The following is a 42,572-nucleotide window of genomic DNA, read 5'->3' on the forward strand; positions in this document are numbered from 1 at the left end:
TTTCGTCAGACAAAGTGACTTAAAAGAAGCCATCTCCTGAATTTCGAGTAATTCATGTAAGGCGCGGGCCATTTCTGTAGCCTCCGTTCTTTAAGGTTTGAGTACAACTTTTATGCAATCATCTGTTTTCGTGTCAAACATCTCATAGCCGTGCTTCGCTTCACTAAGCGGAATGACATGGCTTACAACATCGCCCGGATCAATTTTGCCGGTTGACACCAATTCAAACATATACGGCATATAGTGGATGACGGGAGCTTGTCCTGACCGGATATTGACGTTTCGCTGCATGATATCGCCAAGGGGAAACCCGTTGTATCTGCCGCCGTACACGCCCGTAATCTGGATCGTTCCGCCTTTTCGCACCGCTTGGGATGCGATGACCAATGCGCTCATCGCCCCGCCCTGAAGTTTTAATCCGCTGGCGAGGAACTCAAGGTCTGTCATTTTCCCGTCCATGCCGACGGCGTCAATGACAACGTCGGCGCCGCCTTTGGTGATTTCCTTCAGGTAGCTGCCCGTATTTTCGTGGTCTTCGAAGTTCACGATTTCCACTTTATTCGTCCGTTTCGCATGCTGGAGACGGTAGTTGACATAGTCTACGGCTATTACGCGTTTCGCTCCCTTTAACCAGCAGAATTTTTGAGCGAAAAGGCCCACGGGCCCGCAGCCGAGAACGATAACTGTATCGCCTTCTTTTACGCCGGCATTGTCAACGCTCCAAAAGCCGGTTGTCATCGCATCGGAAATAACACTCAGTTTCTCATCCGGTTCTTCGCATGTTTCGGGAACTTTAAAATGAGTAAAGTTCGCAAATGGAACGCGCAAATACTCCGCCTGGCCTCCCGGATAGCCGCCGGCATTTCCTGAATAGCCGAAATAAGCGCCTATATCGCCGTTCTCATTTGATTGATCACATTGGCTTTCCAGGTGATTTTTACAATAAACGCATTCTCCGCAGGCGATATTAAAAGGAATAATGACGCGGTCGCCTTTTTTGACTTTCGTCACGCCGGGACCGGTTTCTTCCACGATGCCCATCGGTTCATGCCCGATGATGTAGTCTTCCTGCAAGTTCGGGATGAGTCCGTGGATTAAATGTAAATCTGATCCGCAAATTGCCGTACTTGTGACTTTTATAATCATGTCATCGTGGTTTTCAATCTTCGGATCAGGCACGTCTTTCACAACGACGTTTTTCACTCCTTGATACGTTACGGCCTTCATGCTGTGATACCTCCAGTGTTAGTGTTCATCAGGTGTGCGGTCAAACATCCCTTTTCTGTTCGTTTCAACGGGAAACAGATTCATATTTCCGACCATGAGGGTATTTTTCGCAGAGAGCTGATCCAGTTTATACTGTTCGCTCAGATCATGCGGGTGAAACCACTTTTTGCTGACCATCAAGTCTGTTATCTCCTGATGCATCGTGATTCCCTGCATGAGCTGTTTGCGAAGCAAAGCTCTTACATCAGGTGAAGCGGTTTCTGTTAAAGCAACGGCGGTATTTCTGACGCCTTCTTTGGCGCGTATGAGAAAATCCATTGCGAATGTCATATCCGCAAGTTCAGGGACATGTAATGAATTGATCGGATCTAAATGGTCATGATTCAATGATGCTTACCTTCCTTTCAATTGATGATCGAAGTCGGCCGGTTTTGAGGAACAGGAGCCTGAAAAGATGCCCGTTCATAAACCGTCTGCAGATCAGCCAGGTCTTGTGAGGCTTGCTGAACATCTTTCTCCATTAACGTTTTCAGGTCCTGATCAAACACAAGCCCTTGCATGAGCTTGGATTTCGCTACACAAAGCGTCTTGAAGTTAATGATTTCATGTAAGTCAAGCGACTCGTGAGCCGCTAATTCACGCTTATCCATAATCGTCTGAAACCTCCCTTTGTAGAAATACGTAGTTAATTTCCCCTGAGAAAAGAGGTCTAGTCTTACAAATTTTGTTTATCAGATAAAGCGGAGAGTCAAAAAAGAGGAAGCACAATCGCTTCCTCTTGTTCACATGGAACGGCTGTTGGTGTCATGAACATTTTTCTGATGCGCGGGCGGTTTTGCCGCGCGGGAGACGAGACCGCTGAGCAAAATGCCGATCAGTACGATGATCAGTGCTTTAACAAGGCCGAATTCTTCACCGAGCAGTCCGAGAACGGGAGGGCCGACTAAGAAGGCGCAGTAGCCGACGAAGGAGATTGCTCCGACCCGCTTAACTGCTCCTTTTGGGTCATCGCCGGCTGCGGAAAGGCCGACCGGGAAGCCGAGGGAGGCGCCGATTCCCCAAAGAAAGACGCCGATTACGGCTGCTGTGAGGTTTCCGCTGAAAATCACAAGGGAAAGTCCGATGACACTGATGGCGGTGCAGAGACGAAGAACGGGCACGCGTCCGTACCGGTCCAAAAATGCCCCGCCAAAGATGCGGGCGATCAGCATAGCGGTGAGGAAGACGCCGTAAACCGCCGTGCCTTGCGCGTGCGTCACGTGAAAACCATCCGTCATGGTGAGCGGAAGCCAGTCATTGGCCGACCCTTCTGCGAAAGCCATTCCGAGCACGATGAGCCCGATCAGCAGTGTGCGCGGCTCTGTCCAGACGTTTACCGGCTTTTCGCTTGAAACTTCCTGCCACCTTGAGACGGCATCTTCTTTCCCGGTGTCCTCGGGCAGAAACCGGAAGAAAGTAAAAATCAGGATAAACTCAATTCCGGCAATGAGCAGCAGGTGAACGAGAACGGGAACCTTGAATAAAATAGCGAGAGAGGCGAGTCCTGCGCCTAGCAATGTGCCGGCGCTGAATGATGCGTGCAATGCGGGCATCATGGTTTTCCCGGCGGCGCGTTCAAGGGCGGAACCATCTACATTAAGGGCCACTTCCGCAAGTCCGTAGCCGAGCCCGAAGATGATCAGTCCGGCAAATACGATGCTTTTGAAAGCGGCAAAAACACCTGCGCTGATGACGAATATCCCGATAATGACAATCAGAACGCTGATCAAAGCAACGAATCTGGTGCCTTTCCGCGAGATGATCCGGCTGGCGCTTAACAGGCCGATCAATGAGCCGCATGCAAGCCCGAAAATAATCAACCCCATCATTGACGTCGAGGCTTTCAGCGTTTCTCTCACCTCAGGCGTGCGGGAAATCCAGGATGAAAAAGCAAGTCCGGGCAGCGAAAAAATAATAAAAAGGGCAAGTTTCCATTTTTGAATGCCCTGTCTACTCATGAAATCAGCTCCCTCTCTGCCAAATGAAGCGGAAAACGCAGAGATTTTAATGTGATGGCAATCAATCCTTTTTGGTAATAGGGCTGGATGTCATCAATAAGAATCAGCTCCGGCATGTGTTCTTTCGGGACAAAAGCGGAGCATGCTTCATAAACCTGTTCCATATCCAACCCTTTTGATAATTCTCCGATAAACGCAATGGCCTGCGGATTGATGATTGAAATCATGGCGCTTGTCATCTTAACAGCCAGTTCCGGAAAAGAATCCGGTGAATAGAGCTTTTCAAGCTGCTGCTTGCGTGTCGATTCAAATGGAATATAAGAAATTTCTCCGGCGAATTGTGTATTGCCTTTGACTAAGCGCCCGTCTATAACGAAGCGCGCTCCCGGAGGATTGTCTTTGACAAATGCGGCCATGGCGATGGTTTTCGGGACGGAATATTGCTGATCGCGATAAAATCCGTACAAAGCGTAATGCATCTCGTTTTCTACATTGACCTTGACAGAATATCTGGCTTCAAGTCTTTCCTGCATCGGGATATCACACAGCTCTTCAGTGTCACAAATGCCGATGACGCCGTGGCTGACCACACCCTGAACCCCTATGCCGATCGCCTTTATATTGGGAAACCGCCTTATCCATTCGTCAGTAAGCCGTTCGATGAGGTCATAATTGATGACATCATAAAAGCGGCTGTCTTTTTCAACATAGTCACCGTGCCAATCTGCCAGCGCGACGTCAATCGAATGGACGCCGCCTTCTGTTTTAACGGATATGCCGAGTACCAAATGACTGTCCGCATTTAACGTAAACTGCCTTGCTTTTCTTCCGCCTGTTGAGGCGCTCGGTTCCATTTCCATGACTTCGCCGCGTTCTTTTAATTCATGTAAAATGTTTCCGCACGTGGCGGCGCTGAGCCCTGTTTGTTGAGAGAGAAAGGAAATGGTGGCCGCATCCGTTTTCAGCAGCGCTTCAATGATGGTCTCTTCATTCGTTTTTTTTACAATGGATGTATTATTAATGGTATTCGCCATGATTCCGCACTCCTTTATTAATCACTTTTTAAAAGACTTATTAAAAGTAGCTTAAAATATACTTTCCGAATCAGTCAAGACGGTTTAAAATTGTTTTCAAACGGAGAATAAATAGAATATCCTTGCTGAGAATGGAGGCTCGACACATGAGTTCTGATAACAAAATCTATTATGAACGCGGAACGGAAGAGCTGAGGAAGAAAAACATCCGGGCGCATAGGCTTGTCCGGGAATTAAACGACGCCGATTCGGAAGCGTTTGAAACAAAAGAAGCGATCATCAGAGAACTGTTCGGGACGGCGGGAGAGAAACCGAGCATTGAGCATAACTTTCATTGTGATATCGGAACCAATATTCATGTCGGCGATCATTTTTATGCCGGCTATAATTGCACCATTTTAGACATGGCTGACGTGCGGATAGGCGATAACTGTATGATAGGGCCGAATGTCGGGATCTATACAGCCGGGCATTCTCTGCAGCCGGAAGGAAGAAATAAAAGCGGTTACGGCATTCCGATTACGATCGGCAGCAATGTATGGATCGGAGGAAGCTGTGTCATTTTAGCAGGCGTCACCATCGGCGAAAACTCCGTCATTGCGGCCGGTACAGTCGTTACGAAAGACGTCCCGCCAAATTCCGTCATGGCCGGAAACCCGGGAAAGGTTATAAAAAAGATATGAACAAAAAAGCAGCTTGCGAACAATCCCGCAGGCTGTTTTTTCTTTCACCCGTCATGCAGGAAAGAAGGGGAAGGTGAGAAGCAGGCACTTATGGTATGATGACAAATAGAATAAAACCTCGTGAGGCCGGTCGGCTAAAAGGAAGTGGACAGAGATTGTTTGGTACAAAACATCAAGAAGACTATGTCTCCCGTGACAGACGTTCATTGCATATGCTTGCGCTTCGGGTGCCCGGTCTGGCGTTTATTTTAATGGTATATGCCGCATCAGTCTCTTTGCAGTACATTTATGAAAGCTGGACGGTTTTTTTGCTGCTGTTATTCACAATATTGATCGTCATTTTTACCGTGCTGCACTGGCATTCCCATCGCTGGGTGAAGAAAAAAACGTTTCTTTATTTCATCATACAGGGATTTATCATATATACATCGGCTAACTTGATGACTGGCGGCTATATTGCGGTTGTCGTCGGTCTCTATGCCTTTTTAATCGGGCAGATTATCGGAATGGCGGATAAGGGAAAAACGCTGCTCATACTCTATCTGTTCATTTTAATGTCTATAACAGCTTTGCACCAGGAGCATCCGCATCATCTGCTACGTTTCATCGTTATCGCCGCTCCCATCATGATCGTGATTATCACGTATGCGGCCACATTTTTCGCACAAGTTGATGAAAAAATAAAAACACAGATGACGCTTGAAAAATTAGAGCTCGCTCACCGGCAAGTGAAACAGCTGACGCTCCAGAACGAAAGGCAGCGGATGGCGAGAGACTTGCACGATACGCTTGCTCAAGGATTGGTCAGCTTGCATATGCAGCTTGAAGCGGTGCATGTTCATCTTTCAAAGGGTAACACTGACAGAGCGAAAGACATCATCAGCCAGTCAATGGACAGAGTGAAAGGCACATTGGCTGATGCGCGCTCGGCCATTGACAACCTTCGCAGCACATCAGAAAAGATCGGGTTCTTAAAAGAAAGCATCACTGAACAAATCAACCATTTTACAGAAGCCTCCGGGCTGTCTTGTTTTTTAGATTACAGCGTGCATCATGTGCTTGACGTTCATACGGCGGAGAATTGCCATTACATGATCGGAGAAGGCCTGACAAACGCCGCCAAGCATGCAGAAGCAAAGAATGTCTGGGTATCCGTTCAGGAAGAAGAGGGACAGATCCGCATAACCGTCAAAGATGACGGGAAAGGCTTTGATGCCGGAACAGAAATGAGAAAAAGCGGACATTACGGGCTGCTTGGAATACAAGAACGCGTCAATATGATGAACGGCACTTTCCGTATAACAAGCGCCAGATCAGCGGGAACTCAAATTGAGATCATCATACCAATTCAAGGAGAGGCGGAACATGTATAAAGTGTTAATAGCAGATGACCATCTTGTCGTCAGAGAAGGTCTGAAGCTTTTGATAGAAACAAATGACCATTACACCATAACGGGAGAGGCGGAAAACGGGAAAACCGCCGTCCGCCTCGCAGAGGAACTAAAGCCAGATGTCATTCTCATGGATCTGTACATGCCGGAAATGAGCGGGCTGGAAGCCATTAAACAGATAAAAGAGCATTCTGATGTGCCGATCATTATTTTGACGACCTATAATGAAGATCATCTGATGATAGAAGGCATTGAATCAGGCGCGAACGGTTATCTGCTGAAAGACACAAGCTCAGAAACCTTATTTCATACGATGGATGCGGCGGTCAGGGGAGAAGTGCTTCTGCAGCCGAACATCTTGCGGCGTTTCCGGGAAATGAAAATGGAACGGGCAAATGCCAATGAAACACAGCTGACGGACAAGGAAATCATAGTTCTAGAAGCCGTTGCGCAAGGACATAAAAGCAAAGCGATCGCCTTCGATTTAGGAATCTCAGAGCGGACGGTAAAAGCGAGATTAACATCGATTTATAACAAATTAGGCGCTGATTCGCGGACGGAAGCCGTCACCATTGCCATGCAAAAAGGCATTCTGAAACTGAATATATAATGAAAAACTGCCCAAACGTACATGCCCCTATGTACGTTTTTTTTATGTGAATGTGAACTACAATTAGGCAGAAAGTAATGATTGGAGAGGAGTATTCGATGTCTGGTTTTTTATATAAATTAGGGGGATGGTCTGCCCGCAATCGATTAAAAATGATCAGTGCGTGGCTCGTGATACTGATCGCTTCGGTTGTGATCGCCATCTCGTTAAAACCTGCTTTTTCTGAGGATATGTCAATTCCCGACACACCTTCTGAAAAGGCGATGGATATCATTCAAAAAGAATTTTCAAAGGGTCCCGATAAAGGAAGCATACGGGTTATTTTCGGAGCTGAAGAAGGGAAGAAATTGACGTCAAAACCGGAAAAACAAGCGGTTGAAGAGACATTAAAGAAGATCAAAACCGATCATTCAGTCGCTTCAATTGCAAGTCCTTTTGAGACAGGAACCATTTCTAAAGACGGATCAGTGGCATATGCCGATATTACGTACAAAAAAGCGGCGGATGACATTACGGATGCGTCTGTTTCACATATGAAACACAGTCTGTCCGCCGCCGGAGACAAGGGTCTGCAGACGGAGATCAGCGGCGATGTGCCGGGGGCCGGTGTTGAAATCGGCGGTGTATCTGAAATTGTCGGCGTTGTGCTGGCATTCGTCGTACTGGCTATTACGTTTGGTTCATTAGTCATCGCGGGGCTGCCGATTGTCACGGCCTTGATTGGGTTAGGTGTAAGCGTCGCGCTGACGTTAATTGGGACACAGTTCTTTACGATAGCTTCGGTCAGTCTCTCATTATCCGGAATGATCGGCCTGGCCGTCGGGATTGATTATGCGCTGTTCATCTTTACGAAGCATCGTCAGTTTTTGGGCGAAGGTGTACAAAAAAATGAATCGATCGCGAAAGCCGCGGGAACGGCAGGCAGCGCCGTCGTTTTTGCGGGACTGACCGTGATCGTCGCGCTTTGCGGATTGACCGTTGTCGGCATTCCGTTCATGTCTGCCATGGGATTGACTGCGGCACTCAGTGTGCTGATGGCTGTATTGGCATCAGTAACGCTGGTGCCTGCGGTGTTGTCAATCGCGGGAAAACGGATGATTCCGAAATCAAACAAGAAGAAAGAAAAGAAAAGCGCCGGCACGAATGCCTGGGGGCGCTTCGTTACAAAGAAACCTATTCTGTTAAGCATTTTCAGCATTATTCTTTTATCTGTCATCAGTCTGCCGGCCATGCATTTAGAGCTGGGGCTGCCTGATGCGGGAATGAAAGCGAAAGACAGCCCGGATCGCCGCGCCTATGATCTGTTGTCTAAAGGATTCGGAGAAGGCTTTAACGGCAAGCTGACAATTGTTGCCGATGCAAAAGGGGTCAAGGGGAACAAAAGTGAAGCATTTCAAGACGCCGTGAAAGAAGTGAAGGACTTGCACAATGTGGCGAGCGTCACACCTGCCATGCCGAATCAAAAAGGGGACTATGCCATCATTACGGCAGTGCCTGAAACCGGGCCGAATGATAAGGCAACGAAAGAGTTAGTGCAGGATATACGGAAACGATCAGACAAAAACGGCATCCGCCTGCTCGTCACCGGGTCAACCGCGGTGAACATTGATATTTCAGACCGGTTAAACGATGCCATTCCGGAATTCGCCATTCTCATTGTCGGGTTTGCGTTTGTATTGCTGACCGTTGTTTTCCGCTCGCTTCTCGTGCCGCTTGCCGCTGTCGTCGGCTTTTTGCTGACGATGACCGCTACACTCGGCTTATCGGTATTCATATTGCAGGATGGAAATTTCACCGGCTTGCTCAGCATTCCGGAAAAAGGCCCGATTCTCGCCTTCCTGCCTATTTTGGCGATCGGTATTCTTTTCGGGCTGGCGATGGATTATCAAGTATTCCTTGTCAGCAGAATGAGAGAAGAATATGTCAAAACAAAAAATCCGGTACAAGCCATTCATGCCGGATTGAAACATAGCGGACCTGTCGTAACAGCGGCGGGACTGATCATGATTTTCGTCTTTGCGGGATTCATCTTTGCGGGAGAAGCTACGATCAAATCCATGGGCTTGGCAATGACCTTCGGTGTACTTTTTGATGCGTTCATTGTAAGAATGACCATTATTCCGAGTGTCATGAAGCTGATGGGACATGCGGCCTGGTACTTGCCGAAGTGGCTGGATAAAATCATTCCGAACGTGGATATCGAAGGCCATAAGCTGACACAAGGCAAAACACCGGAGAAACCGGAAGAATAAAATGAAAAAGCAGATCGTTATGATCTGCTTTTTTTATGTGCTGACCGCATCCATGAAAAGAGAAAAAAGCTTTTTCATGTCTTCATGTTTTTTTGTCAGCATTTCGGGATGCCATTGCACGCCGACGACAAATAATTCACCCGTCCGTTCAATTGCTTCAATGGCCCCGTCTTTCGCATAAGCCGAGGCTTTAAACGAAGGCGCCGTCTCTTTTATGATCTGGTGATGGAATGAATTCACCCGCGCTGAATCGCCAAACAAGGTATGGAGACGTGTCCCTTTTTCAAAAGAAACATGATGGGTTTTTAACGGCGGATCTTTTTCTTGATCATGCTTAATGTCAGCAAACGAAGCGTGTGTCAGGTCTTGATATAAAGTTCCCCCGTAAGTGACGTTTAACATATGCATCCCCCGGCAGATTGCAAGAATCGGCTTTTCTAAAGCAACCGCCGTGAGAATCAGCTCCTTCTCGTAGGCGTCCCGATCAGGAAAGGTCTTTCTTAAAGCCTGTAAAGGTTCTTCACCGTAAAACAGCGGGTCTATATCCTGGCCGCCGGACAGAATGATCCCGTCAACATGAGAGACCTGTTCCTTTAAAAGCGCCGTCTCTTGAATTACCGGCAATATAAACGGCACACCGCCGGCCTCAGAAACAGACTGAATATAATCATTATTGACATATGCCCGATTATAACCCGGGAAAGGGCCGGATTGATCAGCCATAATGTTTCCCGTAATTCCAATGCGTTTGGCCATTCTTCGCCCCCCTGAACCATGCTCATAATTAATCTGAACGTAGGTTGTACAAATCAGTTTGAAATTATTCTTCATGATACGTGAGCTTTCCAAAACAAAACCCGTGACAATCACGGGTTTTTCATTCATTTCAATTTCTTGATCTCTTCCGTCAGCTCTTTGAATTTTTGATCAAGCTCACGATATTGTTTATCAGCCGGAGTCATGAAGCTGAGTTTTCCGAGGACTTCCTGCCGTTCGGTCTCAAGCTTCAATCGCAGTTCTTCAGCATCGTCCCTGACGGAGGGAGATTCTTTCCATTGTTTTCGGACGCTGCCGTTTGAGATATCAAGCCGGATGTCCGTCGTCTTTTCGACAAAGTAACGATCATGTGAAACGATGATGAGCGTTCCGTCGTATCGGGCCAAAGTGTCTTCAAGCTGCTCGCGTGACGGCAGATCAAGGTGGTTTGTCGGCTCATCCAGAATCAGCACATCTTTCTCCTCCAGAATAAACGCCATCAGTTTGCATTTGACCCGCTCTCCCATGCTCATCTTGCCGATGGGTTCCGTCCATTGCGCTGCGGTAAATCCTAAATGCTTCATGAGAGATTGAACATTTCCTCTTTCCTCGAACGTTTCTTTGTAAAAAAGCTGTTCGGGGGTTTTATCAAGCGGGAGGTCGAATACTTCCTGCGTTAAATATCCGACGTTTGCAGACGGAGAAATCCATATGCTGCCCTGCGCTTTTTCCTGCCCGAGGATGACCTTCAATAATGTTGTTTTCCCGCTGCCGTTCGGGCCTGTAATCGCGATCTTTTCACCGTGCATCACAGTGAAATTCACGTTTTTAAAAAGCGTTCGTCCGTCATATGACTTTGCGGCATCCCTTACTTCTAAAAAACGCTTTCCCGCTTTTTTGCGGTGTTCAATGGAAAAACGGACTTCATACTCCGCTTCAACCGGTTCTGCTTTCGCTTTTTCAAGCTCTTTTTCAAGGCGCTTCTGCTTTGATTTAATCTGGGCGTCCGTGCGTTTTGCTTTTACGCGATGGTATTCTTTAAATCCTTCTATTTTCGTTGATTGGGCGTGGGCTTTTTTTGACCAGGCGCTCAGCTCGTTCATTTGAGCTTCAATCCGTCTGATCATATGCTGCTGATTCTCATATTCCCGCTGCTGTGTCAGCCTTCTCTGTTTGCGGACCTCCATATAGCTTGAATAATTCCCTTTATGCTCAATGAGTTTCTTTCCTTCGATGGCCCAGATTTTTGTCGCCGCTGCATCTATAAAAGCACGATCATGCGAAACAAAAATAATGGTGCCTTTGTAATTCTTGATCTGATTTAGCAGTATTTCTAAACTGTGCTGATCGAGGTGGTTCGTCGGCTCATCTAATAACAAAAGGCTGCTTGAGGAGGAGAAACCTTTAGCAAGACGGGCTTTCAGTTTTTCTCCGCCGCTCAATTGTGAAAAGGCGCGTGCGGGCACGTTCCACTTTTCTAACAAGGCTGCCTCCGCAGGTTCCGGATGGCCGGAATCATAAGCTTCCGTTTCTTGTTCAACCATATATACGTTCACATCTTGCACCATCTGGATCTGTCCTTGTGACGGCGCTTTTTGATTGCAGATCAATTGCAGCAATAAAGATTTGCCGGCGCCGTTTTTACCGATAACGCCGATGATGTCACCTTGCTGAACGCTCGCGCTAATCTGTTCAAAAAGGGGAACGCTGTTGATTTCATAACTGATGCCGCTTAACTTTAACATTTCTTTCATATGTCAATCCCTCGCTTTTAAGGGAGGACCAAAAAAATCCTCCCAATTGATTTGGAAGGATTAGCCGTACCTGTGCATGATCAAATAAGCTATTTTTACATAGCTTTCGTATCGTATAGAAAATGGGCAGACTAATCCTATTTTTTCTGATTTGAAATATTTGATTTCAAACGGTCAAAATAAGATTAGTTAATCATTGTCCACCCATCATCCCTTCGTATTTGTTACAAACAGTGTAGCACACACTTATCTGTAAAAGCAAAGGGTATAAGCCTTTTTATTCCAGATTGGAGACTTCCCACTCTTCTTCTAAAACGGCATAATAATATTCGTCCCACCATTCATTATCTTGGGGGATGCATTTTTTAAAAAATCCTTCCCGTCTCATTCCGATCTTTTCCATCACCCGGTGCGAAGCCATGTTTTCCGGCTGACATGTCGCAATGATCCGGTGTAATTTCATCTTGTTAAACCCGAATGCCAGCACGGCGCGCGCCGCCTCTGAAGCATATCCTTTGCCCTGGTATTCCGGGTGAAACACCCAGCCGATTTCATACGTATGATCGCCAAAATACTGAAAAAAAGCAATGTGGCCAATGACCGTTTTTTCATCCTTCAATAAAACGGGAAACTTCCCGGCATGTTCACCGCTGTTTTCAGTAACGAATTTCCTGGCATCATCTTCGGTAAAGACACCCTCTGGTATATATTTCATGACATTCGGATTTGAGGCGTACGCATAGACATCCTGCCAATCTTCCGGTTCAAATGTCCGAATTACGAGCCTGTCAGTTTTGATATTCATTTTTTATGTTCCTCCATCAAAAAAGGTTTCATTTACTACTTCGATTGAAAGATGTAAAAACCTTTGAGCGGGGAAGAGCCGAATAAAAAAAGCCTGCAGCTATACACTGCAGGCGGTTATTTTTCATTTGCGGCGGCGGGCAGGTTTGTAGACCCGAATTGCCCTCCGACAGCTTCTTTTACTTCATGAATAACGATAAATGATTTCGGATCAATTTTTTGAACATGTTTTTTGATTTTCAGCAATTCGTTCTTTTTAATGACAACATAGATAATGCGCTTGTCTTTGCTGCCGTAATACCCGTATCCGTAAAAAATCGTCGCCGCATTGCCGTACTCGGAGGTGATGGCTTTGGCGATTTCTTCGTATTGGTCAGACATAATGGTGAGGGCTTTTTTATTATGGAAACCCTCAATGACAATATCGACGATTTTGGCGCACAGATATACGAATATAAACGTATACAGCATATGATTGATGCCGATCGCTAAAACGGATGCGAAAATGATGACACAATCCATATAAAACATGCTTTTGGAGATGTTAAAGCCCTTTGTGTAATTTAATAAATACGCCAAAAGCGTGGTCCCGCCGGTAGATCCGTCAGCAATAAAGATCAATGCCAGCCCCGCTCCCATCAGCAGAGCGCCGAATACAATCCCGAGCACCATATCGTGCACGCCGAACGGAATAAAGCTGACGATGCTGAGAAAAACAGAAGTCATTCCCGTACCGAGTATCGTGTATAAAATCGTTTTTTTCGTTAAAAATTTATAAGCCAGCCCGATAAAAATCAAATTTACAACCAGAGTCGTAATACTTGCAGGTATATGGAAAAGATAATATAACACGAGAGCGATTCCCACGGTGCTGCCGTCCCCTAAATGATTCGGGATGACGAAAAATTCCACGGACGCCGCAATAAGAAAGGCTCCGGCCATAATCATCAGTATATCCTTGCAAATGTTCTTCATGTGCAAACCTCCTCCGCAGTCAAAAATATATAAAAAACAAAAACGCCTCAAAAATTATCCAGCAGAACTAAATAATTTTTAAGACGAATCATTCACAATCTCGTTTGTTCATTCAGTAAAGAATGATCAGCTTCAATATCGAAGATTATATAGACACCTTCACATCTTGTCAATGCCGTGAAAATTGATTTTTCTGCAGTGTATATGAGGTTTAAATCAATTTAAAACGAGGAATTATATCAGAAGAGTTTTCATTTCTGCTCTATCAATAAGAGAAATGTAATGAGAGACAACGAAGAAGGGATGATGACATTGGAACGAATTTTTATCAGTCCGGCCAAATACGTGCAGGGAAAAAACGCCATTGAAACGATCGGCGGACATCTGGAGGGCGTTGGTGAAAAAGCCGTCGTCATCGCGGACAAAACCGTATGGGATATCGCGGGCCACAAGGTGACGGCTGAATTAAAGAAAAGCAATATCTCTTCTGAAGAGGCGGTTTTCAACGGCGAAGCCTCCCAGGAAGAAATGAAAAGAATTGCCGGCATCGCAGAAAAAGCAGGCGCGACTATTGTCATCGGAGTCGGCGGCGGTAAAACGCTTGATACGGCCAAAGCCGTATCAGATGAAATAAACGGCTATACCGTTATCGTGCCGACGGCCGCTTCAACGGATGCTCCGACAAGCGGGCTGTCTGTCGTGTATTCTGAACAAGGCGCGTTCGAAAACTATCGTTTCTATCATAAGAATCCTGACCTGGTTCTGGTCGATACGAAAATCGTCGCGGAAGCTCCGCCGCGCTTTTTAGCATCAGGGATTGCCGATGCGATGGCGACGTGGATAGAGGCGCGCAGTGTCATCGCCAATGGCGGTAAAACGATGGCAGGCGGAATTCCGACAATCGCCGGAGAGGCTATCGCGGAAAAATGTGAAGCGGTATTATTCAAATACGGCCGTCTCGCTTATGAGTCTGTGAAAGCGAAAGCCGTTACGCCCGCATTGGAAGCGGTGGTTGAAGCCAATACACTTCTGAGCGGACTGGGATTTGAAAGCGGCGGCTTAGCTGCGGCGCATGCCATTCATAACGGATTTACCGCGCTTGAAGGTGAAATCCATCACTTGACCCACGGTGAAAAAGTGGCATTCGGCACGCTCGTTCAATTGGCGCTGGAAAAACGTTCGCTTGAGGAAATTGAGCGGTATATCGCGTTTTATATCAGCTTGGGGCTGCCTGTCACACTTGAAGACATCAAATTGAAAGACGCATCTAAAGAGGACATTATGAAAGTGGCAGAAGCCGCGACGATTGAAGAAGAAACAATTCATGCCGCTTTTGACGTGACGGCTGACGACGTGGCGGATGCCATTATAGCGGCTGATCAATACGCAAAAGCATTTAAAGAAAAACACGCGTAAAACCTTTTACCGCGTGACCCGGACCCAAGGGCTGTTACAGCCCTTGGTTTTTTTATGCCCTTTGAAAACTTTTAAAAATAAAGAAAAAATTATGATACAATATACAAATGTTTTGAGAGATTGACAAAGGAAAGGTGGGAACGATATGCTTCATAATCCGACCGGTAAGGAGCGGCTTGCGCTGGCTTTTCTTCTCGGAATGCTTGCGATACTGGGGCCGCTCAATATAGATATGTATCTGCCGAGTTTCCCTGAAATCGCTGAAGATTTAAGCGCCCGCGCATCGCTTGTCCAGCTCAGTTTAACCGCATGTCTGATCGGATTGACAATCGGACAGGTTGTTGTCGGCCCGTTAAGTGACGCGAAGGGAAGAAGAAAACCGTTATTACTATGTATTTTTTTATTTGCGTTGTTTTCTCTGTTTTGCGCACTTGCACCGAACATTACTACATTAGTGATTGCCCGTTTTCTTCAAGGATTCACCGCTTCGGCAGGACTCGTTTTATCCCGTGCAATCGTCAGAGATGTGTTTTCGGGAAGAGAGCTTTCTAAATTTTTCTCGCTGCTGATGGTCATTACCGCCGTCGCGCCGATGGTGGCGCCGATGACGGGAGGCGCGATTTTACTGCTTCCGTTTGCATCATGGCATACGATTTTTCTCTTTTTAACCTTTATCGGGTTTTTGCTTGTTCTCATCATTGCGTTCAAGCTGACAGAAACCCTGCCGCCGGAAAAGCGGATTCCGAGCTCCATCGGAAATTCCGTGCGGACAATGGGAAGCCTGCTGAAGGATCGGTCATTTATCGGCTATGCGCTGACGGTCGGTTTTATTCACGGCGGGAGCTTTGCGTATGTCTCCGGAACGCCTTTCGTGTATCAGGATATTTACGGAGTATCGCCTCAGGTATTCAGTGTTTTATTCGGCATAAACGGTCTGGCGATCATTACCGGAAGCTTTATCATCGGGCGTTTCGGCGGAATCATTCACGAAAAAAGCCTGTTGAGAATCGGCGTGATTACAGCGATGACGGCGACTGCCGTTCTGCTCGTCATGACGATCATTCACGGACCGCTGGCGGCGCTGGTGATTTCAATTTTCATTTATATGATTACGATCGGCATGACGCTGACAAGCACCTTTACATTGGCGATGGAAAAGCAGGGACACCGCGCGGGAAGCGCAAGCGCACTGCTCGGCATGCTTCCGCTTCTTCTCGGTTCCATCGTGTCGCCGCTTGTGGGGATGAATGAAGCGACGGCCGTCCCGATGGGGGCAATTATGTTCACGACATCCGTTATCGGTTCCATCGCTTTTTTCGCCTTAACAACAAAAACGGAGAAAGCAAAAAAGGAGTGAAATGATTCACTCCTTTTTTTGATGCCCGTTATTCATATTTCTTCAGCACGATTGCCGAATTATGCCCGCCAAAGCCGAATGAGTTGGAAAGGCCGATCGTTAACGATTGCTGGCGGGGCCCGTCTGCTACATAGTCCAAATCACATGCCGAATCAGGGTGCTGCAGATTGATCGTCGGCGGGATGATGCCGTGTCTCAGGCTTTCTGTCAGAGCGATGGCTTCAACGCCGCCTGCCGCGCCAAGCATGTGGCCGAGCATTGATTTGTTTGCCGTAACCGGAATATCATACGCAAGCTCCCCGAATAATGTCTTGATGGCCAACGTTTCAGAAAGATCTCCGGCTTTTGTGCTTGTCGCATGAGCGCTTACGACATCAATGTCTTCCGCTGAAACATTCGCCTTTTTCAAAGCGTTTTTCATCGCCAGGTATGCGCCCGTTCCTTCCGGATGGGAGGCCACCATATGATAGGCGTCAGAGCTCGCACCGTAGCCGAGCACCTCACAAAGGATCGGGGCATTTCTGCCGATTGCGCTATCCAATGATTCCAATACTAAGATGCCCGCGCCTTCACTCATGACAAATCCATCGCGATCCGCGTCAAACGGCCGGCTTGCCGCGGCGGGGTCTTCGTTTCTCGCTGACAGCGCGTGGGCATTGCCGAAGCTGGCTAATGACAAATTCGTAATCGCCGCTTCCGCTCCCCCGGCAAACATGATATCTGCGTCATCATTCCGAATGGCGTTGAATGCTTCCCCGATCGACGTATTGCCGATGGAACACGCGGTGACGGGAGAAAGTGAGGGGCCGAGCGCGCCTAATCTGATGCTGATTTGAGCGGCGGCCGCATTTGAGATCATCATGGGGACAAGGCTCGGGCTCACTTTTCGCGCTCCCCGTTCATTTAAAGTATGAACATTATCAATCAAAGTCGTGATGCCGCCGATTCCCGAGCCGACGTACACGCCGAGGCGTTCACGGTCAATCTGATCGAGCTGAATCCCGGAGCTTTCAAGCGCCTGTTCCGCTGCCGCTAGAGCAAACTGGCTGAAACGGTCAAGCCGTCTCGCTTCTTTTCTGCCCCATCTTTCTTCTGCGTCAAAATCACGGACGGTACCGGCTATTTTTGTCTTTGAGCCGGAGACATCAAATGAATCGATGAAAGAGATTCCCGATTTTCCTTCCGTCAGGTGTTTCCAAAATGTATGCACATCATTGCCGAGAGGTGAAATCACTCCCATTCCGGTGATCACAACTCTTTTCATGGTCATTCCTCCTTCGGTATGTATTTATTGTAACTCGCAATTATCCTATTACAAGTTGTTGATTATCCTAGTATAATGAATACCAGGGTAAGAGAGGAGAGATTCGGTATGATACCAGAAGGAAGATTGCAGGCGCTCTCAGAGTTTTTAAAAACGCAGCGGGCCAAAATTTCTCCGCAGATGGCCGGGCTGCCGATGGGCACACGGAGAAGAACGCCCGGACTCCGAAGAGAAGAGGTCGCGCAATTAGCCGGCGTAAGCACCACGTGGTATACGTGGCTGGAGCAGGGCAGAGACATTAAAGTGTCCGCAGCCGTATTGGACGCCGTTTCCGATGCGCTGCAGCTGAACAAAGATGAGAGAAATTATTTATACGCGCTTGCTATTGAGGAGGGCGTGAAGCAGCCGTTTACCGCGGAGGAAGAAGCGGTTATCAGCCCGTCGCTTTCAAAAATCCTGCAGGAGCTTCGTTATTGTCCCACCATTATCTCGGACAGGCGGTGTCATATCGTGGGATGGAACCAGGCTGCGGCGCACGTGTTTTTAGATTTTGAACAAATTCCTCCTGAAAAGCGGAATCTCATAGAGCTATTGTTTTCCAGAAAAGAATTAAGAAGTTTAGCCGTGAACTGGGAGCACTTTGTGAAAGGATTCATCGCCATTTTCAGAACGTATTACGGCCAGTATGTAGCGGATACGTGGTATTCTCAGTTTATAGAAGAAATGGAGAAAACGTATTCGGAATTTCATACGCTGTGGAATGAGAGCGAAGTCAGCTCGGCACCCGAAGTATTAATTGAGTTCCGCCACGCGAAGGCGGGAAAAATGGTCTTTAACCTGACTTCATTTCAGGTTCAGGGCAACAGTGATCTGCGCTGCAGTGTGTATACGCCGGTAGATCATACCGAAACGGAAGCAAAGCTGAAAAAGCTCTTCGAAAACAGATGAAGAACAGAAAAAAACGGGAGGCGGCCGCCTCCCGTTTCAGTTTAAAATAAAAGCATGAGACCGGCGATGGCCGGTGTTAAAAAGATGGCTGATTTCAGAATGACTTTCGGCACGAGGTTGGTGAATTTCGCTCCGACATATGCGCCGCACATCGTTCCGATCAGCACTTTGACCAACAGCATATAATCGACAAATCCTTCCGTCACATAACCGAGTCCTCCGCCGACCGCAAGCGGGATAATGACAAGCATGGTGGTGCCGACCGACTGGCGGATGGATAAGCGCAAAAGAATCATTAAGCCGATTTGGATGAAAGGGGCAGAGCCGATCCCGAACGTTCCGGACAAGATTCCTGCGATGACACCGAGTACAACGGCTTTCACCCATATGTTCAGATTGCTTTGCTGTCCGGAATCTTCTTGTGTTTCTTTTACAATAAATAACCGGACTAAAATAAGCAGAGCAGATAAAAACAGCATGCCCGCCGTCAAGTAATGCAGCAAATCTGCGGGGATAAGGGAAGTAAGCCTTGCCCCGAAAAACGAACCGAATGCCGCAAAAACGCCGACGATGAGGCCGATCTTCATCTGAATATTGCCTTCACGGTAGTGGCTGAAAGCCCCCGACAAACTTGTGAAAGCCATTCCGGCAAGGGAGGTGCCTAAAGCCGTATGAATCGGTACGTGAAACAGTATAGTTAAAAGTGCAATGACAAAACCGGCTCCCCCGGCGCCGATAAACCCGAGAATAATCCCGAGAAGAAACATAACGAGTATAATAAGCACAATCTTCTCCTCCATTTAGATGCCTGATCACCATGTTCCGCTCCGCTTTATCAGGTTTTAATAATCGACCGTAGTCCGTCGACCGTCGTCTAATATCTTTATGTTACCTCAAATTTAAGGTATTGGCAAGAAGCCGAATTGCTTATATACAGAGGGTTTACAGCTCTTTCACCATCACTTTTTCACCATTGAAGTCCAGCTCTCCATTGAATAAGAAGCCGAATTTTTGATAAAGCCGCAATGCGTGGACGTTATCTTCAAACAGGCTTAAATAAATCCGTCTGCAATCATATATTTGAGTGAGATGACGGATTAGGGCATCAAGCAACAGCTTGCCCAATCCCCGTCCCTGATAGCGTTCATCAATAAAAAAACGGTCAAGCCACACTCTGCCGTTTTCATTTTCCTCATCATATTCCGGAAACCATCCGTACATGGCAAAGCCGACCAATTCCCCGTTAACATAAAGACCGGCCGGCTGATAATGCCGGCAATCCTCAGCATCTTGTAAGCACTCTTCCGCGGTTTCAATAAATGAAGTCTGGCTTTCCCTTACATGAAGCGCCAGTATATCGGCACGGTTTTCTTCCGTGACTGTTCTAATTTCAATCGTCATACTTGATACTCCTCTTCCGCTTTTTTTGAGACGGTAAAGCTTTCATTACGTAAGCCATTTGTGAATCAGCCTTCTCTCGGATACAATGATCATCATAAAGGATATGGTTACCGTATAGTCAAGGAGGCATTATGAGCGAAGACGTCAGAAAATACTTCACAACGGGTGAATTTGCAAAACTGTGCCACGTAAAAAAACAAACCCTGTTCCATTATGACGAGATCGGCCTGCTTTCTCCGGAAATCAAAAAAGCGAACGGATACAGATACTATTCCTATCATCAATTCGAACTGTTTCAGGTCATCGGTCTGTTTAAGGAGGTCGGCGTTCCCTTGAAGCAGATCAAACCGCTCTTAACAGACAAAACCCCTGAGGGTATCATCACGCTTTTAAAAGAGAAATCTTCAGAAATCGAAAGCAAAATCAAAAAGCTGGAGCACCTGCAAAGGATGATTCGGACAAAGGTGAAGCTGACCGAACAAGCCTTGGAGACAGATTTTTCCTCCGTCTCATTGCAGCGATTAGATGAAGAGACACTTATGATAGGACGGCCCGTACTCCATTTGCCAGAACGGCAATATACTGCCGCCATTTCAGAATTGATCCGCTATATGCGGGTACATGAGCTCGATCAGGGGCATCCGGTCGGCGGACTGTTTGCGCGGGAGCAGATTCTGAAAAAAGAATTCTACAACTACACCCATTTTTATATGAAGACAGAAGAAGGCATAGAGAATAGAGACCTCCATATCAAGCCGAAAGGGCTTTATGCCGTCGGGTACCAAATAGGGGATGAAGCGGAAGCGGCTTACCGCAGCATCATGCAGTTTATTGAAGAGTATGGGCTGGAAATGGGCAATTATGCATATGAAGAATATATGCTTGATGAGGTTGTGGCGGACGGGTTTGACAATCAGATCACAAGAATCCAGCTGCAAGTCCGCAATCGATAAAGCCGATGCCGCCGTTCATTTACGTCTTTTAACAAACCTTGTATAATGAGAAAAATCAGTTTGCAATTGAGGTGAAAAACGATATGTTTCTAGCGCCCTTATTTGAACATGATGTACCGGCAGCACTTCTCCGCCCTTAATGGAGGAAAGTGACTGCGCTTCTCTCCGTTAGGGCATATGACGTGACCTAATATGATAACGGAGGGTGCATCAAATTGAAAAATACATTGTTCGGTTCAATTTATTTGGCATTGGCCGCCAGTATCTGGGGCGGTATGTATGTCGTTGTAAAAGTTGTGGTAGCGGTCATTCCGCCGCTTGAACTGGTATGGCTGAGATATGCGGTGGCGCTTCTTTCGTTTTTGATTCTCAGTTTATTTACACGCCAATCCTGGAAAGTTCATAAACGTGATTTATTACTGATCGCTGCGATCGGATTGATCGGCAACACGGTTTCGATCGTCACGCAGGAAATCGGCACGAAATTATCAACCGCGCAGATGGGTGCGATTATTACGGCATCCACTCCCGCATTTATGGTTGTATTTGCCCGGCTGATGTTGAAAGAACGGTTAACGCTGAAAAAAGGAATATCGACAGGGCTGGCGACGATCGGAGTATTGCTCATTGTGGGGAACGGAGATCTCAATATGTCGAGCCAGCTCGGCGGTCTCTCGCTTCTGGCTGCGGCGCTGACATGGGCTTTGATGTCCGTGCTGATGAAACGGGTTCCCGGCCATTACTCACCGCTTGTCGTCACAACGTATTCCATTTGCGTCGCATTTGTCATCCTGACCCCGTTTACAGCGGGCCCGCTTCGGGAGATTCCTTTGTCTCAGCTTGCCCGGCCTGAGATATGGGGCGGACTTTTATATCTGGGTGTGATCTCAACCGCCTGCGCGTTCATGCTTTGGAATCGCGGATTGCAATTACTGAATGCGGCAAGCGGCGGTCTGTTTTTCTTCTTTCAGCCGCTTTCCGGGACTTTGCTCGGCTGGCTGCTGCTGGGAGAGACGATCGGAGGAACCTTCTGGATCGGGGCGGCTCTTATTGTTTCAGGCGTCGTTCTCGTCATGAAAGAAAAATAGAAAATGAAAAAAAGCCATTCAGCAAATGAATGGCTTTTTTCTGTTTTCCCGGCAGGATTCGCCCCTCCATAAACAGAAAACAAGGAGCAGAAACGGATCATGGGCACCGGTACTCTCAAGGTGCAATATCCTGACTCTTGGGGTTTCGTCAATTAACATAACGGGCGGTGAAAAAATGGAGCCAAAATGGCTAGATTGGGCAAAACAGCTTCAATCCGCGGCGCAAGCGGGGCTGGCTTATTCCAAAGACATATATGATATTGAGAGATTTGAAGAAATAAGAAAAATAAGCGTGGATATCATGGCGCATCATACCGGCACCGACAAAAGGGTCATCAAAGACGTATTCGCCGGTGACACGGGCTATCCCACTCCGAAAGTTGATATCAGAGCGGCAGTCTTTAAAGATCAGAGCATATTAATGGTAAGAGAGAAAAGCGACGGCAGATGGGCGCTGCCGGGCGGATGGGCTGATATCGGGATTTCTCCGGGCGAGACCGCTGTCAAAGAAGTAAAAGAGGAGTCAGGAATCGACGTAAAGCCCGTTAAACTGTTAGCTGTAATGGATAAGAAATGCCATTCCCATCCGCCGTCCGCCGCCCACGTTTACAAAGTGTTTATCAAATGCGAGATCATCGGCGGCCGGATCAGGGAGGGAACAGAAACAAGCGCCGCCGGCTTTTTTGCGGAAACGGAACTGCCGCCGCTATCTGAAGCCCGCAATACAAAAAGTCAGATTGAAAAGATGTTTGCATATCTCAAACATCCGGACGAACCCGTTTATTTTGATTAAGGCAGCAATCAGAAAGAAAAGGGGGCCCGAGTATAATGGAGGATTCAATTAAACAGCAGGCGCAGCGGCAATTTGCCAAAAACGCCGCGAAATATGTGACTAGTCCAGGACACGCCGCAGGAGAGGATTTGGCGTATCTCGTTTCAGCTTCCGGTGCCGAAAAGCATATGGACGTGCTGGATATCGCGACGGGAGGCGGACATACGGCTAACGCTCTCGCTCCTCTCGTACGCTCTGTTATCGCCTATGACCTCACGGAAGAAATGTTAGCAGCCGCTGAAGCATTTATAACCGGAAACGGATGGACGAACGTGTCATTCGAAAAAGGCGATGCTGAAAAGATGCCGTTTTCCGATGCTGCTTTCGATATCGTCACATGCAGAATCGCGGCGCATCATTTTCCCGATGTCAGAGCCTTTGTTCATGAAGCGTTTCGGGTTGTCAAACCGGGCGGCAGACTGCTTCTCATTGACAATACCGCACCTGAAAAGGATGAATATGACCATTTTTATAATGACATTGAGAAGAGACGGGATCAGAGCCACTTTCGGGCGTGGAAAAAAACAGAATGGCTCCGTTTTCTGGAGACAGCCGGCTTCCGGATTGAATCCGCTGTCTGCTTTTTGAAACCATTTCAATTTACCGTCTGGTGTGAACGGGCAGGCCTGACTGAAGAGAAAGCCGCATTACTGGAAAAACAGATGCTGGATGCTCCTCGTGATATACAGCGGTTTTTTTCTGTAGAAAAGGATCAATCAGACCGTATTGCGGGCTTCACAGGTGAATCGGCCTGTTTCTGCGCGATCCGTCCCGTCTGAGACGAAAAAAACCGCTGTGCAGTTTTCCTGCCCGCGGTTTTTTTCGTATTATCTGTTCTTGATTTGAGAAATAATAGCGGAAGTGACATCTTCCGTTGAATGTTTTCCGCCGACATCAGGAGTCAGAATGCCGCTGTTTGTGACCGTTTCAATAGATTGTAAGAGGAGATGGCCCAGTTCCTCTTCTCGGAATGAATCGAGCATTAATTTCGCCGTCCATATTTGGCCTATAGGATTGGCAATTCCTTTTCCGACAATATCCGGGGCGGAGCCGTGAACAGGCTCAAACATGGAAGGATATTTGCCGTTTACATTGATGTTGGCTGCGGGAGCGATTCCGATGCTTCCCATAATCGCCGCGCCGATATCTGTCAGCACATCTCCGAACAGATTTGAAGCGACAATGACATCGAAGCGTTCCGGCTGCGTGACAAAGAAGGCCGCCAGTGCATCGATGTGCTGGGAATCCGTCTCAATCCCGGCGTACTCACGGCTGACCTCTTTAAAGATGTCATCCCAGAACGGCATCGAGTGAACAATACCGTTTGATTTCGTCGCGCTTGTGACGTGTTTCCGCCGACTTGCCGCCAGTTCGAAAGCATACCGCATCACTCTTTCCGTACCCCGGCGGGAAAAGACCGCGTTTTGTATGGCGATTTCGTCCTCACCCTGATAGATTCTGCCGCCGACAGAGCTGTACTCGCCCTCACTGTTTTCGCGGACGACTATCAGATCAAAATCTTTCGGGTTAACGAGGGGGGAAGTGATTCCCGGCAGGAGCTTCGCCGGCCGCACATTAATCACCTGTTCAAATTCCCGGCGTATCTTGATGAGCAGCCCCCACAGCGAAACATGATCGGGGACGAGTTTTTGATTCCCCACCGCTCCCAAAAACAAAGCATCAAAGTGCTGTAACCTTTCTAATCCATCATCCGGCATCATCGTCCCGTGCTCCAAATAATACTCGCAGCTCCACGGAAAAGAAGTGAAATCAAAGGCAATGCCTCCATGTAATTCGGCGATCGCGTTCAACACCCGCTCCGCTTGAGGGACTGTTTCTTTCCCCACACCGTCCCCCGGTATGCTGGCAATCTTGTATGTTTTCATGTTTCCGTCACCTCTGAATGAATTGTTTTCGGTTTACGGCAGACTGTCGACCGTCGTTCATCATAATTCCATATTACGCCACATCCGATATGCTGACAAGCTCGGGAATGTTGCTTCCATAGATAAACTGTTATATGATCTTGGTAACAATAAGGCCTAAATTGTATGAAGAGGTAGGAAAGATGGATAATTTTAAATTAGATAAGCCAATCCCGTATTATCTGCAATTTTATTCCCAATTGAAAAAAATGATATTTGACGGGATTTTTAAACCGGGTGAACGGCTGAATGAGACTCAGCTGGCCAAGGATTTCGGAGTCAGCCGGTCGCCGGTCAGAGAAGCCATGCGGCTCCTTGAAAAGGACGGGCTTCTGACGGCAGACGATCGAAACGGCTTTGTCATTTATTCTTTGTCCGTTAAGGATGTTGAAGAGATTTATAAAATCAGAATGTCACTTGAATCACTGGCGGTCGAACTGGTTATTGATGAAGCGGCTGAGAGTGAAATTGAGCTCATTGAAAAACAGCTGCGGGAGACGGAAGAAGCCATCAATAAAGGCGTCAAAGAGACTGAGATTATTTCCTTAAACGAGTCGTTTCATCGGCTCCTTGTGGATTTCAGCCGCAACAGCCGGCTGGCCATGCTGCTTGAGCATGTCAATGTGCTGATTCATTTTTGCAGAGTTCTTAATTTTAAAGGCGATGAACGTGCGGAGGTTATTCTGCATGAGCACCGGAAAGTCTTTGAAGAAATAAAAAAGGGCGACAAAACAAAAGCCGTGCAATATATGACGGAGCATCTCAAGCATGATGAAGAACATCTGAAAGGCGTGCTGAGAGCGGAAGAAACAGACGAATCATCACGATAGACAAGGCGAAATGCCTTGTCTTTTTTTTGCCGATGTCATCGAACCGTCATAAAGACCTGACGGATGTTCCTTGCATGATTTTTTCCGCGTCATTTATGATGGATATGGAAGAGACGCAAAAAAGGCAAAGGAGATTGAAAAATGGCGAAACATATTCTGATGATCAATTTTCCCGCAGAAGGACACGTAAACCCGACATTGGGTATGACAAAGGCCTTCAGCGATCGGGGCGATCACGTTCATTATATCTCAACGGAAAAATACAAAAGCAGACTGGAAGGAGTAGGGGCGAAAGTTCATCTTCACAGCGATCTGCTCAGAATGACACCCATTGATCCCGGCAGTCCGTCCGGCATACTTGCATTTTTAAAGGTTCATATCAAAACGTCACTGGAGATTTTACATATTGTGCAGCGGCTGGCAGAGGACATTCAATTCGACGCCGTCTATTATGATAAATTCGGTGCGGGAGAGCTGGTGCGGGACTATCTCAACATTCCCGGCATCTCTTCTTCAGCATCCTTCCTGTTCAATGAAGACCGTCTGAAAATACTGCCGCTCCACCCGGAATCGGGCGTGCCGTTTCAGCCGGACAGGGAATGTGAAGAGCTGTTGGCCGAGATGAAAGACAAATACGGTGTCGCCCCTGACAGCATGGTTCAATTTATGAACAACACAGGTGAATTGAACGTCGTCTATACAAGCAGATATTTTCAGCCCGAAAGTGAGACATTCGGAGATGAGTATTTATTTATCGGTCCGAGTTTTCCGAAGAGAAAAGGGCGCGTCGACTTCCCGATTGACGCATTAAAGAATGAAAAAGTCATTTATATCTCAATGGGAACGGTGCTCGGGGACACGGAAGCGTTTTTCAATCTGTGCATAGACGCGTTCTCAGATTTTGAAGGAAAAGTAGTCATTGCCGCCGGGGAAAAAGCCGATCTGTCGAAAATCAAACAGGCGCCGGAAAACTTTATCATCGCCCCGTACGTGCCGCAGCTTGAAGTGCTGGAGCAGGCCGACGTGTTTGTCACGCATGGCGGAATGAACAGTGTAAATGAAGGCATTCATTATCAAGTGCCGCTGGTCGTCATCCCGCACGATAAAGACCAGCCGATGGTTGCGCGCCGCCTGACTGAATTGGATGCAGGCTATACCGTGCAAAAAGATGAAGTGAGCGCTGAAAAGGTAAAGCTTGCCGCGGAAGAAGTGCTGCATAACGGAAAATACAAACAAGGCATTCAAGCCATTAATGAAAGCTTTAAAGAATGTACGGACATGAAGGATGTTCTCGCCCGGATCGACCGGTTTATTGAACAAAAACATGCTCAATAATACATGGAAAAAGCCTGTTTCCTCTGTCAAAGGGAAACAGGCTTTTTATAATGGCTTTTAGATGATGTGATGTTCTGCATTTGCAAGTTTCACAAGAGTCAAAAGAGATTCTGCCTCACGTGCGTCGAGTGTTTTTGCCAGACGGTCTTTTTCAAAGATCTGCTGGCCGAAGACATTCACTGACGCCTGGTCAACCGCTGTGTGCCAGTTCTTTTGTGAATGATTCTCAGAAAAAGAGAAAACGAACACGGTGAAGACCGCTATAAGCATCGCCATGACCCAAAATTTTTGCCGATTTCCTGCTGCTGACATAGGCCGCCTCCTAAACATTTTACTGGTATTAGATCATATATGAGCTGTTTTTAACAGAGTAAAGAAGTCATTATTTCATGTAGTCCAAATGAAACGGAGCACAGCCGAAAGCCCGCCGGTCAGGCCGATGAGCCAATTCATATTTTGTTCATATTTTATTAAAAGTTTATCCAAGTCTGTCCTTTACAGTAGATATAACCACAAAATGCTGCTGAAAGGAGCCTTTAAAAAATGCATATTCATATGATCAACAAAAACCAGTTTGAGAGTGACTTGGAGGCGGCCGGCTTCAGCCGTCAGGCAGATGATATTATCGGCAAAATGAAAGAGTACGTAACGGAATACGCGGCTTCATCCGAACGGTTCCTGATTGAAATTCAAACCGTCATGAACGAATACAAAGCCGTCGTCTGCGCGATGTTTTCGACTATGGAAATTGCCGGTGCAAATAAAGACGAGAAGCATGTTGAATTCGAAGCCTGCACAGTATTGTGTGAATAAAAGACATTCATCAAACCTCCGCGGCTGCCTGAACGGCAGTATACTGACTGGTGTTCCGGAAAGGGAAAATATTGAAACTTCTAAAGCGGCCGTTCGTATAAAAGGGTAAATCAGCTTGTATATGGAGGTTCGTGAAATGAACGAAAAGAAAAAACAAGCGTTTGAACAGCTTTTCAGCACTTTAGACGAAAGACATGAAATAAACGGCGCTGTATTGGCAGCGGAAAACGGCCGCATCTTATACCAGGGTTCATTCGGCGCTGCAGAACTGAAAACAAAGAGGATGCTGAATGACCAATCGGTCTTTGAATTGGCCTCAGTATCTAAGCCGTTTACAGCTTTGGGCGTTATCATTTTAGAGCAGCAAGGGAAGCTGCGTTATGACGATATGATAGAGCGGTGGCTTCCTGATTTTCCTTATCCGGGCATTACCATTCGGCATTTACTCCATCATACGTCAGGATTGCCGGACTATATGGAGTTGTTCTTAACACATTGGGACCGGGACAGAATTGCCGTTAATCAAGATGTGATCAATATGCTCAAGCAGCATAAGCCGGATGCTTATTTCCCGCCGGGCAAGGAGTGGCTTTACAGTAATACGGGGTATGTGGTGTTAGCGGTTATTATAGAAATTGTATCAGGCATGAGTTTTGCTGAATTTATGAAACAAGCCGTATTTCATCCGCTTCGTATGCACGATACGCGGATTTATAACAGAAGGCTGAGTAAAGAAAACATTCCGAACTATGCATATGGCTATGTGTATGATGTTCATTCCGGAGAATATGTGCTGCCGGATGAACTTGAGGAAACTGATTATGTCGTCTTTCTTGACGGAATTCAAGGTGACGGAACCGTTAACTCCGCTATAAGAGATTTATATCTGTTTTATCAGGCTCTTTATACGGAAGAAATCATCGGCAAAGAGTCTAAAGATCAAGCGTTTACACCGGGCTATTGGAATGAAGAAGAGCAATTCGGATACGGATTTGGCTGGATGATTCAAAACAGCCCCCAAAAAGGGAAGGTTATCAGTCACGACGGAGGCTGGCCGGGCTATTCAACTCTGATGATCCGGTATATTGACCAGAATAAAACATTCATTTATCTCAGCAATATGGAACAATCGTATCAATTTGAACAAGCTGTAATTGCCGCGGCTGTAAACATCTTATTTGATCAGCCATACGTGATTCCGAAACGTCCGGCAGATCAGAAAAAAGCAGATATCGATCCTGCGATTTACAGCAGATTTACCGGCAATTACTCATTTCAGGATGACACACATGCATCGGTGGCGGTAAAAGAAAACCGATTGTATCTTACAATAGACGGGCAGACTCCATTCGAATTATTCCCAATGACGGAAACCCGTTATTTTGTCAGGGCGCTGCCGCTTGAAATTGAATTTGCAGGTGATAAAGCACAAACAGCCCCGCATTTCGTTTTATATCAGGACGGCACAGAAGAAACGGCTGTGCGGATAGACTGAGTGACATGCAAAACAAAACCGCCGTCCTGAGAAGACGGCGGTAATAGAAAAGTCAAACCCCTTAGATGACGCGAAATTTTCTTTTCGGCTCTGACATAAATATAGAAGAAAAAATCATAGCTCCGAGCATTGTGATGTATTCCATATAAAGCGAAACCTCTGCCAAAACCAACCCCGCAATCATTAAAACAGCGCCCAATACCACCGCAAAAACCTTCGTTTTCATGATGAGTTCCCCCTATTATCTGATAAATGAATTATACTGCATCTCCATTAATGTGTACATTTTGTGAACAATTTCACCTGATGAAAGGCAATAAAGAGAGATTTGAAGAATTAGGAGAAATGACAGGCCATCTTTTTGTTTTACTGAAGAAACGAAAGGGAAAGTGAAAAATCAAAAAGGCAAAGGAGTTCTTGAAATGAAAGCGAGACTATTTTTATTCAGCATGTTTCTCCTGATCCCCGTTCTGGCGCTTGCCGGATGCAACAGCCAATCTTCAGGAGGAAGCGAAAAAGCGAAAGACAAAGAAACGCACTCTCACGAAGACATGATTCACTCAGGTTCATCCGAGGTGCCGAAAGATTTAAAGAAGGCAGAAAATCCGACTTATAAGGTCGGCAGTGACGTCATGATTTTAGCTTCTCATATGAAAGGCATGAAAAATGCACAAGGAACCGTAAAAGGTGCTTATGATACAACGGTTTACAGTGTGTCTTACACTCCGGAAACGGGAGGAAAGCGCGTCGAAGATCATAAATGGGTCATTCAGGAAGAGCTGAAGGGCGCCGGGGATAAAACGTTAAAACCGGGTGACAAGGCCGTGATCGAGGCATCTCATATGAAAGGCATGAAGGGCGCCGAAGCCGTTATTGATTCAGCCAAAAAGACAACCGTTTATATGGTCGACTATACACCGACTGACGGCGGCCAAAAAGTAACCAATCATAAATGGGTGACAGAAGACGAGCTTGCTGCCGCAAAATAAAAAGACCGCAAAAGCCGAAGGAATTCCTTTGGCTTTTTTGCGGTCTTACATTTATGCGGATTTTCTTTTCAAAGCGGGTCTCGTTAAAGAGAATACAGCTAACGCGACAGCGATAATGACAATCAAACCGCCGCACCAGGCTGTTGCTGTGACAGAACCGGTTTGTCCGATCACGCCGCCGCCGATGGCTGACCCGAGCGCGATGCCGATCTGCAAAGCGGACGTGTTGAAGCTTTGCTGAATATCGGAAGACTCAGGCGCAATTTTGATTAAATAGCTTTGCTGCGCCGGCGCAAGGCTCCAGCTGAGCAATCCCCAGATCACCATCGCAGGCAGGAAAATGATTAAAGAAACCGTTGTCAGCGGAAGAATAAACAGGATCAGAGCGAAAGAAACGGTCACAAGCATGATGCTTTTAAATGCTCCTAAACGGTCATACAGCCAGCCTCCGAACGGGCCGCCGCATACCGCTGACAGACCGAACAAAAAGTAGCATACACTGACCCAAACGGAACTCAAATGAAGCGTTCTTTCCAAAAAAGGCGCAAAGTAGGCATAGAGTGTGTAATGCCCCGCCAATGTAAACAAGGTGACAAGATGTGCGCTGGCAATTTTGGCGGTCCCGATCGTCTTGATCTGCTCACGAAACGGAATCATTTTTTCAGCAGGTATTTTTTCAAAAAAGACGCTGATAATCAGCATGGAAACGAGAGATAATACGCCGATTCCCAAGAACAGAACGCGCCATCCGAAGGCATTGCTGATGATAATGCCGACAGGCACGCCTAAAGCGATTGCGGAGCTGAACCCCATGAAAATGATGCCGATCGCCCGCGCTCTGTATTCAGGCGCCACGATTTTAGGAGCAATCGTTAAAGAAAGGACGACAATCAGCCCTGTGCTCATGGAAGCGAGAACCCGTGACACCATAAGTACGGCGAAATTGGGACTGAAATAAGCCACCAGATTACTTAGGAAGAAAATAAACAGTGCGATTAAATAAAGCCGCTTTCGTTCAGCCTTTGCCGTCACCGCCAAAAGCAGCGGGCCGGATACCGCGTAACCGAGCGCAAACACGCTGATCAGCTGCCCCGCGCTGACGATAGATATATCTAAGTCGGAAGCGATTTGCGGAAGAATACCGCCCACAATTAATTCAACCAATCCGACTGCGATGGTAGATGCTGCAAGCAGAAATACTTTGAAATTCATGTACAGATACTCCTTTTTTTATTTTTTAGAAAATAAAAAATCCTGATTACAAAAAGTGTACGGGACAATTTTTGTAATCAGGATTTTACGGTTCCTGGTAGACACCCTCAAACCATATCATTGAGGTTATACAATGTATGCAATATTCGGTTGTGTCCGTTTCTGCAAAAATTCTACCATAATAGTGAGGGAGATTCCATAGAAAATTCGAGGAAATCCTTTCAATTTCAATATCGGCGGCTGTAACGTCATTGATGAAGCAGGGAAAAAAATTTATGATAACCGTAAGGAGTCTATACAGATCAAACATTATACAGCCGGAGGAAACCGATGAATAAGTACGAAAAAATCGCCAACGAAATGAGAAAGAGGATTAAAAGCAGTGTATATGACATAGATCAGCCGATCCCGGATGAAAAGACGCTCGCTGCGGAGTTCGGGTGCAGCCGGATGACGATGAAGCGGGCGCTTGATACACTTGCGGCTGAAGGAATGCTTTTCAGAAAAAGAGGGCACGGCACGTTTATCATTCAATCAGCCATGCAGGATGAGCACGTTCACGTAGTCAGCAACGAAATTCTCGGTCTGAGCAATTTGTTAAAAGGAAAAAATATCAAGAGCAAGGTCATCCGGTTTGAAGTGCAGTTTCCGTCTCAAGATGTCGCCGCACATTTGGCCATTGATGAAAAGACTCCCGTCTATTATGTAGTGAGGCTCAGAATTGTTGAAGGCGAACCGTACGTTCTTGAAAAAACGTACATGCCGGCGAGCCTTATACCCGGCATTAATGACGAGGTGCTCAACCATTCCATCTACGATCATATTACGCGGGAACTCCAGCTCAAAATCGCAGGCTCACACAGAAAAATCAGAGCGTGCAAGTCGGATGATATGGATCAGCAATATCTCGGCTGCCGGCCGGATGACCCGATACTTGAAGTCGAGCATGTAGGCTTTTTGGACAACGGCACTCCCTTTGAATATTCATTTTCCCGCCACCGTCATGACAAGTTTGTCGTGACCTCAGTCAATATAAAACGTTCATAAAAGCGCCGAAGAGTGAGAGAAAAACTCACTCTTTTTTTGTTGCCGCTGATTTACATCTTCGCTTCTTTTATGTTATATTACCCAATGATAGAATCATCCTACAAATTTCAGAGGTGTTTTGATGGAGATATCCAAAACAAGCAGACTGTCGCTCGTAGAACAAGTGGTGACGCAAATTGAATCGTTAATTCAATCGGATAAATGGCCGGTCGGGACGCGCATTCCCCCTGAGCTGGATTTAATGAAGCAATTTGATGTGAGCCGAAACACATTGCGTGAGGCCATTCGGGCGCTCGTACATGCCGGCCTGCTTCAGACAAGGCAGGGGAGCGGTACGTATGTCAGCTCATCCAGTGTTCTCGGCGCGGCATTTTACCGCCATATTAAAAAATCAAATTTGCTTGAAACATTAGAAGTCAGATACGCACTCGAAAGAGAAGCTGCGCGATTGGCGGCGGAAAGGCGTAATGACGAAGACCTGAAAGCACTGAAGGCATGCTTGGATGAATGTGAAGCGGCCTTGCAAAATGAAGATCGAAAACGGTATGCCGAGGCTGACATTAAACTGCACAAAACCATTGTACAGGCGGCCCATAACAACATGCTTTCTGATCTTTACGAGCATATGACGGAGGCGCTTTGTGCGTCAGTCCATAACCTGTTGGAAATCACCCCTGCTATACGGATCCACACCCAGCTTGCCGCCGCGATTATCGGACAGAAACCGGATCAGGCCATGGAGGCCGTCAACCAATACATCACAGTATTTAAAGATACAATACACATGGAGGATGAACATGAAAATTAAAGACGAACATCAAATTCTGCAAGCAAGTCAGCGTAAAAAACTGATATTGCTGGTCATCGGAGTCATATTGATAGGGGCCAACCTCAGAGCGCCTCTGACATCGGTCGGGCCGCTCGTTTCCTCAATTCGGGACAGCCTCGGCATGACCAATGCGGCTGCCGGCACCATTACGACAGTGCCGCTTTTGGCCTTTGCATGTCTGTCGCCGTTTGTTCCTTTATTGTCCCGGCGCTTCGGGACCGAGATTGTGTTACTGTCATCATTAATTGTCCTGACAGCCGGAACTCTGCTGCGCTCCATCGCCGGAATCGGCACTCTCTTTTTCGGAACGATCCTGTTGGGATTGTCGATCGCCGTATGCAACGTCCTGCTGCCGAGTCTCATTAAACATAAGTTTCCCGGAAATTTAGGCATCATGACCGGCGTCTACTCGGTTTCTATGAATCTGTGCGGCGCGATTGCATCCGGCATCAGCGTGCCGATCGCCTCTTCAGCGGGGTTAGGCTGGAAAGGCGCGCTCGGCTGCTGGGCTATCCTTTCTTTCATTGCGTTTGTCATGTGGATTCCGCAAATGCGAGGACGCGAACTGCCCGTCCGCACGACTGGGACAAACGGAGAGAAGAAAAGCAGTCTGCTGCGGTCTCCGCTTGCTTGGAAGGTGACGATGTTCATGGGGCTGCAATCCCTTATTTTTTACACCGTCATCGCTTGGCTGCCGGAAATTCTTCAGCAGAATGGACTCAGCTCAAGTAAGGCGGGATGGATGCTTTCATTAATGCAATTCTCAGTCCTGCCGATTACTTTTATCGTGCCGATCGCTGCCGCTAAAATGAAAAATCAGCGCTCACTCGCCGGACTGACGGCTTTATTTTTCCTTATCGGCATTGCCGGCGTTCTTTTCGGAAGCCCGGCTCTCACTCCGCTATGGGTCATTTTAATCGGAATTGCGGGAGGCTGTGCGTTCAGCTTGGCGATGATGTTCTTCAGCCTGCGGACCCGGCATGTTCATGAAGCCGCGGCGCTTTCCGGCATGGCCCAGTCATTCGGATACCTGCTTGCCGCGTTCGGGCCGCTCGTATTCGGTTTGCTGCATGACATCACGCACGGCTGGACGGTTCCGTTATTCATGCTGATCGCAGTCTCCGTTCTGATCTTCATTTTCGGAGTCGGAGCGGGAAAAGCGGAACAGATCAAAACAGCATAAAAAAACAAAGGGCCCGCTTAGGGTCCTTTGTTTTTTATTTAAAAAGCTGTCTCAGGCCGTCACGTTGTCAGTTTTAAGCCGATGACACCGATGAGGATAAGCCCCAGAGACACCAATTGTGACAGATTGAATTTTTCTTTAAACCAAAGTATGCCCACGGCCGAAACGCCGATGCTTCCCATGCCGGTCCAAGCCGCATACGCGACACCTGTGGGAAGAACCTGCATCGCTCCGGAAAGGCAAAAGAATGAAAGCATAAAGCCTGTTACCATGACAATCAGCGGCCACTTTTTTTTAAAACCGTCAATATGTTTCATGGCAACGGCTGCTACAACTTCCTCAGCTCCGGCAATAAATAACAGCAGCCATGCCATTAATGTTCACCCCTTGTTTCAGTTTCTTTCGTAAATACCTTCATTCCTAAAATGCCGGACAACAGCAAAGCCAAAAAGAATATTTGCCCGATTGAAAACGATTCGCCTAAAATGACGCCCGTTACATATGTGCCGACGGTGCCTATTCCGACAAAAACGGTATATGCGGCAGCCATCGGAATTTTTTTATAAGAGCGGATCAGCATCAGAAAGCTGACGGCAATCAGAAGGAAAATACCAATCCAATCAAAGAGCGAATCCGCATGCTTCAGGGCGGACGCCCAAACTACTTCTAACAGTCCGGCTATCAATACAAGCAGCCAATACATGATACAGTCACCTCAGTTATGAATGAATGTCAGTCATTTTTACGGCGGTCAAAAATGATCGGTCTCTGCCAATCATTTCTGCAAGCTTCTTTTGAGAAAGCTGAATATTTCTTTTTTATATACTTCGAGATCGACATCCTGTTCACAGCCGATATAAAACCGTTCAGCCGCGTTCTCGACAACGTTGATAATCGTTCTGGCTGTCCATCTGACATGAATGCCGCTGTGGACCTCACCCTGTTCAATGGCCGTATTGATCACGCCTTCCAGCCAGGAATAATAAGGCTGATAAATGGCTTCCCATTTCTCCATTGAATGATCGATGGCAAGACCGGAATAACAGAGAACGATAATATCTTTATGAAGCCGGGTGATGTGAAATGTCTCATCTACCAAAATGTCCAGCAACGTCCAAAAATCTTCAGAACCGTCCGTTTTCCCTTTTATTCTGTCCAGCGTAGTGTCGAGCAGGTTTTCTGCAATCGCGGATATCAGTGCGTTTTTAGAAGAAAAATATAAGTAAAACGTACCTTGGGCCGTTCCGGCTTTTTTGACGATTTCTGAAATGGATGCTTTGTCTAATCCTTTTTCAGAAATGACTTCAATCGCGGCTTGCAGGATCTTTTCGTATTTTCCCGAGCTTTGTTTTGCCAATAGAGGGGTTCCTCCTTTTATGAATGACTGTCATTCATTTTATCGCATGTTCGCTTTTTTGTCATCCCTTAAAATAAAAATACCGGAAAGAAGACCATACTTCTTTCCGGCATTCGTCATTTATCACTGTCGATCATAGCCTTCGGCAGTCCCGTATATTTTGCCCAGTAATAAATACCGAGCGAACCGATGGCGATCAGAATCAGGTCAAGCGGATTGCTGATAATGCCCAATCCGTGGCCGAACGAGCCGAGATAGGAGAAAATCAGCATCATGACATAAAAGCCGACGATCCACCATGCTGATTTCAGCTGCTGCCGTATGCTGACATCATCTTTGGGAGCATATTTACTGAAACAGAGATAGATCAGAAACATGACAATTTGAGAACCGAGAAGCCAGGATACGGTGCGCCATCCGGACCAATATACAATATAAGAGGTAAAAATAAACGACAGCGGCCCGATGATGCTCATCCCTTTTAAATAAAACGGTCTGTTAATATTCTTCGCGTTGACTCTCAGCGCCGCAGAAGAAATCGGCGCAATCGCATAAGACAGAATCAATGCGACGGAGCATACGTTGACAAGAGCGTTCCAAGAAGGGAACGGAAGCGTCCAAAAAACAGCCAGACCGAACGAAAGCCAAAGGGAGGCACGCGGTGTCCCGGTTTCTTTATTGACTTTAGAAAAAATGCTGAATAATGTTCCGTTTCTGGCCCAGGCATAGACGAGACGTGAAGTCGTATTCATAAAGATATTTCCGTTACCGCCCGGTGATAAAATCGCATCTAAAATGACCAATGTCGCCAGCCACCCCAAACCGAGCAAAACGGCGATATCTTTGAACGGAAGGGAGAATTCAGTCCCGATAGCCGGCCATCCGTGCTTCAGGGTATCCGCCGGGATCGCCCCGATAAAAGTGAGCTGCAGCACGGTGTAAATAATAGTAGAAACGATAATACAGACAATCAATGCGATCGGAATGTTCCGCTTCGGATTCTGCACTTCACTCGCGACAGCCACAATCGGATGCAGCCCAAGGTATGCAAACATGACGCCGCCTGTGGAAATCGCGGCCTGAATTCCGGTGAAGCCAAAAGGCGCGAATCCGTGAACGGTCATATTGCCCGGGTGAAAATGAAAAATCAGTACCACAATTACCGTAATCGGTACGACATATTTAAAAATCGAAATAATGAAGTTTGCTTTCGCAAAGGTTTTGACACTCCAGTAATTGAGGAGGAAGAACAGGCAGAGCAGCGCAAATTGCAATATCCACCCGGCAATTGTCGGAGAATCGGAGCCTTTTACGGTCAAACCGGGAAACCAATACGCCACGTATTGGCGGACTGCCGTGACTTCTATAGAAATAAGACTCGTGTATGCCACAATGGTGACAAAGGAAATTAAATATCCGACGAGGTGTCCGTGTGAATATACGGGATACCGGATAATTCCCCCGGTCCGCGGCAGCGCGGCGCCCAGTTCCGCATAAACCAAGCCGATCAATAAGATGATTCCCCCGCCGATCAGCCAGGAAAAAACGCCTGATGGACCCGCTTTAGAGGCGACGTTACTGACGGCAAACAGCCATGCCGAACCGAATATGGCTCCCATGCCGATTAAAATAAGATCAAAAAGTGACATAGTTTTCTGGAAGTTTCCTTGCTTAGACATTCGCTGCCTCCTTAGAAAAGACATTGTTCTCTTTACATAATTCCCATTATCATTCAAACATACCCAGCCGGCCGGCTGGAAAATTAGGACAACTTTCGAAACGAAGTATGTATAGCAATGTGCTCACATTATAATAACGGCCGTATGGCAAGATCTCCCGGCTTATATTCCCCGTTTTAAACACATTCAAACCTCATATTCAGAAAAACAAAAAACGCCCGAAACAGGCGTTTTTGTTACAAGTTCATATCTTTCAGTCCGGGGCTGTGCTCATTCGGAAGCTCAGGAAGTTCCGGCACGGGGAAACCTTTAGGAGGCTCGGACACACTTAATTCGCCGCCGTTTCGGCTCGGCGTCGTTCCCTGCAGAATTTCTCCGATCCGTGTCGGATCCAGTCTGAAATTAAATTGGGTATTATGATAACCCATCTCAACGAATTTCCGGCATTCCGGGTATTTTTCAATATCATAATTCGGCACGGGAAATAATTTGCCCCATTCGACACCCAGTGTTTCCAACGCTTTTGTAAATGCATTTTGATGGGCGTTGTCACGGACGATCAGAAAACCGAGTGTTTCTCTGAACGTCTGATTTGAACTCATTTCATAAATGCGCGTCTTTTGCAGCACGCCGGTTGATTCCAGCACGACATTGTCCAATAAATCGGAAATCAGATTCCCGTGGTTGTATACCCAAGACCCGTTCCATGGATTGCCGCCGGCGTCTACAGGAAGAGAACTTTGCGCTCCGATGATAAAATGGTGCGGATTGGCGTGTTTAACTGCTTCGTCAAGCGGCGCCTGATCTGCCGCCTGATTTCCGGGGCCCTCAGCGCCGCTTTCGTCGAGCAGCGCATTAATCGTATGCTGGACAAGCTCAACGTGTGCGATCTCTTCTAAAAATACACCGCGAAGCAGGTCACGGAACTGTTTTTCTTTTCCTCTGAAATTAGAGCTTTGGAAAAAGTATTGCATCATCGTCCGCATTTCTCCGTAGTGCCCGCCTAAAATTTCCTGAAGCACCTTGGCCGCGGCCGGGTCCGGCTTGTCCGGTTTAATGATATTGATCAGCTCTTCTTTGTAATAATACATAAACAGCGCCCCCTGAAAGAAGTTTTCGGTTCTTCTGTTAGTGTCTTTGCAAAGTCAGTTTTTATGTATCGGCATCAAAAAAAGGACGGAAAGCGTGTCCGTCCTTTTGTGTTAAGCCTCAACCGCCCCGCGAAGTTTCGTGTTGACAAGCCCGTTCCATCCTTGATCCATCGTACTGTGAATCTCGGAGCTTTTCCGATTGACTTTATTGATGACGGCTTCCGGCTCTTTCCATCCGCCGTGAATGAGAGTGAATTCCGTATCTCCGCTTTCCGTTTCCTTTAAGACAAAAGAAACGATCCAGCCTTCCGTATCCCACGAAAAAGAAAGGCGGTACGGCGCTTCAATATCCAGCAGCTTGCACGGAGACGGACCGAACGGAGATTCCAGCTGAAACTCACTGTCTTCTTGAGGTGTGAAATCATTCGGCATAAACCAGAGAGACAGGCCGTCCGCAGTGGAGACCGTATCCCAGACAACTTGTATCGGCGCCTTGAAAACGGCGGTATGAATAATGTCCGGTAATGGCTGATTGCTGCTGTTGTTGTTTTTGTTATCTTTGTTTTGTTTATCAGACATGATGCGTAACCACTCTTTCGCTGTTTTTACTTTTGATCATACTACACGGGGCAGGACATTTGAAAACAAATCAAACTTATTTTATGCTTTTCCAAAGCCATTCAATTCATTTTAAGGAGACGTAGTGATGACAGATCAATTTAAAGCGTTAGTAGTCGATCAACGTGAAGACCGGTTTTCAGTCAGCGTACGGGAGCTGGCGGTTCAGGACCTTCCCGAGGGTGAAGTGCTGATTAAGGTTTGCTACTCAGGGGTGAATTATAAAGACAGCTTGGCTGCCATTCCTGACGGCAAGATCGTAACGTCGTATCCTTTCGTGCCGGGAATTGATTTAGCAGGAATCGTCGTTTCCTCAGATGACGCCCGTTTCAAAGAGGGGGATAAAGTCATTGCGACAAGCTACGGCATAGGTGTTTCCCGCTTTGGCGGTTATAGCGGGATGGCCCGCATTCCGGCAGATTGGATCGTGCCGCTGCCTGAAGGTCTGACACTTAAAGAAGCCATGACGATCGGAACCGCCGGCTTCACTGCCGCATTGTCCGTCCAGCGTCTTGAAGAAAACCATGCCGCTCCTGAAAAAGGGAAGGTGCTGGTGACAGGAGCGACAGGCGGCGTCGGAAGCTTTGCCGTCTCCATTCTTTCAACCTTAGGTTACGAGGTCGAGGCCAGTACGGGAAAAGAAGACGAAAGCGGCTATTTGAAGAGCCTCGGAGCAAAGACGGTCATTCACCGTGACGAAGTGTATAACGGCACGTTAAAACCAATGCAAAAACAAAAATGGGCAGCGGCCGTCGATCCGGTCGGAGGTGAGCCGCTTGCTTCAGTTCTCAGTCAGATTCAGTACGGCGGATCAGTTGCTGTGAGCGGACTGACAGCGGGAACGAAACTCCCGGCTACAGTCTTTCCGTTTATATTGCGCGGCGTCAGTCTCTTGGGAATCGATTCCGTATTCTGTCCGATGGAGACAAGAAAGAAAACATGGCAGCGTTTAGCTGATGACTTCAAGCCTGCAGATCTGGAGGCCTTTATTCAAAAGGAAATTACACTTGAAGAGCTGCCGGATACGCTTCCTGCTCTTTTAAAAGGAGAAGCGAGAGGAAGAACGATCGTTACAATCAACGAAGAATAAATCAAAAACCCCCAACTGCTGATTGGGGGTTTTCAATATATAATCAATTTTTTATCGAAAAGAGATTAACTATTGATCATATAGTGAAAATGAGTTGATTAAAAACATAAATTGATTACATATAGGTAATATAAAGGTAAGTTATAAAATTTTCTGAAATATTTATTGACTGAAAGCGCTTTTAAAATTATGATAATAACATAAATGCCAATAATATCATTATAACTTCACTACAAAGTAACTATAAAATAACAATTTGACGAGAGGGGAGAGTGGATAATCACTATAAATGATAACGCTTTCAAATTATTTTCTTCTTATATAACTGTTTTGGACGGTCAGAACTTGTATGCAGACGTTATGGGTGCAAATATTGATAACTGAATATTCCGATATTATCTCTGTGTAAAAACTAGGAGGATTTGAAGATGAATAAAAATAGCAGCCAGCATTCATTTTTGAGAACCATCATTTTAGTATCGACATTCGGGGGGCTTCTTTTCGGCTACGATACAGGTGTAATTAATGGGGCGCTGCCGTTCATGGCGGAAGCTGACCAGCTTAATCTTACTGCTTTGACTGAAGGGATGGTGGCGAGCTCCCTGCTCTTGGGGGCTGCGATCGGAGCAGTTTTCGGAGGGAGATTGTCGGACTATAACGGCAGACGTAAAAATATCCTTATCCTTGCCGTTTTGTTCTTTGCAGCGACGCTTGGATGTACACTGGCGCCTAACGTATCTGTTATGGTCATCTCCCGTTTTCTGCTGGGGCTTGCCGTCGGGGGAGCATCCGTAACCGTTCCGGCGTATTTGGCTGAAATGTCGCCGGCGGAAAGCCGAGGGAGAATGGTTACCCAAAATGAATTGATGATTGTAACAGGCCAGCTGCTTGCCTTCACGTGTAATGCTGTCATCGGCAATGTGCTTGGTGATACCTCTCACGCCTGGCGCTATATGCTCGTTATCGCGGCCCTTCCGGCGGTATTCTTGTTTTTCGGTATGCTGAAAGTTCCTGAAAGTCCGCGCTGGCTGGTTTCTAAAGGAAGAAAAGAAGATGCTCTGCACGTTCTCCGGCGAATAAGGAATGAAGAGAAAGCGAAGTCTGAGCTCGCTGAGATTGAATCTGCCTTTCATAAGGAAACTGAGATGGAGCAGGCCGCCTTTAAGGATCTTGCCGTTCCGTGGGTGCGCCGCATTGTGTTTATCGGGATCGGAATTGCGGTAGTGCAGCAGCTCACCGGCGTGAATTCAATTATGTATTATGGAACTCAAATTTTAAAAGATGCCGGTTTCGAGACAAAAGCCGCATTAATCGGCAATATCGCTAACGGTGTGATTTCGGTGCTCGCGACTTTTGTGGGAATATGGCTTCTCGGCAAAGTCGGCCGCCGCCCGATGCTGATGACGGGGCTGATCGGAACGACTGCGGTGCTGCTTTTGATCGGAGTTCTGTCTGTCGTGCTGAAAGGATCGCCTGCTCTTCCTTATGTGGTTCTTTCATTAACAGTCACTTTCCTTGCGTTTCAGCAGGGGGCTGTCTCTCCGGTGACCTGGCTGATGCTGTCGGAGATATTCCCGCTTCGATTGCGGGGGCTTGGTATGGGGGTCACTGTCTTCTGCCTCTGGATCGTGAACTTCCTTGTTGGTTTCACTTTTCCGGTCCTGCTCGCAAACATCGGATTGTCTGCAACCTTCTTCATTTTTGTCTTGTTAGGGATAGCGTCCGTTATATTTGTGAAAAGGTTCCTTCCGGAAACGAAAGGTCTGTCGCTCGAACAGCTTGAACAAAACTTCCGTACTTATGAAAAAACAGATCGTAATAGCGCAGAAGCCAAGGTGAGCGGGTAATCTGGATAGACGCGGGGTTCCTAGGAATCCTGCTTTTTTATTTATTATATAGAAGGGAATAATAAGTGAGAAAAAAGTTTCGTAAAAGTGTTGACCTAATTTGAAGTGCATGGTATATTATTAAACGTCGCTGATGAACAAAGCGAAAACGACAAATGAGAAAATGATCTTTTAAAAAAAGACTTTACAAATTCTCAAAAGCGTGTATAATAAATGAGGTCAAGAAAAAGACTTCGAAAAGAAATAAAAAACACTTGACATCATAACTGATTGGTAGTATGATAGTTAAGTCACCTGATAAGCGCCCGTAGCTCAATTGGATAGAGCGTTTGACTACGGATCAAAAGGTTAGGGGTTCGACTCCTCTCGGGCGCGCCAATTCAAACGCGGGTGTAGTTTAGTGGTAAAACCTCAGCCTTCCAAGCTGATGTCGTGAGTTCGATTCTCATCACCCGCTCCATTATAATGATCTTTGAAAACTAAACAAGAC

The 42,572-nt window shown here is 46.8% G+C and carries 44 protein-coding genes, 2 tRNA genes and 1 riboswitch (1 of these 47 only partly in view); of the genes, 23 read left to right on the forward strand and 23 right to left on the reverse strand.

Going from position 1 to position 42,572, the window contains the following annotated elements; all coding sequences use genetic code 11:
- The 6 genes from V7728_RS12215 to V7728_RS12240 all read right to left on the reverse strand — a co-directional run.
- Nucleotides 1–72 carry the beginning of a hypothetical protein gene (locus tag V7728_RS12215; protein WP_099566447.1) on the reverse strand. 126 nt of this gene lie to the left of the window's left edge, so only the first 72 of its 198 coding nucleotides appear in the window; it begins with the start codon at nucleotides 70–72; the stop codon falls past the left edge of the window.
- An 18-nt stretch (nucleotides 73–90) separates the two neighbouring features.
- Nucleotides 91–1,227 (reverse strand): zinc-dependent alcohol dehydrogenase, encoded by a 1,137-nt coding sequence (locus V7728_RS12220; protein ID WP_069006886.1) that lies wholly within the window; start codon nucleotides 1,225–1,227, stop codon nucleotides 91–93.
- Between the two features lie 18 nt (nucleotides 1,228–1,245).
- The gene (locus tag V7728_RS12225) at nucleotides 1,246–1,614 is read right to left on the reverse strand and encodes a spore coat protein (RefSeq protein ID WP_015416918.1); all 369 of its coding nucleotides are present in this window, start codon (nucleotides 1,612–1,614) and stop codon (nucleotides 1,246–1,248) included.
- Between the two features lie 17 nt (nucleotides 1,615–1,631).
- Nucleotides 1,632–1,877 (reverse strand): spore gernimation protein GerQ, encoded by a 246-nt coding sequence (locus tag V7728_RS12230; RefSeq protein WP_099566448.1) that lies wholly within the window; start codon nucleotides 1,875–1,877, stop codon nucleotides 1,632–1,634.
- 132 nt (nucleotides 1,878–2,009) lie between these two features.
- Nucleotides 2,010–3,224, reverse strand: coding sequence for an MFS transporter (locus V7728_RS12235; RefSeq protein ID WP_099566449.1), 1,215 nt, complete (start codon nucleotides 3,222–3,224; stop codon nucleotides 2,010–2,012).
- A complete protein-coding gene (locus V7728_RS12240) occupies nucleotides 3,221–4,258 on the reverse strand; it encodes an ROK family protein (protein ID WP_076425607.1) in 1,038 nt (345 codons plus the stop codon). Before V7728_RS12240 ends, V7728_RS12235 begins: the two co-directional genes overlap by 4 nt.
- 146 nt (nucleotides 4,259–4,404) lie before the next feature.
- Between V7728_RS12240 and V7728_RS12245 the strand changes: the two genes are divergently transcribed.
- The 4 genes from V7728_RS12245 to V7728_RS12260 all read left to right on the forward strand — a co-directional run bounded on the left by V7728_RS12245 (nucleotide 4,405) and on the right by V7728_RS12260 (nucleotide 9,194).
- Nucleotides 4,405–4,941, forward strand: a complete 537-nt coding sequence (locus tag V7728_RS12245) for a sugar O-acetyltransferase (RefSeq protein WP_060563176.1) — start codon at nucleotides 4,405–4,407, stop codon at nucleotides 4,939–4,941.
- A gap of 212 nt (nucleotides 4,942–5,153) precedes the next feature.
- The gene (locus tag V7728_RS12250; protein ID WP_179946984.1) at nucleotides 5,154–6,314 is read left to right on the forward strand and encodes a sensor histidine kinase; all 1,161 of its coding nucleotides are present in this window, start codon (nucleotides 5,154–5,156) and stop codon (nucleotides 6,312–6,314) included.
- The gene (locus V7728_RS12255; protein WP_099566450.1) at nucleotides 6,307–6,942 is read left to right on the forward strand and encodes a response regulator transcription factor; all 636 of its coding nucleotides are present in this window, start codon (nucleotides 6,307–6,309) and stop codon (nucleotides 6,940–6,942) included. The genes V7728_RS12250 and V7728_RS12255 overlap by 8 nt, the downstream gene beginning before the upstream one ends.
- A gap of 98 nt (nucleotides 6,943–7,040) precedes the next feature.
- Nucleotides 7,041–9,194 (forward strand): MMPL family transporter, encoded by a 2,154-nt coding sequence (locus V7728_RS12260; protein WP_099566451.1) that lies wholly within the window; start codon nucleotides 7,041–7,043, stop codon nucleotides 9,192–9,194.
- Between the two features lie 33 nt (nucleotides 9,195–9,227).
- On the opposite strand, the gene V7728_RS12265 is transcribed toward V7728_RS12260, so the two are convergent.
- The 4 genes from V7728_RS12265 to V7728_RS12280 all read right to left on the reverse strand — a co-directional run bounded on the left by V7728_RS12265 (nucleotide 9,228) and on the right by V7728_RS12280 (nucleotide 13,483).
- Nucleotides 9,228–9,950, reverse strand: coding sequence for a gamma-glutamyl-gamma-aminobutyrate hydrolase family protein (locus V7728_RS12265; RefSeq protein ID WP_015239265.1), 723 nt, complete (start codon nucleotides 9,948–9,950; stop codon nucleotides 9,228–9,230).
- A 125-nt stretch (nucleotides 9,951–10,075) separates the two neighbouring features.
- Complete coding sequence (gene abc-f, locus V7728_RS12270; RefSeq protein ID WP_099566452.1) at nucleotides 10,076–11,704, reverse strand: ribosomal protection-like ABC-F family protein; 1,629 nt, start codon at nucleotides 11,702–11,704, stop codon at nucleotides 10,076–10,078.
- Between the two features lie 277 nt (nucleotides 11,705–11,981).
- Entirely contained in the window at nucleotides 11,982–12,509 is a 528-nt protein-coding gene (locus tag V7728_RS12275) for a GNAT family N-acetyltransferase (protein WP_082999034.1), read from the reverse strand.
- 116 nt (nucleotides 12,510–12,625) lie between these two features.
- The gene (locus V7728_RS12280; protein WP_082999035.1) at nucleotides 12,626–13,483 is read right to left on the reverse strand and encodes a YitT family protein; all 858 of its coding nucleotides are present in this window, start codon (nucleotides 13,481–13,483) and stop codon (nucleotides 12,626–12,628) included.
- 282 nt (nucleotides 13,484–13,765) lie between these two features.
- Here V7728_RS12280 and V7728_RS12285 point away from each other — a divergent pair, with 282 nt between their 5' ends.
- Together V7728_RS12285 and V7728_RS12290 are read left to right on the forward strand one after the other, a co-directional pair.
- Nucleotides 13,766–14,899 carry a glycerol dehydrogenase gene (locus V7728_RS12285; protein WP_014304447.1) on the forward strand — a complete coding sequence of 378 codons (1,134 nt, stop codon included), beginning with the start codon at nucleotides 13,766–13,768 and terminating at the stop codon, nucleotides 14,897–14,899.
- Between the two features lie 145 nt (nucleotides 14,900–15,044).
- A complete protein-coding gene (locus V7728_RS12290; RefSeq protein WP_082999036.1) occupies nucleotides 15,045–16,256 on the forward strand; it encodes a Bcr/CflA family efflux MFS transporter in 1,212 nt (403 codons plus the stop codon).
- Nucleotides 16,257–16,284: 28 nt separating this feature from the next.
- Here the strand turns inward: V7728_RS12290 and fabF are convergent, their stop codons facing one another.
- Complete coding sequence (fabF, locus tag V7728_RS12295; RefSeq protein ID WP_021495025.1) at nucleotides 16,285–17,520, reverse strand: beta-ketoacyl-ACP synthase II; 1,236 nt, start codon at nucleotides 17,518–17,520, stop codon at nucleotides 16,285–16,287.
- 108 nt (nucleotides 17,521–17,628) lie between these two features.
- Here fabF and V7728_RS12300 point away from each other — a divergent pair, with 108 nt between their 5' ends.
- Entirely contained in the window at nucleotides 17,629–18,468 is an 840-nt protein-coding gene (locus V7728_RS12300) for a helix-turn-helix transcriptional regulator (protein ID WP_014417044.1), read from the forward strand.
- A 41-nt stretch (nucleotides 18,469–18,509) separates the two neighbouring features.
- Here V7728_RS12300 and V7728_RS12305 read toward each other — a convergent pair whose 3' ends face one another.
- Nucleotides 18,510–19,253: a sulfite exporter TauE/SafE family protein gene (locus tag V7728_RS12305; protein WP_015416927.1), complete on the reverse strand. Its 744-nt coding sequence runs from the start codon at nucleotides 19,251–19,253 to the stop codon at nucleotides 18,510–18,512.
- Nucleotides 19,254–19,410: 157 nt separating this feature from the next.
- The gene (locus V7728_RS12310) at nucleotides 19,411–19,869 is read right to left on the reverse strand and encodes a GNAT family N-acetyltransferase (RefSeq protein WP_032866763.1); all 459 of its coding nucleotides are present in this window, start codon (nucleotides 19,867–19,869) and stop codon (nucleotides 19,411–19,413) included.
- Nucleotides 19,870–20,000: 131 nt separating this feature from the next.
- Here V7728_RS12310 and V7728_RS12315 point away from each other — a divergent pair, with 131 nt between their 5' ends.
- The 4 genes from V7728_RS12315 (at nucleotide 20,001) to V7728_RS12330 (ending at nucleotide 23,521) form a co-directional block, all read left to right on the forward strand.
- The gene (locus V7728_RS12315; protein WP_082999037.1) at nucleotides 20,001–20,822 is read left to right on the forward strand and encodes a MerR family transcriptional regulator; all 822 of its coding nucleotides are present in this window, start codon (nucleotides 20,001–20,003) and stop codon (nucleotides 20,820–20,822) included.
- A gap of 215 nt (nucleotides 20,823–21,037) precedes the next feature.
- A complete protein-coding gene (locus tag V7728_RS12320; RefSeq protein ID WP_099566453.1) occupies nucleotides 21,038–21,910 on the forward strand; it encodes a DMT family transporter in 873 nt (290 codons plus the stop codon).
- A gap of 175 nt (nucleotides 21,911–22,085) precedes the next feature.
- Nucleotides 22,086–22,703 (forward strand): NUDIX hydrolase, encoded by a 618-nt coding sequence (locus V7728_RS12325; RefSeq protein ID WP_059368361.1) that lies wholly within the window; start codon nucleotides 22,086–22,088, stop codon nucleotides 22,701–22,703.
- Nucleotides 22,704–22,738: 35 nt separating this feature from the next.
- Complete coding sequence (locus V7728_RS12330; RefSeq protein ID WP_025284338.1) at nucleotides 22,739–23,521, forward strand: class I SAM-dependent methyltransferase; 783 nt, start codon at nucleotides 22,739–22,741, stop codon at nucleotides 23,519–23,521.
- A gap of 48 nt (nucleotides 23,522–23,569) precedes the next feature.
- Here V7728_RS12330 and V7728_RS12335 read toward each other — a convergent pair whose 3' ends face one another.
- Complete coding sequence (locus V7728_RS12335; RefSeq protein ID WP_082999038.1) at nucleotides 23,570–24,628, reverse strand: tartrate dehydrogenase; 1,059 nt, start codon at nucleotides 24,626–24,628, stop codon at nucleotides 23,570–23,572.
- A 182-nt stretch (nucleotides 24,629–24,810) separates the two neighbouring features.
- Between V7728_RS12335 and V7728_RS12340 the strand changes: the two genes are divergently transcribed.
- Complete coding sequence (locus tag V7728_RS12340; RefSeq protein ID WP_082999039.1) at nucleotides 24,811–25,497, forward strand: GntR family transcriptional regulator; 687 nt, start codon at nucleotides 24,811–24,813, stop codon at nucleotides 25,495–25,497.
- A gap of 141 nt (nucleotides 25,498–25,638) precedes the next feature.
- Nucleotides 25,639–26,832, forward strand: coding sequence for a macrolide family glycosyltransferase (locus tag V7728_RS12345; protein WP_082999040.1), 1,194 nt, complete (start codon nucleotides 25,639–25,641; stop codon nucleotides 26,830–26,832).
- A 57-nt stretch (nucleotides 26,833–26,889) separates the two neighbouring features.
- On the opposite strand, the gene V7728_RS12350 is transcribed toward V7728_RS12345, so the two are convergent.
- Nucleotides 26,890–27,144 carry a hypothetical protein gene (locus V7728_RS12350; RefSeq protein ID WP_007409304.1) on the reverse strand — a complete coding sequence of 85 codons (255 nt, stop codon included), beginning with the start codon at nucleotides 27,142–27,144 and terminating at the stop codon, nucleotides 26,890–26,892.
- 231 nt (nucleotides 27,145–27,375) lie between these two features.
- On the opposite strand from V7728_RS12350, the gene V7728_RS12355 reads away from it, so the two are divergent.
- Nucleotides 27,376–27,645, forward strand: coding sequence for a hypothetical protein (locus tag V7728_RS12355; protein ID WP_007409303.1), 270 nt, complete (start codon nucleotides 27,376–27,378; stop codon nucleotides 27,643–27,645).
- A gap of 136 nt (nucleotides 27,646–27,781) precedes the next feature.
- Nucleotides 27,782–29,140 (forward strand): serine hydrolase, encoded by a 1,359-nt coding sequence (locus tag V7728_RS12360; protein ID WP_082999041.1) that lies wholly within the window; start codon nucleotides 27,782–27,784, stop codon nucleotides 29,138–29,140.
- Nucleotides 29,141–29,201: 61 nt separating this feature from the next.
- On the opposite strand, the gene V7728_RS12365 is transcribed toward V7728_RS12360, so the two are convergent.
- The gene (locus V7728_RS12365; protein WP_165913843.1) at nucleotides 29,202–29,366 is read right to left on the reverse strand and encodes a hypothetical protein; all 165 of its coding nucleotides are present in this window, start codon (nucleotides 29,364–29,366) and stop codon (nucleotides 29,202–29,204) included.
- A 196-nt stretch (nucleotides 29,367–29,562) separates the two neighbouring features.
- Here V7728_RS12365 and V7728_RS12370 point away from each other — a divergent pair, with 196 nt between their 5' ends.
- Nucleotides 29,563–30,129: a YdhK family protein gene (locus V7728_RS12370; RefSeq protein ID WP_059368350.1), complete on the forward strand. Its 567-nt coding sequence runs from the start codon at nucleotides 29,563–29,565 to the stop codon at nucleotides 30,127–30,129.
- Nucleotides 30,130–30,180: 51 nt separating this feature from the next.
- On the opposite strand, the gene V7728_RS12375 is transcribed toward V7728_RS12370, so the two are convergent.
- Nucleotides 30,181–31,341, reverse strand: coding sequence for an MFS transporter (locus V7728_RS12375; RefSeq protein ID WP_007409299.1), 1,161 nt, complete (start codon nucleotides 31,339–31,341; stop codon nucleotides 30,181–30,183).
- A 54-nt stretch (nucleotides 31,342–31,395) separates the two neighbouring features.
- Nucleotides 31,396–31,495, reverse strand: a riboswitch (purine riboswitch).
- Between the two features lie 176 nt (nucleotides 31,496–31,671).
- On the opposite strand from V7728_RS12375, the gene V7728_RS12380 reads away from it, so the two are divergent.
- From V7728_RS12380 to V7728_RS12390, 3 genes are all read left to right on the forward strand, one after another.
- On the forward strand, nucleotides 31,672–32,388 hold the full coding sequence (locus V7728_RS12380; RefSeq protein ID WP_007409298.1) for a GntR family transcriptional regulator: 717 nt from the start codon (nucleotides 31,672–31,674) through the stop codon (nucleotides 32,386–32,388).
- A gap of 121 nt (nucleotides 32,389–32,509) precedes the next feature.
- Nucleotides 32,510–33,196, forward strand: coding sequence for a FadR/GntR family transcriptional regulator (locus tag V7728_RS12385; RefSeq protein ID WP_007609773.1), 687 nt, complete (start codon nucleotides 32,510–32,512; stop codon nucleotides 33,194–33,196).
- Nucleotides 33,186–34,400, forward strand: a complete 1,215-nt coding sequence (locus tag V7728_RS12390) for a CynX/NimT family MFS transporter (protein WP_047935377.1) — start codon at nucleotides 33,186–33,188, stop codon at nucleotides 34,398–34,400. Before V7728_RS12385 ends, V7728_RS12390 begins: the two co-directional genes overlap by 11 nt.
- A 59-nt stretch (nucleotides 34,401–34,459) precedes the next feature.
- Here the strand turns inward: V7728_RS12390 and V7728_RS12395 are convergent, their stop codons facing one another.
- The 6 genes from V7728_RS12395 to V7728_RS12420 all read right to left on the reverse strand — a co-directional run bounded on the left by V7728_RS12395 (nucleotide 34,460) and on the right by V7728_RS12420 (nucleotide 39,106).
- The gene (locus V7728_RS12395; protein WP_007409295.1) at nucleotides 34,460–34,774 is read right to left on the reverse strand and encodes a DMT family transporter; all 315 of its coding nucleotides are present in this window, start codon (nucleotides 34,772–34,774) and stop codon (nucleotides 34,460–34,462) included.
- Nucleotides 34,774–35,103: a DMT family transporter gene (locus V7728_RS12400; protein WP_003156023.1), complete on the reverse strand. Its 330-nt coding sequence runs from the start codon at nucleotides 35,101–35,103 to the stop codon at nucleotides 34,774–34,776. Before V7728_RS12400 ends, V7728_RS12395 begins: the two co-directional genes overlap by 1 nt.
- Before the next feature lie 72 nt (nucleotides 35,104–35,175).
- Nucleotides 35,176–35,757 carry a TetR family transcriptional regulator gene (locus V7728_RS12405; RefSeq protein ID WP_007409294.1) on the reverse strand — a complete coding sequence of 194 codons (582 nt, stop codon included), beginning with the start codon at nucleotides 35,755–35,757 and terminating at the stop codon, nucleotides 35,176–35,178.
- A gap of 116 nt (nucleotides 35,758–35,873) precedes the next feature.
- Nucleotides 35,874–37,436 (reverse strand): APC family permease, encoded by a 1,563-nt coding sequence (locus tag V7728_RS12410; protein ID WP_007409293.1) that lies wholly within the window; start codon nucleotides 37,434–37,436, stop codon nucleotides 35,874–35,876.
- A 236-nt stretch (nucleotides 37,437–37,672) separates the two neighbouring features.
- Nucleotides 37,673–38,527, reverse strand: coding sequence for a manganese catalase family protein (locus V7728_RS12415; protein ID WP_007409292.1), 855 nt, complete (start codon nucleotides 38,525–38,527; stop codon nucleotides 37,673–37,675).
- A gap of 111 nt (nucleotides 38,528–38,638) precedes the next feature.
- Nucleotides 38,639–39,106, reverse strand: coding sequence for an SRPBCC family protein (locus V7728_RS12420; protein ID WP_020955414.1), 468 nt, complete (start codon nucleotides 39,104–39,106; stop codon nucleotides 38,639–38,641).
- Nucleotides 39,107–39,233: 127 nt separating this feature from the next.
- On the opposite strand from V7728_RS12420, the gene V7728_RS12425 reads away from it, so the two are divergent.
- The 4 genes from V7728_RS12425 to V7728_RS12440 all read left to right on the forward strand — a co-directional run bounded on the left by V7728_RS12425 (nucleotide 39,234) and on the right by V7728_RS12440 (nucleotide 42,542).
- Complete coding sequence (locus V7728_RS12425; protein WP_007409291.1) at nucleotides 39,234–40,235, forward strand: NADPH:quinone oxidoreductase family protein; 1,002 nt, start codon at nucleotides 39,234–39,236, stop codon at nucleotides 40,233–40,235.
- A gap of 428 nt (nucleotides 40,236–40,663) precedes the next feature.
- Nucleotides 40,664–42,082, forward strand: a complete 1,419-nt coding sequence (locus tag V7728_RS12430; protein WP_099566454.1) for a sugar porter family MFS transporter — start codon at nucleotides 40,664–40,666, stop codon at nucleotides 42,080–42,082.
- Nucleotides 42,083–42,383: 301 nt separating this feature from the next.
- Nucleotides 42,384–42,460 (forward strand) — tRNA-Arg (locus tag V7728_RS12435).
- A gap of 8 nt (nucleotides 42,461–42,468) precedes the next feature.
- A tRNA-Gly gene (locus tag V7728_RS12440) sits at nucleotides 42,469–42,542 on the forward strand.
- The last annotated feature ends 30 nt before the right edge of the window (nucleotides 42,543–42,572 follow it).

It is taken from the genome of Bacillus sp. JHAA (genome assembly GCF_036961585.1).
Lineage (GTDB): Bacteria > Bacillota > Bacilli > Bacillales > Bacillaceae > Bacillus > Bacillus velezensis.

Excerpts from the sequence above, each read along its gene's own strand:
- V7728_RS12220 (WP_069006886.1), bottom strand. The coding sequence starts at position 1,227 with ATGAAGGCCGTAACGTATCAAGGAGTGAAAAACGTCGTTGTGAAAGAC.
- V7728_RS12230 (WP_099566448.1), bottom strand. The coding sequence starts at position 1,877 with ATGGATAAGCGTGAATTAGCGGCTCACGAGTCGCTTGACTTACATGAA.
- V7728_RS12235 (WP_099566449.1), bottom strand. The coding sequence starts at position 3,224 with ATGAGTAGACAGGGCATTCAAAAATGGAAACTTGCCCTTTTTATTATT.
- V7728_RS12240 (WP_076425607.1), bottom strand. The coding sequence starts at position 4,258 with ATGGCGAATACCATTAATAATACATCCATTGTAAAAAAAACGAATGAA.
- V7728_RS12245 (WP_060563176.1), top strand. The coding sequence starts at position 4,405 with ATGAGTTCTGATAACAAAATCTATTATGAACGCGGAACGGAAGAGCTG.
- V7728_RS12250 (WP_179946984.1), top strand. The coding sequence starts at position 5,154 with ATGCTTGCGCTTCGGGTGCCCGGTCTGGCGTTTATTTTAATGGTATAT.
- V7728_RS12255 (WP_099566450.1), top strand. The coding sequence starts at position 6,307 with ATGTATAAAGTGTTAATAGCAGATGACCATCTTGTCGTCAGAGAAGGT.
- V7728_RS12260 (WP_099566451.1), top strand. The coding sequence starts at position 7,041 with ATGTCTGGTTTTTTATATAAATTAGGGGGATGGTCTGCCCGCAATCGA.
- V7728_RS12265 (WP_015239265.1), bottom strand. The coding sequence starts at position 9,950 with ATGGCCAAACGCATTGGAATTACGGGAAACATTATGGCTGATCAATCC.
- abc-f (WP_099566452.1), bottom strand. The coding sequence starts at position 11,704 with ATGAAAGAAATGTTAAAGTTAAGCGGCATCAGTTATGAAATCAACAGC.
- V7728_RS12275 (WP_082999034.1), bottom strand. The coding sequence starts at position 12,509 with ATGAATATCAAAACTGACAGGCTCGTAATTCGGACATTTGAACCGGAA.
- V7728_RS12280 (WP_082999035.1), bottom strand. The coding sequence starts at position 13,483 with ATGAAGAACATTTGCAAGGATATACTGATGATTATGGCCGGAGCCTTT.
- V7728_RS12285 (WP_014304447.1), top strand. The coding sequence starts at position 13,766 with ATGAGAGACAACGAAGAAGGGATGATGACATTGGAACGAATTTTTATC.
- V7728_RS12290 (WP_082999036.1), top strand. The coding sequence starts at position 15,045 with ATGCTTCATAATCCGACCGGTAAGGAGCGGCTTGCGCTGGCTTTTCTT.
- fabF (WP_021495025.1), bottom strand. The coding sequence starts at position 17,520 with ATGAAAAGAGTTGTGATCACCGGAATGGGAGTGATTTCACCTCTCGGC.
- V7728_RS12300 (WP_014417044.1), top strand. The coding sequence starts at position 17,629 with ATGATACCAGAAGGAAGATTGCAGGCGCTCTCAGAGTTTTTAAAAACG.
- V7728_RS12310 (WP_032866763.1), bottom strand. The coding sequence starts at position 19,869 with ATGACGATTGAAATTAGAACAGTCACGGAAGAAAACCGTGCCGATATA.
- V7728_RS12315 (WP_082999037.1), top strand. The coding sequence starts at position 20,001 with ATGAGCGAAGACGTCAGAAAATACTTCACAACGGGTGAATTTGCAAAA.
- V7728_RS12325 (WP_059368361.1), top strand. The coding sequence starts at position 22,086 with ATGGAGCCAAAATGGCTAGATTGGGCAAAACAGCTTCAATCCGCGGCG.
- V7728_RS12330 (WP_025284338.1), top strand. The coding sequence starts at position 22,739 with ATGGAGGATTCAATTAAACAGCAGGCGCAGCGGCAATTTGCCAAAAAC.
- V7728_RS12335 (WP_082999038.1), bottom strand. The coding sequence starts at position 24,628 with ATGAAAACATACAAGATTGCCAGCATACCGGGGGACGGTGTGGGGAAA.
- V7728_RS12340 (WP_082999039.1), top strand. The coding sequence starts at position 24,811 with ATGGATAATTTTAAATTAGATAAGCCAATCCCGTATTATCTGCAATTT.
- V7728_RS12345 (WP_082999040.1), top strand. The coding sequence starts at position 25,639 with ATGGCGAAACATATTCTGATGATCAATTTTCCCGCAGAAGGACACGTA.
- V7728_RS12350 (WP_007409304.1), bottom strand. The coding sequence starts at position 27,144 with ATGTCAGCAGCAGGAAATCGGCAAAAATTTTGGGTCATGGCGATGCTT.
- V7728_RS12355 (WP_007409303.1), top strand. The coding sequence starts at position 27,376 with ATGCATATTCATATGATCAACAAAAACCAGTTTGAGAGTGACTTGGAG.
- V7728_RS12360 (WP_082999041.1), top strand. The coding sequence starts at position 27,782 with ATGAACGAAAAGAAAAAACAAGCGTTTGAACAGCTTTTCAGCACTTTA.
- V7728_RS12365 (WP_165913843.1), bottom strand. The coding sequence starts at position 29,366 with ATGAAAACGAAGGTTTTTGCGGTGGTATTGGGCGCTGTTTTAATGATT.
- V7728_RS12370 (WP_059368350.1), top strand. The coding sequence starts at position 29,563 with ATGAAAGCGAGACTATTTTTATTCAGCATGTTTCTCCTGATCCCCGTT.
- V7728_RS12375 (WP_007409299.1), bottom strand. The coding sequence starts at position 31,341 with ATGAATTTCAAAGTATTTCTGCTTGCAGCATCTACCATCGCAGTCGGA.
- V7728_RS12380 (WP_007409298.1), top strand. The coding sequence starts at position 31,672 with ATGAATAAGTACGAAAAAATCGCCAACGAAATGAGAAAGAGGATTAAA.
- V7728_RS12385 (WP_007609773.1), top strand. The coding sequence starts at position 32,510 with ATGGAGATATCCAAAACAAGCAGACTGTCGCTCGTAGAACAAGTGGTG.
- V7728_RS12390 (WP_047935377.1), top strand. The coding sequence starts at position 33,186 with ATGAAAATTAAAGACGAACATCAAATTCTGCAAGCAAGTCAGCGTAAA.
- V7728_RS12395 (WP_007409295.1), bottom strand. The coding sequence starts at position 34,774 with ATGGCATGGCTGCTGTTATTTATTGCCGGAGCTGAGGAAGTTGTAGCA.
- V7728_RS12400 (WP_003156023.1), bottom strand. The coding sequence starts at position 35,103 with ATGTATTGGCTGCTTGTATTGATAGCCGGACTGTTAGAAGTAGTTTGG.
- V7728_RS12410 (WP_007409293.1), bottom strand. The coding sequence starts at position 37,436 with ATGTCTAAGCAAGGAAACTTCCAGAAAACTATGTCACTTTTTGATCTT.
- V7728_RS12415 (WP_007409292.1), bottom strand. The coding sequence starts at position 38,527 with ATGTATTATTACAAAGAAGAGCTGATCAATATCATTAAACCGGACAAG.
- V7728_RS12420 (WP_020955414.1), bottom strand. The coding sequence starts at position 39,106 with ATGTCTGATAAACAAAACAAAGATAACAAAAACAACAACAGCAGCAAT.
- V7728_RS12425 (WP_007409291.1), top strand. The coding sequence starts at position 39,234 with ATGACAGATCAATTTAAAGCGTTAGTAGTCGATCAACGTGAAGACCGG.
- V7728_RS12430 (WP_099566454.1), top strand. The coding sequence starts at position 40,664 with ATGAATAAAAATAGCAGCCAGCATTCATTTTTGAGAACCATCATTTTA.